55 protein-coding genes and 1 pseudogene (1 of these 56 only partly in view) are annotated in these 55,809 nt (G+C 70.1%); 28 read left to right on the top strand and 28 right to left on the bottom strand.

Translation table 11 applies throughout. The annotated features are described in order from the left end of the window. Positions 1–771: the 5' portion of an alpha/beta fold hydrolase gene (locus G3I65_RS19255; RefSeq protein ID WP_160697332.1), read on the bottom strand. It extends 9 nt beyond the left edge of the window; 771 of the gene's 780 nt are visible here — the first part of the coding sequence; the start codon lies at positions 769–771; its stop codon lies off the left edge, out of view. A 51-nt stretch (positions 772–822) separates the two neighbouring features. Further along, complete coding sequence (locus G3I65_RS19250; RefSeq protein ID WP_160697331.1) at positions 823–1,902, bottom strand: Gfo/Idh/MocA family protein; 1,080 nt, start codon at positions 1,900–1,902, stop codon at positions 823–825. A gap of 223 nt (positions 1,903–2,125) precedes the next feature. Between G3I65_RS19250 and G3I65_RS19245 the strand changes: the two genes are divergently transcribed. Next, the gene (locus G3I65_RS19245; RefSeq protein ID WP_160697330.1) at positions 2,126–2,770 is read left to right on the top strand and encodes a VanZ family protein; all 645 of its coding nucleotides are present in this window, start codon (positions 2,126–2,128) and stop codon (positions 2,768–2,770) included. Here the strand turns inward: G3I65_RS19245 and G3I65_RS56480 are convergent. Next, the gene (locus G3I65_RS56480) at positions 2,711–2,887 is read right to left on the bottom strand and encodes a hypothetical protein (protein WP_166640279.1); all 177 of its coding nucleotides are present in this window, start codon (positions 2,885–2,887) and stop codon (positions 2,711–2,713) included. The genes G3I65_RS19245 and G3I65_RS56480 overlap by 60 nt on opposite strands. A gap of 66 nt (positions 2,888–2,953) precedes the next feature. Then, positions 2,954–3,598 (bottom strand): class I SAM-dependent methyltransferase, encoded by a 645-nt coding sequence (locus G3I65_RS19240; protein WP_160697329.1) that lies wholly within the window; start codon positions 3,596–3,598, stop codon positions 2,954–2,956. A gap of 482 nt (positions 3,599–4,080) precedes the next feature. Between G3I65_RS19240 and mug the strand changes: the two genes are divergently transcribed. From mug to G3I65_RS19215, 5 genes are all read left to right on the top strand, one after another. Then, positions 4,081–4,641, top strand: coding sequence for a G/U mismatch-specific DNA glycosylase (gene mug / locus G3I65_RS19235; RefSeq protein WP_160697328.1), 561 nt, complete (start codon positions 4,081–4,083; stop codon positions 4,639–4,641). A gap of 264 nt (positions 4,642–4,905) precedes the next feature. Then, positions 4,906–5,691 (top strand): response regulator transcription factor, encoded by a 786-nt coding sequence (locus G3I65_RS19230; protein WP_160697327.1) that lies wholly within the window; start codon positions 4,906–4,908, stop codon positions 5,689–5,691. A gap of 158 nt (positions 5,692–5,849) precedes the next feature. Next, positions 5,850–7,685 (top strand): acyl-CoA dehydrogenase, encoded by a 1,836-nt coding sequence (locus G3I65_RS19225; RefSeq protein WP_160697326.1) that lies wholly within the window; start codon positions 5,850–5,852, stop codon positions 7,683–7,685. 127 nt (positions 7,686–7,812) lie between these two features. Next, positions 7,813–8,088, top strand: a complete 276-nt coding sequence (locus tag G3I65_RS19220) for a GlsB/YeaQ/YmgE family stress response membrane protein (RefSeq protein ID WP_160697325.1) — start codon at positions 7,813–7,815, stop codon at positions 8,086–8,088. Between the two features lie 143 nt (positions 8,089–8,231). Further along, a complete protein-coding gene (locus G3I65_RS19215; RefSeq protein ID WP_160697324.1) occupies positions 8,232–8,525 on the top strand; it encodes a GlsB/YeaQ/YmgE family stress response membrane protein in 294 nt (97 codons plus the stop codon). Here the strand turns inward: G3I65_RS19215 and G3I65_RS19210 are convergent. After that, positions 8,515–9,894, bottom strand: coding sequence for an MFS transporter (locus G3I65_RS19210; protein ID WP_160697323.1), 1,380 nt, complete (start codon positions 9,892–9,894; stop codon positions 8,515–8,517). The two genes, G3I65_RS19215 and G3I65_RS19210, sit on opposite strands and share 11 nt — an antisense overlap. A 122-nt stretch (positions 9,895–10,016) precedes the next feature. Here G3I65_RS19210 and G3I65_RS19205 point away from each other — a divergent pair, with 122 nt between their 5' ends. Both G3I65_RS19205 and G3I65_RS19200 read left to right on the top strand, forming a co-directional pair. Then, the gene (locus tag G3I65_RS19205; protein ID WP_160697322.1) at positions 10,017–10,856 is read left to right on the top strand and encodes a helix-turn-helix transcriptional regulator; all 840 of its coding nucleotides are present in this window, start codon (positions 10,017–10,019) and stop codon (positions 10,854–10,856) included. After that, positions 10,853–11,560, top strand: coding sequence for a leucine-rich repeat domain-containing protein (locus G3I65_RS19200; RefSeq protein WP_160697321.1), 708 nt, complete (start codon positions 10,853–10,855; stop codon positions 11,558–11,560). Before G3I65_RS19205 ends, G3I65_RS19200 begins: the two co-directional genes overlap by 4 nt. Before the next feature lie 4 nt (positions 11,561–11,564). On the opposite strand, the gene G3I65_RS19195 is transcribed toward G3I65_RS19200, so the two are convergent. The 3 genes from G3I65_RS19195 to G3I65_RS19185 form a co-directional block, all read right to left on the bottom strand. Beyond that, positions 11,565–13,637, bottom strand: coding sequence for a VanW family protein (locus G3I65_RS19195; RefSeq protein WP_160697356.1), 2,073 nt, complete (start codon positions 13,635–13,637; stop codon positions 11,565–11,567). Positions 13,638–14,028: 391 nt separating this feature from the next. After that, entirely contained in the window at positions 14,029–14,361 is a 333-nt protein-coding gene (locus G3I65_RS19190; RefSeq protein ID WP_125309067.1) for a co-chaperone GroES, read from the bottom strand. 1 nt (position 14,362) lies between these two features. Continuing rightward, entirely contained in the window at positions 14,363–16,180 is a 1,818-nt protein-coding gene (locus tag G3I65_RS19185) for an NHL domain-containing thioredoxin family protein (RefSeq protein WP_160697355.1), read from the bottom strand. 163 nt (positions 16,181–16,343) lie between these two features. On the opposite strand from G3I65_RS19185, the gene G3I65_RS19180 reads away from it, so the two are divergent. Next, positions 16,344–16,919: a hypothetical protein gene (locus G3I65_RS19180; RefSeq protein ID WP_125309069.1), complete on the top strand. Its 576-nt coding sequence runs from the start codon at positions 16,344–16,346 to the stop codon at positions 16,917–16,919. Here G3I65_RS19180 and G3I65_RS19175 read toward each other — a convergent pair. From G3I65_RS19175 to G3I65_RS19155, 5 genes are all read right to left on the bottom strand, one after another. After that, entirely contained in the window at positions 16,909–17,379 is a 471-nt protein-coding gene (locus tag G3I65_RS19175; RefSeq protein WP_239071297.1) for an SRPBCC family protein, read from the bottom strand. The genes G3I65_RS19180 and G3I65_RS19175 overlap by 11 nt on opposite strands. A gap of 204 nt (positions 17,380–17,583) precedes the next feature. Further along, positions 17,584–19,899, bottom strand: coding sequence for an oxidoreductase (locus G3I65_RS19170; protein WP_160697320.1), 2,316 nt, complete (start codon positions 19,897–19,899; stop codon positions 17,584–17,586). A gap of 55 nt (positions 19,900–19,954) precedes the next feature. Continuing rightward, complete coding sequence (locus tag G3I65_RS19165; RefSeq protein ID WP_160697319.1) at positions 19,955–20,728, bottom strand: amino acid ABC transporter ATP-binding protein; 774 nt, start codon at positions 20,726–20,728, stop codon at positions 19,955–19,957. Further along, complete coding sequence (locus tag G3I65_RS19160; protein WP_160697318.1) at positions 20,728–21,681, bottom strand: amino acid ABC transporter permease; 954 nt, start codon at positions 21,679–21,681, stop codon at positions 20,728–20,730. Before G3I65_RS19160 ends, G3I65_RS19165 begins: the two co-directional genes overlap by 1 nt. A gap of 16 nt (positions 21,682–21,697) precedes the next feature. Further along, positions 21,698–22,603: an ABC transporter substrate-binding protein gene (locus G3I65_RS19155; RefSeq protein WP_160697353.1), complete on the bottom strand. Its 906-nt coding sequence runs from the start codon at positions 22,601–22,603 to the stop codon at positions 21,698–21,700. 181 nt (positions 22,604–22,784) lie between these two features. Here G3I65_RS19155 and G3I65_RS19150 point away from each other — a divergent pair, with 181 nt between their 5' ends. Genes G3I65_RS19150 through G3I65_RS19140 form a run of 3 tightly spaced genes read left to right on the top strand, consistent with a single transcriptional unit; the run spans position 22,785 to position 26,241 of the window. Beyond that, complete coding sequence (locus tag G3I65_RS19150) at positions 22,785–24,443, top strand: circularly permuted type 2 ATP-grasp protein (RefSeq protein WP_125309077.1); 1,659 nt, start codon at positions 22,785–22,787, stop codon at positions 24,441–24,443. 11 nt (positions 24,444–24,454) lie between these two features. Further along, positions 24,455–25,402 carry an alpha-E domain-containing protein gene (locus G3I65_RS19145; protein WP_160697317.1) on the top strand — a complete coding sequence of 316 codons (948 nt, stop codon included), beginning with the start codon at positions 24,455–24,457 and terminating at the stop codon, positions 25,400–25,402. Beyond that, positions 25,399–26,241: a transglutaminase family protein gene (locus G3I65_RS19140; RefSeq protein WP_125309081.1), complete on the top strand. Its 843-nt coding sequence runs from the start codon at positions 25,399–25,401 to the stop codon at positions 26,239–26,241. The genes G3I65_RS19145 and G3I65_RS19140 overlap by 4 nt, the downstream gene beginning before the upstream one ends. Here G3I65_RS19140 and G3I65_RS19135 read toward each other — a convergent pair. After that, complete coding sequence (locus G3I65_RS19135; protein ID WP_160697316.1) at positions 26,238–27,275, bottom strand: hypothetical protein; 1,038 nt, start codon at positions 27,273–27,275, stop codon at positions 26,238–26,240. The two genes, G3I65_RS19140 and G3I65_RS19135, sit on opposite strands and share 4 nt — an antisense overlap. A gap of 85 nt (positions 27,276–27,360) precedes the next feature. Here G3I65_RS19135 and G3I65_RS19130 point away from each other — a divergent pair, with 85 nt between their 5' ends. Then, the gene (locus tag G3I65_RS19130) at positions 27,361–27,921 is read left to right on the top strand and encodes a TetR/AcrR family transcriptional regulator (RefSeq protein WP_160697315.1); all 561 of its coding nucleotides are present in this window, start codon (positions 27,361–27,363) and stop codon (positions 27,919–27,921) included. A gap of 68 nt (positions 27,922–27,989) precedes the next feature. Here G3I65_RS19130 and G3I65_RS19125 read toward each other — a convergent pair whose 3' ends face one another. Then, a complete protein-coding gene (locus G3I65_RS19125; protein ID WP_160697314.1) occupies positions 27,990–29,411 on the bottom strand; it encodes a M20/M25/M40 family metallo-hydrolase in 1,422 nt (473 codons plus the stop codon). A 368-nt stretch (positions 29,412–29,779) separates the two neighbouring features. Here G3I65_RS19125 and pdhA point away from each other — a divergent pair, with 368 nt between their 5' ends. The 5 genes from pdhA to G3I65_RS19100 all read left to right on the top strand — a co-directional run bounded on the left by pdhA (position 29,780) and on the right by G3I65_RS19100 (position 35,997). Further along, positions 29,780–30,985 (top strand): pyruvate dehydrogenase (acetyl-transferring) E1 component subunit alpha, encoded by a 1,206-nt coding sequence (gene pdhA, locus G3I65_RS19120; protein WP_160697313.1) that lies wholly within the window; start codon positions 29,780–29,782, stop codon positions 30,983–30,985. Continuing rightward, positions 30,985–31,977: an alpha-ketoacid dehydrogenase subunit beta gene (locus G3I65_RS19115; protein ID WP_160697312.1), complete on the top strand. Its 993-nt coding sequence runs from the start codon at positions 30,985–30,987 to the stop codon at positions 31,975–31,977. Before pdhA ends, G3I65_RS19115 begins: the two co-directional genes overlap by 1 nt. Before the next feature lie 16 nt (positions 31,978–31,993). Then, a complete protein-coding gene (locus tag G3I65_RS19110) occupies positions 31,994–33,325 on the top strand; it encodes a dihydrolipoamide acetyltransferase family protein (protein ID WP_160697311.1) in 1,332 nt (443 codons plus the stop codon). A gap of 123 nt (positions 33,326–33,448) precedes the next feature. Further along, the gene (locus G3I65_RS19105; protein ID WP_160697310.1) at positions 33,449–34,030 is read left to right on the top strand and encodes a TetR/AcrR family transcriptional regulator; all 582 of its coding nucleotides are present in this window, start codon (positions 33,449–33,451) and stop codon (positions 34,028–34,030) included. Positions 34,031–34,050: 20 nt separating this feature from the next. Beyond that, positions 34,051–35,997, top strand: coding sequence for an ABC transporter ATP-binding protein (locus tag G3I65_RS19100; RefSeq protein WP_160697352.1), 1,947 nt, complete (start codon positions 34,051–34,053; stop codon positions 35,995–35,997). Here the strand turns inward: G3I65_RS19100 and G3I65_RS19095 are convergent. After that, positions 35,954–37,282 (bottom strand): pentapeptide repeat-containing protein, encoded by a 1,329-nt coding sequence (locus G3I65_RS19095; RefSeq protein ID WP_160697309.1) that lies wholly within the window; start codon positions 37,280–37,282, stop codon positions 35,954–35,956. The two genes, G3I65_RS19100 and G3I65_RS19095, sit on opposite strands and share 44 nt — an antisense overlap. A gap of 69 nt (positions 37,283–37,351) precedes the next feature. Between G3I65_RS19095 and G3I65_RS19090 the strand changes: the two genes are divergently transcribed. Next, positions 37,352–37,819 carry an FxsA family protein gene (locus G3I65_RS19090; protein ID WP_160697308.1) on the top strand — a complete coding sequence of 156 codons (468 nt, stop codon included), beginning with the start codon at positions 37,352–37,354 and terminating at the stop codon, positions 37,817–37,819. Here G3I65_RS19090 and G3I65_RS58600 read toward each other — a convergent pair. The 4 genes from G3I65_RS58600 to G3I65_RS19070 form a co-directional block, all read right to left on the bottom strand. Continuing rightward, positions 37,816–38,754, bottom strand: a complete 939-nt coding sequence (locus tag G3I65_RS58600; protein ID WP_160697307.1) for a YDG/SRA domain-containing protein — start codon at positions 38,752–38,754, stop codon at positions 37,816–37,818. The genes G3I65_RS19090 and G3I65_RS58600 overlap by 4 nt on opposite strands. 113 nt (positions 38,755–38,867) lie before the next feature. Continuing rightward, positions 38,868–39,347: a SitI3 family protein gene (locus G3I65_RS19080; protein ID WP_160697306.1), complete on the bottom strand. Its 480-nt coding sequence runs from the start codon at positions 39,345–39,347 to the stop codon at positions 38,868–38,870. A 59-nt stretch (positions 39,348–39,406) separates the two neighbouring features. Next, positions 39,407–39,958 carry an SCP2 sterol-binding domain-containing protein gene (locus tag G3I65_RS19075; protein WP_160697305.1) on the bottom strand — a complete coding sequence of 184 codons (552 nt, stop codon included), beginning with the start codon at positions 39,956–39,958 and terminating at the stop codon, positions 39,407–39,409. A 69-nt stretch (positions 39,959–40,027) separates the two neighbouring features. Further along, a complete protein-coding gene (locus tag G3I65_RS19070) occupies positions 40,028–40,690 on the bottom strand; it encodes an SCP2 sterol-binding domain-containing protein (protein ID WP_166640281.1) in 663 nt (220 codons plus the stop codon). A gap of 127 nt (positions 40,691–40,817) precedes the next feature. On the opposite strand from G3I65_RS19070, the gene G3I65_RS19065 reads away from it, so the two are divergent. Then, positions 40,818–41,474: a TetR/AcrR family transcriptional regulator gene (locus G3I65_RS19065; RefSeq protein WP_086670992.1), complete on the top strand. Its 657-nt coding sequence runs from the start codon at positions 40,818–40,820 to the stop codon at positions 41,472–41,474. On the opposite strand, the gene G3I65_RS19060 is transcribed toward G3I65_RS19065, so the two are convergent. Both G3I65_RS19060 and G3I65_RS19055 read right to left on the bottom strand, forming a co-directional pair. Then, positions 41,466–42,299, bottom strand: a complete 834-nt coding sequence (locus tag G3I65_RS19060) for a MaoC/PaaZ C-terminal domain-containing protein (RefSeq protein ID WP_160697303.1) — start codon at positions 42,297–42,299, stop codon at positions 41,466–41,468. The genes G3I65_RS19065 and G3I65_RS19060 overlap by 9 nt on opposite strands. A gap of 1 nt (position 42,300) precedes the next feature. Further along, positions 42,301–43,635 carry a 3-oxoacyl-ACP reductase gene (locus G3I65_RS19055; RefSeq protein ID WP_160697302.1) on the bottom strand — a complete coding sequence of 445 codons (1,335 nt, stop codon included), beginning with the start codon at positions 43,633–43,635 and terminating at the stop codon, positions 42,301–42,303. 92 nt (positions 43,636–43,727) lie between these two features. On the opposite strand from G3I65_RS19055, the gene G3I65_RS19050 reads away from it, so the two are divergent. Next, on the top strand, positions 43,728–45,032 hold the full coding sequence (locus G3I65_RS19050) for an acetyl-CoA C-acetyltransferase (protein ID WP_160697301.1): 1,305 nt from the start codon (positions 43,728–43,730) through the stop codon (positions 45,030–45,032). 59 nt (positions 45,033–45,091) lie between these two features. Here the strand turns inward: G3I65_RS19050 and G3I65_RS19045 are convergent, their stop codons facing one another. Next, positions 45,092–45,637 (bottom strand): DoxX family membrane protein, encoded by a 546-nt coding sequence (locus G3I65_RS19045; protein WP_160697300.1) that lies wholly within the window; start codon positions 45,635–45,637, stop codon positions 45,092–45,094. Positions 45,638–45,807: 170 nt separating this feature from the next. Here G3I65_RS19045 and G3I65_RS19040 point away from each other — a divergent pair, with 170 nt between their 5' ends. From G3I65_RS19040 to G3I65_RS19025, 4 genes are all read left to right on the top strand, one after another. Next, a complete protein-coding gene (locus G3I65_RS19040) occupies positions 45,808–46,542 on the top strand; it encodes a MerR family transcriptional regulator (RefSeq protein WP_160697299.1) in 735 nt (244 codons plus the stop codon). 156 nt (positions 46,543–46,698) lie between these two features. Further along, positions 46,699–47,889, top strand: a complete 1,191-nt coding sequence (locus G3I65_RS19035; protein ID WP_125309131.1) for an ATP-binding protein — start codon at positions 46,699–46,701, stop codon at positions 47,887–47,889. Between the two features lie 237 nt (positions 47,890–48,126). Beyond that, positions 48,127–48,276, top strand: a complete 150-nt coding sequence (locus G3I65_RS19030; protein ID WP_163046719.1) for a hypothetical protein — start codon at positions 48,127–48,129, stop codon at positions 48,274–48,276. 192 nt (positions 48,277–48,468) lie between these two features. Continuing rightward, positions 48,469–49,395: a helix-turn-helix domain-containing GNAT family N-acetyltransferase gene (locus G3I65_RS19025; protein WP_160697298.1), complete on the top strand. Its 927-nt coding sequence runs from the start codon at positions 48,469–48,471 to the stop codon at positions 49,393–49,395. Here G3I65_RS19025 and G3I65_RS19020 read toward each other — a convergent pair. Further along, complete coding sequence (locus G3I65_RS19020) at positions 49,392–49,967, bottom strand: peroxidase-related enzyme (RefSeq protein ID WP_160697297.1); 576 nt, start codon at positions 49,965–49,967, stop codon at positions 49,392–49,394. The two genes, G3I65_RS19025 and G3I65_RS19020, sit on opposite strands and share 4 nt — an antisense overlap. A gap of 32 nt (positions 49,968–49,999) precedes the next feature. Here G3I65_RS19020 and G3I65_RS19015 point away from each other — a divergent pair, with 32 nt between their 5' ends. Then, a complete protein-coding gene (locus G3I65_RS19015; protein ID WP_160697296.1) occupies positions 50,000–50,593 on the top strand; it encodes a hypothetical protein in 594 nt (197 codons plus the stop codon). On the opposite strand, the gene mctP is transcribed toward G3I65_RS19015, so the two are convergent. Further along, positions 50,590–52,233, bottom strand: coding sequence for a monocarboxylate uptake permease MctP (mctP, locus tag G3I65_RS19010; RefSeq protein WP_160697295.1), 1,644 nt, complete (start codon positions 52,231–52,233; stop codon positions 50,590–50,592). The two genes, G3I65_RS19015 and mctP, sit on opposite strands and share 4 nt — an antisense overlap. After that, entirely contained in the window at positions 52,230–52,502 is a 273-nt protein-coding gene (locus G3I65_RS19005) for a DUF3311 domain-containing protein (RefSeq protein WP_125309141.1), read from the bottom strand. The genes mctP and G3I65_RS19005 overlap by 4 nt, the downstream gene beginning before the upstream one ends. A 188-nt stretch (positions 52,503–52,690) precedes the next feature. Between G3I65_RS19005 and G3I65_RS19000 the strand changes: the two genes are divergently transcribed. Together G3I65_RS19000 and G3I65_RS18995 are read left to right on the top strand one after the other, a co-directional pair. Further along, positions 52,691–54,310 (top strand): alpha/beta hydrolase, encoded by a 1,620-nt coding sequence (locus G3I65_RS19000; protein WP_160697294.1) that lies wholly within the window; start codon positions 52,691–52,693, stop codon positions 54,308–54,310. Between the two features lie 116 nt (positions 54,311–54,426). After that, positions 54,427–54,699 carry a helix-turn-helix domain-containing protein gene (locus G3I65_RS18995; protein ID WP_125309145.1) on the top strand — a complete coding sequence of 91 codons (273 nt, stop codon included), beginning with the start codon at positions 54,427–54,429 and terminating at the stop codon, positions 54,697–54,699. Here G3I65_RS18995 and G3I65_RS18990 read toward each other — a convergent pair. Beyond that, positions 54,696–55,274 carry an EndoU domain-containing protein gene (locus tag G3I65_RS18990; RefSeq protein ID WP_160697293.1) on the bottom strand — a complete coding sequence of 193 codons (579 nt, stop codon included), beginning with the start codon at positions 55,272–55,274 and terminating at the stop codon, positions 54,696–54,698. The two genes, G3I65_RS18995 and G3I65_RS18990, sit on opposite strands and share 4 nt — an antisense overlap. 31 nt (positions 55,275–55,305) lie before the next feature. Beyond that, positions 55,306–55,809: pseudogene (locus G3I65_RS18985) on the bottom strand (hypothetical protein); the annotation flags it as partial.

Genomic DNA, 55,809 nt, shown 5'->3' with positions numbered 1-55,809 from the left:
TCCGTCGAGTAGCACCCGCGCGACGAGCGCCGGGTCGTCGTTCATCGGCACGTGCCCGCAGCCGGGCAGCAGCTTGAACGTCCCTTCGGGAGCGACCTTCCGCAGGTCGGCGACGCGCGGGCGGGCGAGGATCCGGTCGTGCGCGGCCCACGCGATGGTCACCGGGACGCCGGTGACCGGGCCGGTGAAGCGGAAGTCCCCACGCGACTGCGCGGCGGTCGGCTCGAAGCCGGGCGCGGTCGCGAGCGCGTGGGCGTCCTCGACGACGGCGTCCGGGGTCAGCAGCGCCGGCTTCCCGACGATCATCCCGGTCAGCGCCGTGCGGCCGGCCGCGGTCGCGGCGATACGGCGCACGACGTGCGGCGGGGTGCGCTGGGCGAGCGCGCGGTGGGCCTTGAGCGCGGCGATCGCGTACATCTTCTGCGTGCGGTTCCACAGCCCGGCGGGCGACAACGCCGTGACGCTGCGGACGAGCCCGGCCTGGCCGAGCGCCAGCGACAGCAGCCCGCCGAGCGAGTTGCCCGCGACGTGCGGCCGGTCGAGCCCGAGATCGGTGAAGAGCTGCTTGAACAGCACCAGCGCGGGCTCGATGCCGTACCCGTTCGACGGCTCGGGCGACTCGCCGAAGCCCGGGAGGTCGACGGCGATGACGTCGCGATGCGGCGTGAGCAGCGGCACCACCGGCGCCCAGGCCTGGCGGCGGTGGCCGATGCCGTGGATCAGCACCAGCGGTTCGCCGGTGCCCACGCGGTCGTAGACGACGTCGTCCATTACCCGAGGGTAAGTTGCTGCCCGCGGAAAAGCTACAACCGCCGGTAACAGTTACTCTGCGTCCGGGTGAATCCGCGTCCCGGTGTCGGCCGACCGCTGGACGGCGTCGAGCACCCGGTGCACCCGCAGGGCGTGCGAGAAGTCCGGCAGGTCGCCCTTCAGGTGCCGCGCGTAGGCGTGCGCGACGTTGTACGACGGCTCGGCGCTGCGCCCGGCCAGCTGCGGGAGCTCGTAGCGCGCGGGCACGGTCAGCTTCTCCAGCGTGCCGGTGCGGCTGCCCCGCAGCGTCAGCTTCGCGATCCAGAACAGCGGGTCGGCGGCCTCGACGACCAGCGTGCCCTCGGTGCCGTTGACCTCCCAGTGGAAGTCCGTGGCGGGCGACGTCCCGCCGCGCAGGTGCACCGCCGCGACCGCGCCGCCGGCCAGCACCCCGGTGACGGCGATCTGGTCCGGCGCGGTCATCGCGACCGAGTCGCCGGTGACCTCGTCGCGCACCCGCGGCCGGACGGTCGCCATCGTCGCCGACAGCTCGGTGAACCCGCCGAGCACCATGTCGAGGGCGTCGACGGTGTGCGCGAACGGGATGGTCAGCATCGTGGCGCCGCCCTCGGGGTGCAGCTGGTAGCTCCGCCCGGCGCGCACGCTCGGCCCCCAGTTGCCGCCCGAGCCGATCAGCGACGTCGAAAGCACGCGGCCGACGTAACCGTCCTTGATGAGGTCGCGCAGGTAGCGCAACGCCGGCGCGGACCGTCCTTGCAGGCCGACCGCGGTCTGCCCGGTCTTCGCGGCTTCGGCGAGCGCCCGCGTTTCGGCCAGGCTGGCGCCCAGCGGCCACTCGCTCAGCACCTGCTTGCCCGCGGCGAGCGCGGGCTCGATCAGCGTCCGGTGCTCGGACACCTTCACCGCGACGACGACCAGGTCGACCTCCGGGTGCCGGGCCAGCTCCCCGGCGTCGCCGAAGGTCAGCGGCACGCCGTACTTCTCTCCGGCCACCCGCGCCGACTCGGCGCTGCTCCCGCTCAGCGCGCGGAGCTCGTAGCCCTCCACCGCGGCCAGCGCGGGCACGTGCGCGGTCGCGGCCCAGCCGCCGTTCGCGCTGAGCCCGACGATGCCGACCCGGACCGGTGCCATGAGCGTTCCTTTCGTTGCCTGCACAACACTCCGACGTGCGAAGCGTCGTAGTCATTCCCGGTCCGGCGCAAGCCGCATCCGGTTATCGCTGAATGACTTCGGCCACGCCCAGCCCCTGACCGATCGGCCCGTGGCGAGGTCGGCCAAGTGGCCGATGGCCGCCCGGACCGTCCGGCTCATCGACCGAAGCGGCACCCGGGTCAAGATCCATAACGTCGGTGGCATGACGAACGCACAGGTCACGGCCCTGCAGTACGGGTTCATCGGCTTCCTCGCGCTGTGGACCGTCGTCCTGGTGCCGCAGCTGCTCACCCAGCTCGCCCGCTACGGCGGCCTGCGCCCGCGCGGCATCGCCACCACCGCGGCGGTGCTGTTCTACGCGTGCATGACGCTGGCGGTCGTCTTCCTCCCGCTGCCCGGGCCCGGCACCCGCCGGCTGACGCAGACGGTGCAGCTGCACCCGTTCCAGTGGATCACCGACATCCACAGCGAGCTGCTCAAGCACGGGGAGCCGCTGACGCAGTGGTTCGCGACGCAGACGTTCCAGCAGGCGTGCCTGAACGTGCTGCTGTTCGTCCCGCTGGGGGTGTTCGCCCGGATCCTGTGGCGCCGCGGCCTGATCGGCACCACCCTGATCGGCTTCACGGCGTCGTTGCTCATCGAGATCACGCAGGTCACGGCGAACTTCGGCACCGCGCCGTTCGTTTATCGCATCTTCGACGTCGACGACCTCATGAACAACGCGCTCGGCGCCGGCGTCGGCTGGGTCTTCGGAGCGCTCCTGCTCACGCTGCTGCGCGGCAGCCGTTCACCGATCGGCGTGCAGCCGGCTCGGCGCGAGCGGATCCACCTCGCCCAGACGCGCTAACCGCGCCTTCCGCTGGAGCGCGGCCCGCTTGGCGGCCCGCCTGTCCTCGAGAACGACGACGAGCGCGGCGACGGCCAGCACGAGCGCGACGAGCCCGAGGATGAGCGGAAGCTGCACGAAATCCTCCTCGGTACGACGCTGTGCGGGAGATCACACAGGGTACGCAGGTCCGTGCGTGCTCCGCTACCCCCGGCGACCACGGCGAGCGGCGAACCAGGCCCGGTCACCGGTCAGCCAGCCGTCGAAGATCAGATCGGTCGAGGTCAGCGCCTTTTCGAGGGCGAACCGGCGGCAGGTGAACTCTTGCCGCCAGTGCTTTCCTCGCGCCGAATACCGGGCTGTCGCCGAGAGCAGGTCTCCGTCGCGGACGACGTCGGCCAGCTCGACCGCCACTTCGCCGATCAGGCCGCCCTGGCCGGACGCGACGGTGTCGAACCACTCCGGCGGATGCCATTCGACGATCAGCCGGCCGGCCGGGGCGAGGTGGCGGCGGGCCGCGAGGAGCATCGCTTGCCGGTCGGCGTCCTGTGCGGTGTTGATCAGGTGGCTGCCGAGCAGCACGGCGTCGAAGGTCCGGCCGAGGTCGAGGTCGGCGATTCGCGCGCACACCGTTTCTGTTCGGACGTGGGCCAGCATCGCGGGCGAGTCGTCGACTGCGACGACCTCGTGGCCCAGGTCGAGGAGCGGGTGGGTGACGCGGCCTGGGCCGCTGCCCAGCTCGAGGATCGATGCGCGGGGCGGGATCGCCGCGTGCACGATCTCGGGTTCGCCGCTCGGCGGCAGGAGCAGGTAAACCTCGACCGAGCAGCCGTCCGCGGTGACGTCCATGTCCCGAGCGTGCCCGAAACCAGGTGGACGAGCAGCCGACCGTCCCGGTCCGGACGTCATGAACGACCCGTTCATCGCGTCTGGCGACAGGGCTCCGGCAAAGTCGGGCAGCACGGCCGATCCGCCGATCCACGATGTCATGAAAGGGTCATTCACCTCACCAGACGACATGAATGACCCTTTCATGGCATCCCCGCGACGCTGGGCAGACCACGCGGCCAGCCTGCGGCCGGTCACCCGCTCGCCGGCGCGCGACTTTGCCGGGCCCCTGACGTCTGGCGAGGTGAGCGACCCATTCCTGACATACCGGCCGCTCCCGCCCAAGCAGCCCCCGCCCTCCCTGGGGGGCGTCCCTCGTCCAGCGTATCGAGCGCCCCCGACAAAACCGCCCGATCGGCGGCCCGCAGACCGATCTGTCCACAACCCCCGCGCGTTGTGGACAGACCTGCCACACCCGAGCGAGCGTGCCCGAAACTGGACCTGTGAGCACCCGACCCACCAAGGACCAACTCGCCGCCGCCCACGGCACGACCATCCCCGACGTCATCGCCCCCGACCTCGACGTCCTCTTCTGCGGCATCAACCCCGGCCTCTACTCCGGCGTGCTCAAGCAGCACTTCGCCCGCCCGGGCAACCGCTTCTGGCCCGCCCTCCACGCCGGCGGCTTCACCCCGCGCGTCTACCTGCCCAGCGAGCAGGAGCAGCTCCTAGACCTCCGCCTAGGCATCACGAACGTCGTCGCGAGGACCACCGCCCGCGCCGACGAACTCACCGACGACGAGCTGCGCGAAGGGGGCAAGATCCTCGTCGCGAAAGTGCTCGAGTACCAGCCCGAGTGGCTCGCCGTCGTCGGGATCACGGCGTACCGGACCGCGTTCGGCTTCCCGAAGGCGCGCGTGGGGCCGCAGGATCAGCCCATCGGCGACACCCACGTGTGGGTGCTGCCCAACCCGAGCGGGCTCAACGCGCACTGGACGCCGGCCGGGCTCGGCGAGGAGTTCGGACGGCTGCGGGCCGCATCCCGCGATCGTCGAAATCGTTGAACAAGCTGCGGGCCACCCTCAGTAGCAACGACACCCCCATCAGGACCTCACCGCCCCCAGCGCACGATCGCATCCGCACCGTTTTCTACCGAGAGTTTGCTGTGACCGGACGGTTGGGCCATGAGGGGGAATTGGCGTCATGAGCTGCGCAATCGCGACTCGTACCAAGCAGGAGGAGTCACTTTTGGCCGGTCCCGGCAGGGGGGACCGGGCGACGCCGGGGAGGCGTCCCAGGAGCGACGGCGCAGGAGACGGAGGCCCACGATGCACGGCATCGAGCCCACCCGCAGGCCCACGGGGCCGATCGGACCCGGCGGGCGCAGTCTCGGCGTGGCGGTCGTCGATCCCGTCCCGATCTACCGGGACGGCCTCGCCGCGCTCGTCCACCGCAGCCAGGGGCTGCACTGGGCGGGACAGGCGGCCAGCCACCACGCCGCGTTGCAGCTGTGCGAGCAGGTCAAGCCGGACGTCGTCGTGCTCGATTCGGCGCTCGACCCGAACTGCCACCTGACCAAGCTGCTCAACGCCGGTGACCCGGCACTGATCCTGGTCACGCTCATCCGTGACACGAATCGCACCCAGCAGTACCTGGCGGCCGCGATCGCCGCGGGCGCGCACGCGATCGTGCCGCGGTCGATCGATTCACGGCGGCTCGCCGAAGCGATCCGGCGGGCCCACACCGAACGCCGGTACATCGACCCGGCGCTGGCCGCGCTGACCGCCCGGCCGAAGCGGTCGACCGTGCCGAAGGGCGACCTCGCCCACGACAGCCCGCCCGCCGGGCGCGGCCCGATGCCGCTGTCCAGGCGCGAATACCAGGTGCTCCAGCTCGTCGCCGAAGGTCTCGAAAACTCGGCGATCGCGAAGCTGCTGTTCCTCTCCGTGGAGACGGTCCGGACGCACGTGAAGAGCATCCTGCGCAAGCTTTCCGCGCGGGACCGGACACACGCGGTCACCATCGCCTTCCGCGGCGGCATCCTCGTCGCCCGGACCGAGGACGGCCACGTGCCGGTGACGGCCGACACAGCGGCGATCCAGAGCCACCGCTGAGGCCCTTCCCCAGCGAGAACGCCACTTCTGCGTGGATTTCCACTACTCGGTAGTGCGGATCTGCTTGCTCCAGTTACCCGCAGGTAATATCCTGAAGTTACCGGCGAGTAAGGCGAGTATGTGCCCGGCCGGGGAGCCGAACACATTGGAGTGACGACATGGGCCACTACAAGAGCAACGTCCGAGACCTGGAGTTCAACCTTTTCGAGGTACTCGGCGTGCAGGAGCGCCTGGGCAAGGGCGTGCTCGCCGAGTCCGACGAAGAGACCGCGCGCGGGGTGCTGGCCGAGCTGAACAAGCTCGCCACCGGCCCGCTCGCCGAGTCGTTCGCCGACGCGGACCGCAACCCGCCGGTGTACGACCCGAAGACGTTCAGCGTGAAGATCCCGGAGTCGTTCAAGAAGAGCTACCAGCAGCTCATCGAGGGCGAGTGGTGGCGCCTCGGCTTGACCAACGACCTCGGCGGCTTCGGCCTGCCCCCGACCGTGCAGTGGGCCGCCTCCGAGCTGATCCTCGGCGCGAACGCCCCGCTGTTCATGTACATGGCGGGCCCGAACTTCGCGATGATCGTCGACAAGAACGGCACCGAAGAGCAGAAGCACTGGGCGCAGCTGATGATCGACCGCGCCTGGGGCGCGACGATGGTGCTGACCGAGCCGGACGCCGGCTCCGACGTCGGCGCGGGCCGCACCAAGGCCACCAAGCAGGAGGACGGCTCCTGGCACATCGACGGCGTGAAGCGGTTCATCACCTCCGCCGAGCACGACATGAGCGAAAACATCATGCACCTCGTGCTGGCCCGCCCCGAGGGCCCCGGCATCGAGACCAAGCCGGGCACCAAGGGCCTGTCGCTGTTCCTCGTGCCGAAGTTCCACTTCGACTCCAAGACCGGCGAGCTGGGCGAGCGCAACGGCGCCTACGTCACGAACGTCGAGCACAAGATGGGCATCAAGGCCTCGACGACGTGCGAGCTGACCTTCGGCCAGCACGGCACCCCGGCCAAGGGCTGGCTGCTCGGCGAGGTCCACGACGGCATCGCGCAGATGTTCCAGGTCATCGAGTACGCCCGGATGATGGTCGGCACCAAGGCCATCGCGACGCTGTCGACCGGTTACCTCAACGCGCTCGAGTACGCCAAGGAGCGCGTCCAGGGCGCCGACCTGCCGAACATGCTGAACAAGACCGCGCCGCGCGTCACCATCACGCACCACCCGGACGTCCGCCGCTCGCTGATGCTGCAGAAGGCGTACGCCGAGGGCCTGCGCGCGGTGTACCTGTACACGGCGTCGTTCCAGGACCAGCTGTGGACCGGCGAGGGTGACCAGAAGGTCGCGCACGGCGTGAACGACCTGCTGCTGCCGATCGTCAAGGGCGTCGGCTCCGAGCGCGCCACCGAGCAGCTCGTGCAGTCGCTGCAGACCCTGGGCGGGTCCGGCTTCCTGCAGGACTACCCGATCGAGCAGTACATCCGCGACGCCAAGATCGACTCGCTGTACGAGGGCACCACGGCGATCCAGTCGCTGGACTTCTTCTTCCGCAAGATCGTCCGCGACAAGGGCGCGTCCCTGGCCTTCGTCGCCGGCGAGATCACGAAGTTCATCGAGTCCGAGGCGGGCAACGGCCGGCTCAAGAACGAGCGCGGGCTGCTCAAGCAGGCCCTCGAGGACACCCAGGGCATGCTGGGCTCGCTGATCGGCTACCTGACGTCGTCGCAGGAAGACCCGCAGAACATCAACAAGGTCGGCCAGCACACGGTCCGCCTGCTGATGTCGGTCGGCGACCTGCTCATCGGCTGGCAGCTGCTCAAGCACGCCGAGGTCGCCATCGGCAAGCTCGACGCGGGCGCGTCCGCCAAGGACGTCCCGTTCTACGAGGGCAAGATCGCCGTGGCGTCGTTCTTCGCGAAGCAGGTGCTGCCGGAGCTGACCGCCCGCCGCGCCATCGTCGACGCCGCCGACAACGCGCTGATGGAGCTGGACGAAGCCGCGTTCTGATAGTCACGAAAAGGGCTCTCCTCGCCTGAGGAGGGCCTTTTTCGCGTTTCAGGCCCGAGTGGGGCGGGCACTCCGCTCACCGAGTCCGACGGACGCCGGGTCCGCGGATCCCTGAGAGGAGAAAGTGATGACTGTCGCCGGCATCGTCAGCGCACTCGTCGTCGGGCTGATCATCGGTGTGCTGGGTCGTCTCGTCGCTCCCGGCAAGCAGAGCATCCCGATCTGGCTGACCATCGTGATCGGTATCGTCGCCGCCTTCATCGGCACGGCCATCGCGCGCGGTCTCGGCTACGCCGACACCAACGGCATCGACTGGCTGGAGATCCTGACCCAGGTCGTCCTCGCCGCCATCGGCGTGAGCATCGCCGCCGGCGCGTACGGCCGCCGAGGCGTCACCAGGTAACCCCGTCCCAGGCCGATCCGGCCCGGTTCGCCGTCGGGGGCGAACCGGGCCGGATCCTTTTCTCACCCATCGGGGGGTCTCCGGGGGCGAGGCAACGGGATCGGTGCGACGGTAGCTCTCATCGCCTACCCGAGGAGGCAACCGTGCTCGGCGGACTTTGGGGCATCATCTCGACGATCATCGTGGGCCTGATCCTGGGCGTGCTCGGCCGCTTGTTCGCGCCGGGCGACCAGAAGATCCCGATCTGGCTGACGATCGTCGTCGGCATCGTGGCCGCGTTCATCGGCAACTGGCTCGCCGGCGTGTTCGGCGTCCGCGACACCGCCGGCATCGACTGGATCCGGCACATCTTCCAGATCGTCGCGGCCGTCGTCGGCGTCATCGCGGCCTCGGCGATCTACGCGAAGATCAAGGGCGGCAACCGCACTACCGCCTGACGGCCAGGCCTGCGCCGACGAGCAGCAGCGCGGCGGCGCAGGCCATCGCCGTGGTGAGCGCGGACGCGGACGACGTCACGGCCAGGGTCAGGAACAGGCTGCCGAACGTGGCCACGCCGACGACCTGACCCAGCTGCAGCGTCGTGGTCAGCAGACCGCTGACGTCGGCCGCGCGCTCGAGCGGGACGTGCGTCAGCGCGTTCGCCATCAGCGAGCCGAACGCGGGTCCCATCGACAGCCCGAACAGCAGCAGGGCGACGAAGAACAGCGTCCCGCCGTCCCGGCCGAGCCCGAGCAGCGCGTAGGCGACCGCGGATCCCACGTAGCCGCACGGCGTCAACCAGGCGTGCACCCGCCGCGGCAGCCGGTTCCAGAAGAACCCGCAGAGGCCGAAGACGACGCCGCCGGGTGCCATCGCCAGGCCGGCGGCCATCGCCGTCTTGCCGAGGCCCGACTGCAGGTGCAGGGACACGCAGAAGAGGAACCCGCCGTAGGACGCGACGCCCGCCGCAAGCGTGGCCAGACCCGGTGCGACACCACGGATCTTGAGCACGGTCAGGTCGACGAGCGGGTCGCGCACGCGCCGTTCCACGACCACGAACAGCACGGCCAGCAGGAGGCCCACGGCGATCGAGCCGTACGTCCAGGCGGGCCAGCCGGTTTCGTGCCCGAGCACCAGCGGCAGCACCACGAGAACCACCGCGGGCACGGCGATCGCGAGCCCGGCGAGGTCGAGCCGGCGGCCCGCCTTCGCGCCGCCGGCGGGCACCACCTTGACCGCGAGCACGGCCACGAGCACGCCGATCGGCACGTTCACCAGGAAGATCGGCCGCCAGCCCGCGCCGAACAGGTCCGCGCCGACGAGCACCCCGCCGAGCACCTGACCGGCCACGAAGGCGACCGAGATGACCGCGGTGTACGCGCTGAGCGCCTTGGCCCGCGCGGCCCCGGTGAACCGCGCCTGGATGAGGCTGATGACCTGCGGCATCATCAGCGCGGCGCCCGCGCCCTGTGCGATCCGGGCGACGATGAGGACCGTTTCGCCCGGTGCCAGGCCGCAGAGCGCGGAGCAGACGGTGAAGGCGATCGTGCCGATGACGAACAGCTTGCGCCGCCCGTACAGCTCGCCGAGGCGGGCGCCGGTGATCAGCAGCATCGCGTAGCCCACGGTGTAGCCGGAAACGACGAGCTGCAGCGCGGCGCCGGACGCGCCGAGGTCGGTGCGGATGTCGGCCATGGCGACGTTCACGACCGTGACGTCGAGCAGCGCCATGAACTGGCCGAGCAGCAGGACGGCCAGCATGAACCACGGCCGCCGGTCCGGCCGGGCTTCCCGGTCCGAGGCCGGGGCAGAGGTGGTCAGAGTCATGGCTCCGAGCCTGCTTTTCGCGGCCTGAGCGGGGAGAGAGCCTGCTGATGCTGGTGCTGTGAGTACCCGGCTCGCGGCCGAGTCGTCCAAAACTGTCGTACCCCTCGGGCACCATGTCCCGCATGACCCAGACGCAGGTCCACGCGAACCGCCGGGAGGAACTCGGCCAGTTCCTCAAGGCGTGCCGGGCGCGGATCGGCCCGGCGGAGGTCGGCCTCGCACCCGGCCCGCGCCGTCGGCTCAGCGGGTTGCGCCGCGAGGAGGTGGCGCTGCTCGCCGGTGTCGGCGTCACCTGGTACACGTGGCTCGAACAGGGGCGGCCGATCAACGCGAGTTCGCAGGTGCTCGACGCGGTGGCGCGCACGCTGCGGCTCGACCACCCCGAGCGGGAACACCTGTACCGGCTCGCGGAGCTGACGCCGTCCCGGCTCCCGTCGCCGGCCGAGGTGGTGCCGGACGCGGTGCGCGAGGTGCTGCGCGCGCTGGATCCGCTGCCCGCCACGATCGTCAACGGCCGGTTCGACGTGCTGGAGTCGAACGCGGCGCACGAGGAGATGTTCTTTGAGTGGCACAGCATGCCGTGCCTGCACAAGAACTTGCTGTGGTGCTGCGTGACCGAGCCGAACGCGCGACGGCTCCTGCTGAACTACGACGAGGAGGTGCCGCACATGGTCGCGCGGATGCGCGCCGAGTACGGCAGGCACGTCGGCGACCCGATCTGGGAAGAGGACATCCGCCGGCTGTCGGCGCTGAGCCCGGAGTTCGTCGAGCTGTGGGCGCGGCACGAGGTGGCCGAACCGCGGGCGCGGCTGCGGCGGATGGACCACCCGCGGGCCGGGCGGTTGAACCTCCGGCTCACCGAGCTGGCCGTGTCCGAGGCGCCGGGGCTGCGGATCCAGGTGTCCACTCCGGACGACGCGGCGACGTGGGCGCTGCTGCCCTCGACGAGGCTGTCGTCGTGACGGCCCTCGACCTGAACGACCGCGGGCTGACGTCGGTGCCCGTGCTGCCACCCGGCCTGACCCGCCTCGACCTGTACAAGAACGCGCTCACGGAGGTGCCCGCGTCGCTCTGGTCGCAGACCGGGCTCCGCGTGCTGAACCTGGCGGCGAACCGGATTTCCACGCTGCCGCCGGGGATTTCGGCGCTCGAGTCGGTGCACACGCTCGACCTGGCGCACAACTTGTTCGACGCGCTGCCGGACGAGCTGGGTGACCTGGCGGGGCTCACCGAGTATCTGTACATCAGCGACAACCGGCTCACGGAGTTCCCGGCGGCGTGGTGCCGGCTGGGCCGGTTGCGGTACCTGGGCTGCACGGACAACCGGCTCACGGCACTGCCCGCCGATCTCTCGGGGTTCGCGTCCCTGCGCGAACTCCGGCTGTACCGCAACGAGCTGACCGCGTTGCCGGAGTCGATCGGCAGCCTCGGGGCGTTGCGGGAGCTGCACCTGCGGGGCAACCGGCTAACCGCGTTGCCGTCGTCGATCGGTTCGCTGAGCGAGCTGCGTCAGCTCGACCTCCGGGAGAACGAGCTGGTCTCGCTGCCGGCGTCGATCGCCCAGCTGTCCAAATTGGACAAACTGGATCTGCGCTGGAACAAGCACTTCCGGGAGCCGGCCTGGTTGCGCGACTTCGAGGAGGCGGGGTGCATGGTCCTTCGCTGACAACTCAACAGAGAACGGTCGGGCGCGGACCGTAGGTCGCCGTGTGCGACGTCCGGCGGACTTCGGCTCCGCTGGCGGCGTCGTAGAGCACGCGCGTGTCGGTGACGCTGAAGCCGGGTGAGCCGATCGACGGTACGCAAGGCTCGGTGCCCCCGAATTGCACCGGAGGGGGAGCACCCGGGGTTTGCGCGCCGGTCTGGCCTTCGACGCGGTAGTGCCGGGTGCCCCAGATCCGGACGGTCACCGAGTCGCCGGAAACGACGGCCTGGATGGCGATCCCGGTGGGCGCGTCGTTGGTCAGCTTGAGCTCGACGGGGCTGCCGTCGGCGTTGACGGCCTTGGCGTCGCGGCCGGCGGGGTAGCGGTCGAGGTACTGGTCGTGCTCGAGGTGACCGCCGTCGGTCAGGCCGGCGAGGTAGCCCGCGTTGTACAAAGTGGACGCCAGCTGCGAGACGCCACCACCGACGACGGTGGCGCCGGTGCCGTCCTCGCCGACGGGCGCGGGCACGTAGCCGTTGTCCGCGGTGCGCGGGCCGGAGCGGCCGCCGAGGCTGAACGTCTCGCCGGGCTTGACGATGGCGCCGGACACGCGATCGGCGAGCGTCCGGTTGTTCGTCGCGGCCGGCCCGGCAAGGCCACCGGTGGTGAACTCGCCGATGACCTCCTTGATGCCGAGCGCACTGGCGGCGTCGGTGGTCACGCCGGGCTTCGACGCGCTGTAGACGACGGGGAGATCGCGCCCGTCGGTCTTCTTCAGCACGTCGATGAGCGGCAGGAAGGTCTTCTCCCAGTTGACCTTCCGGGCGTCCTCGGAGGGCTCGACGGCCGGTTGGTCGCCGGTGAAGACGATCCGCGCGTCCTTGCCGTCGGTCTCGGTGCTCGCGAGGGGCTCCTTGAGAGCGCCCTGCAGCTTGCCCTGGTCGATGCGCACCTCGACGGCCCCGCCCTCGACGGCGGCGAACTGAAACGACGCGGCGATGGCGTCGGGCTTGAGCGGCACGTCCTTGCCTTGCCCGTGCACGACAACGGGCTTCGCGACGGCGGGCACGACGATCTGCTGGTAGGCCGCCTGCACCCCGGCCGCGGTCGCCTTGACCGGCGTGATCGCCATGGCCAGCCGGACCCCACCGGGGTCGAGCCAGTGCTCGGTGACGGCGTGCACGGCACCGGCCAGGTCGAGGAGCTGCTGCCCCTGCCGCGGCAGGACGGGGTACGGGTCGACACCGCCGTCGCTGCCCGGAACCGGCCGGAACCCGACCGCCCCTTCGGTGGCCGGGTGGTCGAGCCTGCCCTGGGCGAGCTGCCGCACGGCCTCGGTGATCTGCCGTTCATCGGTGCGCGTGGCGACCCCGACCTCGCGACTGCTGAAGAACGACATGATCCGCGTGATCGGACTGAGCGGCTGGTGCCCGGCGAGCCCGAGGGTGTTCGGCCAGTCGAGCCCGAGCCCCGACCGCGACGGCACGAGCTCGGCTTGCACATCGCCCCCGTGCACGACAACGGGCCGGATCAGCCGAGGCTCGAGTTCCCGACGCAGCTTGGCTTCGGCATCAGCATGGCTGAGCCCCCCGACTTCGATCCCGGCGACGGTCACCCCGCGCGGAACGTCCCCGGCGCTGACAATCAGGTCGATCGCGTAGAGGATGACGAACAACCCGAGCGCGAGCCCGATGGCCATCATGGTCCGCGCAACCCCCTTGCGCAGCTTCCGCGCGGGCGTCTCGGGCGGGGGCGGGAGGACGGGGGTTTCGAGCAGTTCGCCGAGGAGGTCATCCGCGAAGAGATCGGCGGTGCCCCCGGCAGGCTCAGCCACCTCCGGCACCGTCGCGGCCGCGACCGGCTCGGACTCCTGCGCGACCTCGGTGGCCAGCTCGGCGGGCTCAGCCTCAGCCGAAGGCTCGGCCAGCCCGGCTCCCTGCACAGCCTCGGCAACCGGCACTAGCTCGGTGGCCTCAGCTGGCTCGGACGCCTGCGCGGTTTCCGCGACCGGCGCCACGTCGGTAACCGGCTCAGCGCACTCGACCTCAGCCCCAGGCTCGGCCAGCCCGAGCCCCTGCGCAGCCGCGGCAACCGGCATCAACTTGGCGGCCTCGGCCGGCTCGGACGCCTGCGCGGTTTCCGCGACCGGCGCCACGTCGGTGACCGGCTCAGCGCGCGCGGTCTCAGCCGCAGGCTCGACCAACTCAGGTCCCTGCGCAGACTCGGCAACCGGCGCCACCTCCGTGGGCGGCTCGCCGGCCTCGGCCGACTCGGGCCCCTGCGCGGCGTTCGCGACCGGCGCCAGGTCGGCGGCAGGCTCGGCGGGCGGCTCGAATTCGGTCCCCACTGCAGGCTCGGCAGGCTCGGCAGGCTCGGCAGGCTCGGCAGGCGGCGTCGCACCCTCGGGGTCGAGCGTTTCCGCGCGCTCGGTCACCTCTTCGTCTGCCACGCCCTCGCCCTCCGCGGGACCCGACTCGCCTGCAGTCCGCCTACAGGTAGAGCCCCGTGCCGTGCTCGGTTCGCTCGGTGGCGACCGCGTGGATGTCGCGTTCGCGCATCACCAGGTGCCCCTCGCCCTGGATTTCGACCTCGAGCTGGTCTTCCGGGTTGAAGAGCACGCGGTCGCCGGTCTTGACGTTGCGCACGCTGTTGCCCACGCCCAGTACGTCGCCCCAGGCGAGCCGGCGGGCGACCTGCGCCGTGGCGGGGATCACGATGCCGCCGCTGCTGCGGCGCTCGCCTTCCTCGGGCGACAGCCGTACGAGGACGCGGTCGTGCAGCATCTGGATCTCGAGTTTCGCCCCGTCAGACACGGCCTGCATGTTACCCGTCGGTGCGCGGAGCACCGGCCATGACCAGGCTGAGCTCGCTCGCCCCGCCCTTCTCCAGCCGGATCGGGACGCCCCAGTCCTGCCTCGTGATCCGGCACGCCGGGTGCTCGCCGCCGTCGTCGCAGCTCGCGGCCTGGGCCACGACCTGCAGGACGCCCTCGGTGACGCCGTCGGCCAGGCGGATCTTGCGGGTCAGGTCCGTGCCGGTGCCGACGCCGTCGGCCAGCAGCTCCGGCGGGGACGCGCTGATCTCCAGGCGCGTCGACGGGCCGAAGCGGTCGTCCAGCTTCTCGCCGGGCGGTGCCGTGAACACCACCGAAAAGTCGATCTCGCCCGGCGCGAGCACCGTCGGCGGGCGGCGCACGGCGTGCGCGTCGCCCGCCACGACCGTCGGCTCGCTCGCCGGCAGCGGGCCGACGCGGTTGCCCGCGGACTCGACGACCAGCAGGTCGCCCTCGTGCGCCACCAGGCCCTGCGGCTCGGCGAGGCCGGTCGCGATCGTGGTCACCTCGCGGGTGAAGACGTCGAAGGAGCGGACCGCGCCGTTGTACGTGTCGGCGATCGCGACCTTGTCGCCGGCCAGCACAGCGAGGCCCAGGGGGTGCTGCAGCAGCGCCTTGTCGGCCGGGCCGTCGGTGTGGCCGAAGGAGAAGAGGTCGGTGCCGATCGCCGTGTGGACGGTGAAGGACTCGCCGTCGGGCTCGATCCAACGCAGCGCCGACGTCTCCGCGTCGACCAGCCACAGCTTGTCGCCGTCCACGGCCAGGCCGGACGTCTGCGCGAAGAACGCTTCGCCGACGTCGCCGTCTCGCAGCCCCTCGACGGTCGTGCCGGCGAAGCGGCGGATCGTGCCCGACACCGGGTCGAACACGCCCAGCGTGTGGTTGCCCGCCATCGCTACGACGACCCCGCCCGCCGGGCCCCACCAGGCGACGTCCCAGGGACTCGTCAGGTCGACCTCGACGCCCTTGCCCGAGTCCGGCCCGCTGCGCCACTGGTTGCCGGTGCCGGCGACGGTCGTCACGTCGCCGGTGATGAGGTCGAGGCCGCGCAGCCGGTGGCCGGCGGTGTCCGCGACGACGGCGTGGTAGCCGACGCGCTCGGCGACGTCGTACGGCAGCAGCGCGATGCCCGACGGCTCGGCGAAGGTCGCGACGTCGAACGGGCCGTCCTGGCCGCCGCGCTCCCCGCTGCCGAAGCGGCGGATGACGGTCTCGCCGTCGGAGGCGAACTCGACGATCGCGTGGTGCCCGGTGTCCGCGACGAGGACCCGCCCCTCGGCGGTGGCGACGGCCTTGCTCGGGAACCGCAGCTCGCTGACCTGCTCCTCGACCGGGACGTACGGGCTGCCGCCGCGGCGGAGTGTCCCCTTCGCTTCGTGCTTCGCTACGAGGTCGGCGATCACGCGTCGCAGCGCCTCTTCGTGGCCTTCACCCGCGGCGACGTGCACGACGTAGCCCTCGGGGTCGACGACCGCGAGCGTCGGCCACGCGCGGACCGCGTACTGCGACCACAGCTCCATCTTCGGGTCGTTGACCACCGGGTGGTGCACGTCGTAGCGCCGGACCGCCGCTTCGATCGACGCGCGCTCGCCCTCGTGCAGGAACTTCGGCGAGTGGACGCCGATGGTGACCAGCACGTCCGCGAACTCGGCCTCGAGCGGGCGCAGCTCGTCGAGCACGTGGAGGCAGTTGATGCAGCCGCTGGTCCAGAAGTCCAGCAGCACGATGCGCCCGCGCAGCTCGGCGAGGGTCAGCGGGCGGCCGCCGGTGTTCAGCCAGACGTCGCCGCGCAGCTCGGGGGCACGCACGCGGCTCTGCGGTCGTGGGGAAGTCACGGCATGAGTGAACTACACGCGCTCACGCTCTGTTCCGCGGTCCAGCCGATGAGAGAACAAACTCACCCCTCCGAGGTCACCCAGGTCGGTCGAAAAAGGACGCGCGAGCCGGTGAACCGCCGCTTAGGCTCGCCTCATGACCCCCGTCCAGCCGGCCGGCGCCCTCACCCCCGAGGAGGCACGGCACCTGCAGGAGAACCTCCGGGAACCGGTGCGCCCGGGGCTGAGCGAAGCCGAACTCGACGACGTCGAGCGCCGGTTCGGCTTCCGCTTCGCCGCGGACCACCGCACGTTCCTGTCCGCCGGCGTGCCCATCGGCGACCGCTGGCCCGACTGGCGCTGCGGCAACCCCGAGCAGCTGCGCAAACGTTTGGCATGGCCGGTCGACGGCGTGCTGTACGACGTCGAGCACAACGGCTTCTGGCTCCCGGACTGGGGCACCCGCCCGGTCGGCCCGGAAGACGCGGTCCGCGAGGCCCGGCGGCGCCTGGCCGACGTGCCGCAGCTGGTGCCGGTGTGCGGGCACCGCTACCTGCCCGGCCTGGCGGGCACGGTGGGTTACCCGGTGCTGTCGGTGTACCAGACGGACATCATCGTCTACGGCAGCGACCTGCGCGATTACCTGCACCGCGAGTTCGCCACGGGCGGCATCAGCACGGCGCCCCCGGACGGCCCCCGCTACATCCCGTTCTGGTCCCGCTTCATCGACTAGCCTCGGCGGCCCGCTTCAGCCGAGCCAGGGTGGCGGCGATGTTGGCCGCGTTCGCCTCGTCCCGGTTCCACACCCCGGTGACGGTCGACGTCGGCACCTTGAACCACGCCGGCCGCCGCTCCCACATGCTTTCGACGACGACGCAGCCGCCGTCGGTAGCTTCGAAGTCGTACTGCCACCGCGAGACGGGCAACCCGGCGACCGAGGTCACCTCGAACCCGAACCGCCGCCCGGGATCGGCGTCCGTGATGGTCGAGAGCGTGCTCCAGCGCCGGAAACCCCGCCGGTTGCGCCCGCGGAACTTCGCGCCGACGGCCGGCCCGTCGGAGCCGTCGACCCACCGGTGCCCGGCGTACTCCTCGGCGACGTCCGCCAGCTTCCCGGGGTCACTGACCAGCTCGTACACGGTTTCGGGCGCCGCGCCGATCTCGATCCGGCCGGTGGCGTTGGGTGCGTTCAAGGGGACCTCCACACTGAGGGACATACCGAGGGTATGTCAGCGACCGCCGTTAGGAAAACGGCCCTGTGGATGCCGAACGGGTGATGTGGACAGCCTCGGCCGAAGCGCCCGGATCGGCCGGGATCGTCGGCGGCCCCCGATAAGCTGGACTGGGGACGCCCCCCGGAGAGGGCGGGGGCTGGTCCGGGGTCGGGGCGGGATCCCTCAGTTGTCCCGTCGCAGCATGCGGCTCACGCCTGCCGCCACCGTGGTGGCCAGGATCCAGCCGGATGCCGTGAAGCCCGCCGCTACCCAATTGTCCGTTCCGTGCATGTACCAGCGGCTCTTGTTGCCGAAGTCCACGATCGGGACCAGCAGGTCCGCCGTGTAGATCACCGGGTTCCACTGCAGGCCGGTGTCCTGCTGGTTCACCACGCAGCGGTCGCCGTTGGCGATGATCTGGTGGGCCGGGTCCGAAGTCGCCCAATGAATGCAGTCGTCCGTGCCCAGGCCGAACCACAGGCTGCCCAGCACCAGCAGCGTCAGCAGCCAGCCGAGGGCGCGGACCGGGCGGTAGCCGTAGCCGACCATCGAGCGCTGCAGCCAGCTCCACAGCCGGACACCCGGGCCGAAGAACTTGAAGCCGCGGGCCAGGGCCTCGTACCTGAACTGCTGCTTGCGCAGCGCGACCGTCGACGCGTGCTCTTCGTTACCCGCCGCGCGGAGCATGTGGGCCAGCTGGTCGTACGGGCCCGGCCGGTAGCCGCGCATGGCCTTGCGCAGCAGCTCGATGCGGTGGTCGAGGGCCTTGTCGTCGTCGAGGGGGATGCCGCGGCCGAGCGCGTCGTAGCGGAAGTCCTCCAGCTCGATGCCGCTGGACGCGGCCCAGAACTCGTCGTTGTCGGTCAGCGTTCCGCAGTGCGCGCGGCGCAGCACGATCCGGCCTTCCGGCGGGAAGTTGGGCGTCAGCGTGAACTCGTCCGCCGCGACGTCGCCCGCGTCGAGGGCCACGCGGAACGGCGGCAGCGACCGCAGCTCCGAGCCCCGCAGGTCCACGCGCCGCGCGACCTGGGCGCCGTCCAGGTTGACGCCGCCCTCGGCGGTGAACGGGCGGCCGTTGTTGTCGCGCAGCGTCAGGTCGCGGCCGACCCGGCCGGTCCGGACGTCGAGGGAGTAACTGCTGGTCGCACGCACCCCCGGGTCGGTCAACCTGGTGCCCGCCAGGTTGATCGAGCCGCCGACTTCGACGCCCTGCAGGCGCAGGGTGCCGTGGATGGTGGCGTCCGTCAGCTGGAAGTTGCCCGCGATCTTGGACCGGCGAGCCGAGAACACGTCGCGGCCGGGGTGGCGGAACATCGAGTTCCACGCCAGGAAGTTGCCGCCGACCGTGACGTCCGCCAGCCGCAGCTGTCCCGCGGGCACGCGCAGGCTGGTCGCCTCGATGTCGCCGCCGATCTCGGTGCCGTCCAGGTGCAGCGCGCGGTCGTAGTACGGCTGCGACTTGCCGCGCTCGACCCGCACCTCGGCGCCGGCCAGCCGGAGCGAGCCGCCGATGCGGGCGTTGACCATGCGCAACGTCCCCAGCGCCTGCAGGCCGTCGGACAGCTCGACGTTGCCGTCGACGCGGAGGCGGTCGGCGACCAGCGCGGGGCGCGGGTCCAGGTAGGGGTCGTTCGACTTCCACGCGTCGACGGCGATCGGCCCGTGCTGGGACACCGTCAGCTTCGCTTCGCGCATCACGATGTCGCTGTCGACCGTGGCGCTCGGCAGGTACACGATCCCCGTCGCGGAGAAGCGTTTGCGCTGGCTGGCGGGCCCGTAGTTGTCGACTTCGCACAGCAGGCTGCCGCCGATGTGCAGGCCGTTGCCGTTGAGCGCGAAGCCGTCCGGGTTGTTCAGCGTGGCGCCGGAAAAGTTGACGTTACCGCCGGTCCGCAGGCCGGGGAGCCGGACTTCGCCGTTCGCGACCATCCGGTAGGCCAGCAGCGCGCCGGTCAGCACGAGCCGGTCGGCGTGGATCGCCTTCCCGTGCGGGTGCGAGATGACGGTGCGGGTGAGCACCATCGACCCCTCGATCACCGCGTCGGTGAAGTTGACGGCGGCGTTCGGCATGCCGCGTTCGCGGTCGTCGCCGCGCTGGACGGTCGTCTCTTCGATCTCGCGGTCCGCGCCGTCGACCTGCACGACGCTGCGGATCAGCCGGACGTCGTTGCGGCTGCGCATGTTGCGGGCCTTGAGCCCGGGCAGCCAGCACTTGCGGAACACCAGCCCCAGCAGGTTCGCTTCGCGCACGTCCGGCGGGTGCTCGAACCGGCAGCGCTCGAACCGGAAGAGGTACTTGAGGTCCGCGGCGCGCAGGTCGAGCGTGCCGGTGATGTAGGCGTCTTCGACGTAGACGATCGGCGCGTTCGTGGCCTGACGGCGCCAGCGCAGCAGGCCGCCGTTGCCGGGTTTCAGCAGATCGGCGGCTTTGACTTCATAGCGGCGATCCGGAATTCCGGCGAACGGGTCGAGAGGGGGAAGCGCGCTTTCGGTCGTCAAAACACCCGTCCCCCTCTGTCACCCGCTTTCAAAATAGCGAATCCGGACGGTTTCGTCAGGCGTTCGGGTTGAGCACCCGGGCGAGGAACGACTTTGTCCGCTCCTCGCGCGGGCTCCCGATGACCTGGTCGGGCGGGCCCTCTTCGACGACGACGCCGCCGTCCATGAACAGCACCTTGTCCGCCACCTCGCGCGCGAACTGCATCTCGTGTGTGACGACGACCATGGTCATGCCGTCCTTGGCGAGCTGCTTCATCACGCCGAGGACGTCGCCGACGAGCTCCGGGTCCAGCGCGGACGTCGGCTCGTCGAACAGCATCAGCTTCGGCTGCATCGCCAGCGCCCGCGCGATGGCGACGCGCTGCTGCTGCCCGCCGGACAGCTGCGACGGGTAGTTCTTCGCCTTGTCGCCGAGGCCGACGCGGTCCAGCAGCTCCAGCGCGCGCTCGCGCACCTTGGCCTTCGGCTCGCGCCGGACCTGGATCGGCGCCTCCATGACGTTTTCGAGCGCCGTCATGTGCGGGAAGAGGTTGAAGCGCTGGAACACCATGCCGATGTCCTTGCGCTGGAACGCGACTTCCTTCTCCCGCAGTTCGTGCAGCTTGTCGCCGCGCTGCTTGTAGCCGACGAGCACGCCGTCGACGTAGAGCCGGCCGGCGTCGATCTTCTCGAGGTGGTTGATGCAGCGCAGGAGTGTCGACTTGCCCGAGCCGGACGGCCCGATCAGGCAGAGCACCTCGCGTTCGTGCACCTCGAGGTCGATGCCCTTGAGGACGTCGACGCTGCCGAAGCTCTTGCAGATCTTCTGCGCGGAAACGACCGGAGCCATCAGGCCTTCCCCCCTCCGCCGGTGGCACCGGAGCCGAACCGGAAGCCCAGCATCCGCCCCGCCCACTTGGTTTTGTTCGCCTCGGCGCGCGAAGTGCCGCGGGAGAACCGCTTCTCGATCTGGACCTGGATGATCGTCAGGATCGACGTCATGAACAGGTACCAGGTCGCGGCCGTGATCAGCAGCGGGACCGTCTTGTAGTTCTGCGAGTAGATGGTCTGCACCGCGACCATCAGCTCGAAGTAGCCGATGACCACGACCAGCGACGTCGTCTTCAGCATGGAGATCGTCTCGTTGCCGGTCGGCGGGATGATCACCCGCATCGCCTGCGGCAGGATGATCCGCCGCAGCGTCTTCGTCCGGCTCATGCCGAGCGCGCTCGCCGCCTCCAGCTGGCCGGAGTCGACCGACTGGATGCCACCGCGCACGATCTCCGCCATGTACGCGGCTTCGTTGAGGCCGAGGCCGAGCAGCGACGCGGTGAACTGCGTGATCAGCTGGTTGGTGTCCCAGCTGACGAACTCCGGCCCGAACGGCACGCCCAGGCCGAGGCGCGGGTAGGCCAGCGCCAGGAAGTTCCAGATCACCAGCTGCGTGATCAGCGGGGTCCCGCGGAACAGCCAGATGTAGATGGCCGCCGCGCCCGAGGTCAGCGGGTTCGGCGACAGCCGCATGACGGCGAGCAGGATGCCGCCGACGATCCCGATGACCATCGAGATCACCGTCAGGATCAGCGTGTTCTGCAGGCCGCGCAGCACCCGGTCGTCGAAGAGGTAGTCCCCGACGACCGGCCACTGCAGGGCGTCGTTCGTGATCACGCTGCGGATCACGATGAACGCGACGAAGACGATGATCACCCCGGCCACCCAGCGCCCGTAGTGGCGCACCGGGACGGCCTTGATGGGCTCGGCGTCGATCGGCGCCTCGGGCGGAGGCGCTTCGGAGGAACTCACGAACTCAGTCCTTAACTCAGGAAGCCGGGTTGATCTCCGACTTGGTGACCGCGCCCGTCGCGTTCAGACCCCACTTGTCCAGGATCTTCTTGTACGCGCCGCTGTCGATCAGCTTCTGGATCGCGCCCTGGACGGCCTTGCCGTAGTCGCCGCTGCCCTTCGGGAGCACGATGCCGTACGGCGCCGTGTCGTACGGCGCGCCGACCGACTCGAGCTGGCCGTTCGTCTGCTTGATCGCGTAGTCGATGACCGGGGAGTCGGCCAGCTCGCCCTGGACGCGCTTGGCGGTGAGGGCCAGGTTGACGTCGGTCTGGGCCTGCAGCTGGGTGATCTCGATGGCCGGCTTGCCGGCGCCGGTGCAGGCGGCGTTCTTCTTGTCGAGGTCCTCGACCTGGGTGGTGCCCTTCTGGACGGCGATCTTCTTGCCGCAGAGGTCCTCGACCTTCAGGCCGTCGGGGTTGCCCTTCAGCACGGCCAGCGAGGTGCCCGCGCTGTAGTAGGAGATCATGTCGACCGACTGCAGCCGCTCGGCGGTGATGCTGAACGACGAGATGCCCATTTCGTACTTCTTCGCGCCGAGGCCGGGGATGATGCCGTCGAACGAGGAGTTCTGGAACTCCATCTGCACGCCGAGCACCTGGCCGATGGCGGTGCCGAGGTCGACGTCGAAGCCGGTGGCCTTGCCGCCGTCCTGGAACTCGTTCGGCGGGTAGCTCTGGTCCTGTCCGACCAGGATCTTGCCGTCGGTCTTGACGTCGGCCGGGACCAGGGCGGCGAGCGCGTCGTCCTTGGCGACCGTGCCCACGTCACCCGAACCGGTGCCGGGCGCGGCGGCGGAGCTGCTCGTACCGACGTTGCCGGCCCCGCTCCCGCCGGCTCCGCAGGCCACGGTCAGGCCGACCAGGGCGAACGCAGGCAGCATCGCGAGCGCCTTGAGTTGGGTTCCTCGGGCCACGTCGTCACTCCTCGTAGTTCTCAGTTCGTGAGAGCACGCATATTGCCACTCATCCATACCAAAGCACAGCACTGTCGAGTTACGGCGACGTTTCGCACCGCGCCCACCGCTGTGCGAGTGTCGCGCACGCACGGGCACGTGCGTCAGGATGTCGCTCATGAACGCCACCCCGCCCCGGCTGCCCCCGTCCGGTCGACGCGCGAGGAAGGCGGCGAGCAGCCGGATCACCCGGCCCGGGGCCCGGTTCGACGGCTATCTCAGTCCGGAGCGGCCGCACGCCGGCGCCTACGACGAGATGTTCGCCGGTGACGGCACGGTCCGCGGTCCGTACCGCGCGCTGTACGAGTCGATCGCGGCGCTCGACGCGCACGACCTGAACTCGCGGTCGGCCGCGCTGGACCGGGCGATGGTCGACCAGGGCATCACCTTCTCGCTGTCCGGGCAGGAGCGGCCGTTCCCGCTGGACCTGGTGCCGCGGGTGATCCAGGCCGCCGAGTGGACGAAGCTCGAGCGCGGCGTGGCCCAGCGCGTCCGCGCGCTCGAGGCGTTCCTCGCCGACGTCTACGGCGACCGGCAGATCCTGCGGGACGGCGTGCTGCCGCGGCGGCTGATCACGTCGTGCGAGCACTTCCGCCGGGAGGCGTACGGCATCACCCCGCCGAACGGCGTGCGCATCCACGTGTCCGGAGTGGACCTGGTGCGCGACGAAGAGGGCACGTTCCGGGTGCTGGAGGACAACCTCCGCAATCCGTCCGGGGTGTCGTACGTGATGGAGAACCGGCGCACGATGGCCCGGGTCTTCCCGGACCTGTTCGCCCAGCACCGGGTGCGCCCGGTCGGTGACTACGCGTCGCACCTGCTGCGGGCGCTGCGCGCGGCGGCCGCGGCGAACGTGGCCGACCCGATGGTCGTCGTGCTGACCCCCGGTGTGCACAACTCGGCGTACTTCGAGCACTCGCTGCTGGCCCGGCTGATGGGCGTCGAGCTGGTCGAAGGCCGGGACATGTTCTGCCGCGACAACGTCGTCTACCTGCGGACCACCGAGGGCGAGCGCCAGGTCGACGTCATCTACCGGCGGATCGACGACGAGTTCCTCGATCCGGTGCACTACCGGCCGGACTCCGTGCTCGGCGTCGCCGGGATCCAGAACGCGGCGCGCGCGGGCAACGTCGTGGTCGCGAACGCCATCGGCAACGGCGTCGGCGACGACAAGCTCGTCTACACCTACGTGCCGGAGATGGTGAAGTACTACCTGAACGAGAAGCCGTTGCTGCCCAACGTCGACACCTTCCGGTGCTGGCTGCCGGACGAGTTCGACCACGTCATGGCGCACCTCGACGAGCTGGTGATCAAGCCCGTCGAGGGCTCCGGCGGCTACGGGATCGTGTTCGGGCCGGAGGCGACGAAGAAGGAGCTGGACACCCTGCGGCGCAAGGTCCGCGCGCACCGGCGCGGCTGGATCGCGCAGCCGGTGGTCCAGCTTTCGACCGTGCCGGCCAAGGTGGACGACCGGCTCGCGCCGCGGCACGTCGACCTGCGGCCGTTCGCCGTCAACGACGGCAAGGAGATCTTCGTGCTGCCCGGCGGGCTGACCCGGGTGGCGCTGCCGGAGGGCAGCCTGGTCGTCAACTCCTCGCAGGGCGGCGGCTCGAAGGACACGTGGGTGCTGGCGTCCCGCGCGTCGACGGCCGAGCGCGAGCTGGAGCGGCCCGCGCTCGGCGCGATGTCCACTGTGGACGGCTTGGTCGCCGAGCAGGGGCCGGAGCTGTCGACGTCCCAGCAGCAACAGCAACAGCAGCAGAGCTAGGGAGGTTCGAAGTGCTGGCACGCAACGCGGAGTCGCTGTACTGGATCGGCCGGTACGTCGAACGCGCCGACGACACCTCCCGCATCCTCAACGTCTCGGTCCACCAGCTGCTGGAGGACGCGACGGTCGACCCGGACCACGCGAGCCGCCAGCTCCTGGCCGTCCTGGGCATCGACACCCCCGACGGGGACGCGCTCGACGTCTGGAAGCTGACCGAGCTGGTGGCGTACGCGAAGGACAACCCCGCGTCGATCGTCGGCTCGATCAACTCGGCGCGGGAGAACACGCGCGGCGCGCGCGAAGTCGTCTCGACCGAGCTGTGGGAATGCCTGAACGCGACGTGGAACGCGGTCCCGGACCGGCAGCGCTACGCCCGGCGCGCCGGGCCGCACGCGTTCCTGTCCTTCGTGGAGGAGCGCGCGGCGATGTTCGCCGGCCTCGCCGACTCGACGATGTCGCGCGACGACGGCTGGCTGTTCATGGTGCTCGGCCGCTCGATCGAACGCGCCGACATGGTCGTGCGGCTGCTGTTGTCCCGCGTCGCGGACCGCGCGTCTTCGCCGGGCTGGATCACGGTGCTGCGTTCGGCCGGCGCGCAGGACACGTACCTGCGGACCTACCGGGGCGCGCTGGACGCCGGCCGCGTCGTGCAGTTCCTGTTGCGGGACACGCTGTTCCCGCGCTCGGTGTTCCACGCGCTGCGCCAGGCCGAGGACTGCCTCCAGCGGCTCGACCCGGGCGGCGGCTCACGCAGCAACGAGAAGTCCGAGGCGCTGCGCCAGCTCGGCCGCGCCCGCAGCGAGCTGGAGTTCCTGCGGCCGTCGGACCTGCTGACCGACCTGCCGCGGCGGCTCGGCTCGTTGCAGACGACGATCAAGGAGATCGGCGAAGCGGTGTCGTTGCAGTACTTCAGCACGTCGCCGTGGGTGGCGTGGAGCGGTGCGGAGGTTTCGCTGTGACGTGGCAGCTGCGCGTGGCGCACCGGACCGGCTACCGGTACGCGACCCCGGCGACGCAGTCCTACAACGAGGCCCGGCTGACCCCGCGCTCGGACCGCCGCCAGACGACGGTCGCGACCCGCATCGAGACCACGCCGGCGACGCGCGCGTACCGGTACACGGACTACTGGGGCACGGTCGTGACGTCGTTCGACCTCCACGCGCCGCACACCGAGTTCACGGTCCTCGCGACTTCAGTGGTCGAGACGGCGGACGAGGCCGAGCCGATCCGGACGGCTTCCTGGAAGGACCTGCGGTCCGACACGGTCGTCGACCACCGCACCGAGTACCTGACCCCGACCGACTACACCCCGCGTGACGTCTCATTGGCGCGCGAGGCTCGTTCCCTGCGGACGGGGCTGGATCCGGCGGACGCGGTGCTGGCGGTGTGCGAGTGGGTGAACAAGCAGCTCAAGTACCAACCGGGCACGACGGGCGTCCACTCGACGGCGACCGATGCCTGGCAGGCGCGCGAAGGCGTCTGCCAGGACTTCGCGCACGTGACGCTGGTGATGCTGCGGGCGATCGGCATCCCGGCGCGGTACGTGTCGGGCTACCTGCACACGAAGCCGGACGCGAAGCTCGGCGAGGTGGTGGAGGGCGAGTCGCACGCGTGGGTCGACGTCTGGACGGGTGGCTGGTGGGCCTACGACCCGACGAACGCCATCCCGGTCGGGCCGCGGCACGTCTGGGTGGCGATGGGGCGGGACTACGCGGACGTGGCGCCGTTGAAGGGGATCTTCACCGGGGGTGGGCAGTCCACTTTGGACGTCTCGGTCCACCTGACCCGGCTGGCCTAAAGCAGGAAGGTCCCGCCCGCCGCTTCGGCCACCTCCGCGCCCAGCGCCGACGCCGGGGTGTGGGCGCCCGGCTTTCCTTCGCCGCGGGCCAGCCGGGCGGCGACCTCGGCCACCACCGACGTCGTGAAGTCCATGCCCTCGCCCGCGCGGAGCCAGCCTTCGCGTGTCGTGCCGTCGGGCCAGGTGACGAGCGCGTGGCCCCACGAGTGCGCGCGGGGTCGCGGGGCGGCCTTCGCCTGGACGCCGGCGAGCCGCCGGACCGTGAACCGGCGCAGGGCCGGGATCGACAGCACCCGGCCGAGCAGGGGCAATACCGCCCGGACCACCGGTGACGCGGGCGCGAGACCGGACGTGATGGTCACCGATGGCGCGCCGCTCGCCCGGTGCGCGGCCACCAGCTCGCCCGAGGGCACGCTCGCCGACTTCGCCGTTTCGCCGTCCGGGAACGTGAGGGTCTGCGCGTTTCCGCCGAGCCGCGAAGGGACCAAGCGACCGCCCCGGTACTCGCGGCCGCCGGTGGTCAGGGCGTCGACGATGCTGGCGGCCAGCGCGACGCCCATCGCCCCCGCTTCGATGGCGACCGACGCCACCGCGTCGATCCGGACCGCGCTCGGCGTCGGATGCCCTTCACACAGCTTCGCGACGACGGCCTCCGTGGCCAGAACACCGAAGCCGGCGCCGGTCACGAACGTGCTGCCGCCGGCGAGCGCCTCTTCGTGCAGGCCGAGCAGGCGCGGGACGGCGACCAGGTCCGCAGCCAGGTCGACGTAGTGGCCGCCGGGCAGGCAGGCCCGCGCGATCGTCCCGGCCGTCGCGGCGTACTCGCCGATCGTGTTGACCACGACCGCCGGCCGGTGCCGGCGGATCTCGGCCGCGATGGCTTCGACGCCGTCGGCGACGACGAACTTCGCGCCGGTCGCCGCCAGGCGTTCGCGGTTGCGGCCGACCAGCACGACCGGCAGGCCGCGGGCCGCCAGCTCGGCCGTGATCCCGCGGCCGGTCCGGCCCAGAGCCCCGAGCACCCAGATCTCCATGACGTCCTCCAGTGATGTCTCAGTGTGTCATCACCGACGCTAGCACGTGACGACACACTGAGACATCACCAGTTAGACTGCGCCCGTGGCCAGATGGGATCCCGGGACCGCGGACCGGCTGCGGAAAGCCGCGCTGGAGCTGTACACCGAGCACGGGTACGACGCCGTGACCGTGACGCAGATCGCTGAGCGCGCGGGGATCACCCGCCGCTCGTACTTCCGCTACTTCCCCGACAAGCGCGAAGTCCTCTTCGCCGGCGCGGAGCAGCTTCCGCCCGCCATCGCCGAAGCCGTCCTCGCCGCCGAGGACGCCGGGTCCCCGCTGCGCACGGCTCTCGCGGCGCTCGCCGACGTCGGCACGCAGGTCACGCGGCTCGTCGACCCCTCACCCGAGCGCCGGGCCGTCATCGCGGCCACCGCGGAACTCCAGGAGCGCGAACGGACCAAGGCGGCCGCGATCACCGCCGCGCTCCGCGACGCCCTCGAACGCCGGGGCACCCCGCCCGACCAGGCGAAAGCGGCGGCGCAGGTAGCGGCGATCGTCTTCGGCGACGCGTTCGACCGGTGGATCGACGCCGGCGGCGCCGAGGACTTCCAGGCCTACCTCGACGCGGCCGCCGCGACCCTGCGCGAGGCCTGCCGCTAGGGCGGCACTTTCACGTGAAAGTGACCCGGAGGGGGCCTCCGGGTCACTTTCGTGGGGAAAGTGGCGCCTCAGCCGCGGGCGTGCGCGTCCAGGATGTGCGCGACGGCCTCGGTGACCTGCTGCGCGTAGTCCAGGTGCAGCCACTCGTCCGGGACGTGGATGTTCGAGTCCGACCCGCACGCGCCGGTGACCAGGAACTGCGCGTCCGGGTACTTCCGCGAGAGCAGGCCCATGAACGGGATCGACCCGCCCATGCCGGTCGCGCGGTGCGGGCGGCCGAAGACCTCGTCGCTGACCGTGCGCAGGGCCGCCGTCAGCCACGGCGCCTCGCTCGGGGCGTTCCAGCCGTCCTCGGACTGCGGGTTGTCGCCGAAGGTGACCTTCGCGCCGTACGGGACGTCGGTGGTCAGGGCCTTCTTCACGGCTTCGAGCGCCTTCGCGGCGTCGGCCGTCGGCGGCAGCCGGAAGCTCAGGGTGAGCGTGGTGCTCTCGCGCAGGACGTTCCCCGCGTCGGCCGGCTTCGGGAAGCCGTCGGCGCCGATCACCGACAGCGTCGGGCGCCACGCGTTGTTCAGCATCAGCTCCAGCGCGTCTTCGGTGATCACGCGCCCGCCTTCGACCAGCGGGAACGCCTTCGCCAGCGCGTCGGGGAAGTCCTTCGAGACGGCTTCGAGCTCGGCCAGCCGGTCCGCCGGGACGTCGACCTTGAGCTCGTCGAGCAGCAGCTCGCCGGTCTCGCTGTCCTCGAGCCGCTCGATCAGGCGCCGCAGCACCCGGAACGAGCTGGCGACCACGCCCGACGCGACGCCGGAGTGCTGCGCCGAGGCCAGCAGCTGGACGTTGACGTCGAGGTGCAGCATCCCGCGCAGGCTCGTGACCAGCCACAACCGCTCGTAGTCGCTGCCGCCGGCGTCCAGGCAGACGACCAGCGAGACGTCGCCGATCCGGTCCGCCAGGTGCTCGACGTAGGCGGGCAGGTCCGGGCTGCCGGACTCCTCGCCGGTCTCCAGCAGCACGACCGTGCGGGCGTGCTCGCCGCCGGCCGCGTGCACGGCTTCGAGGGCCGTCGTCGCCGCGTAGCCGGAGTAGCCGTCGTCGACGGACCCGCGGCCGTACAGCCGCCCGTCGCGCAGCACCGGCGTCCACGGGCCGAGGCCCTCGGACCAGCCGCCGACCGGGGGCTGCTTGTCGAGGTGGCCGTACATCAGGACGGTGCCCTTGTCCGCCGCGCCCGGGGTCGCCGGGACGTCGACGAGCAGCAAGGGCGTGCGGTCTTCGAGCTGCACGACCTCGAGGGTGGCGCCGGGCAGGCCGCGCCCGGCGATCCACGCGCGGACGTGCTCGACGGCGGCGGCGAGGTGGCCGCTCTTCGCCCAGTCGGCGTCGAAGGCCGGGGACAGCGCGGGGATCGCCACGAGCCCGGACAAACTGGGCACGACGTCGCCGGTCCAGGCGGACACGACGGATTCACGAACGGATTTCTGCTCCACGCCGCCATCGTGCCACGGGGGTCCCGGCGTGCGGCACGTCACAAGGTCGTCCACGGTCGTGAGTGTTCGGTCGGGTTCTAACCCGACTGAACACTCACGACCCTGGTGAGCGCCCGGACCGACGCCCGACCCTCGCAGGTCCGATGCTCGGGCTTCCTAACGTTTGCCCTGTTCAGCGCCTATTTCTCAGCAACAAATAAGTATCCGTGACTCACCAAAGGGCGGACCATCGTGCCAGGATGTCCGCGTGAACCGTCAACGCCGACGGCGACCGAGCGCTTCGGACCCGATGCGCTGGTCCCCGCCGGTGCAGTCGCTGTGGTCGCCACAAGCGGCCGCCAGAGGCACCGACACGAGGAGTACTGCGCATGCCGTCCGAACAGTGGACGCACCCGGAACCCGGGGACGGGCCCGCCGCCGTGGCGGCCCAGCCGTCGCCGGAACAGGTGATCGCCGGATTGCGAGCAACCAGCGAAGGTGGCGCTGAGCTGACTCAGCTGCTCACCCCCGAAGGCGAACGGGTGCCCTCGCCCCAGTTCGACAAGTACGTCGACGACATCGACGCCGAAGCACTGCGCGGCCTGTACCGCGACATGGTGCTGGTGCGGCGGGCCGACCGCGAGGCCAACGCCATGCAGCGCCAGGGCCAGCTCGGCATCTGGGTCCCGCTGCTCGGCCAGGAAGCCGCGCAGATCGGCTCCGGCCGCGCCCTGCGGGCGAACGACATGGCCTTCCCGAGCTACCGCGAGCACGGCGTCGCGTTCGCGCGCGGGGTCGACATGAAGGACCTGCTCGGCATCTTCCGGTGCACCGACCACAGTGGCTGGGACTACCAGCGCCACGGCTTCCACCCGTACACGATCGTGATCGGCAACCAGGTGCTCAACGCCGCCGGTTACGCGATGGGCCAGAAGTTCGAGGGCAAGGTCGGCGACGACGACGGCGAAGCGACGATCGTCTACTTCGGAGACGGCGCGACCTCGCAGGGTGACGTCCACGAAGGATTCGTCTGGGCCGCGGTCTACGACGCGCCGCTGGTGTTCTTCTGCCAGAACAACCAGTGGGCGATCTCCGAGCCGACCGAGCGCCAGTCGCGCCTGCCGCTGTACCAGCGCGCCCGCGGCTACGGCTTCCCCGGCATCCGCGTCGACGGCAACGACGTCCTGGCCTGCCTCGCGGTGTCGCGCTGGGCGCTCGACGAGTGCCGCCACGGCAACGGACCCGTCCTGATCGAGGCGTTCACCTACCGGATGGACGCGCACACGACGACCGACGACCCCACCCGCTACCGGCTCTCCGACGAGCTGGAGGAGTGGAAGCTGAAGGACCCGATCGAGCGCGTCCGGGCGTTCCTCGCCCGCGGTGGCGGCGCCGACCAGGCGTTCTTCGACAGCGTCCAGGAAGAGGCCGACGCGTTCGCGGCCGACCTGCGCGAGTACACGTTCAACATGCCGGAACCGCCGCCGGACCGGATCTTCAGCAACGTCTACGCCGAGGGCAACCCGGTGCTGGAGGCGCAGCGCGAAGAGTTCCTGTCCTACCTCGACGGTTTCGCTTCGGCGGGTGAGCACTGATGACCGACCTCCAGAAACTCACCATCGGCAAGGCGCTCAACCTCGGCCTGCGCCGCGCGATGGAAGAAGACCCCAAGGTCCTGATCATGGGCGAGGACGTCGGCAAGCTCGGCGGCGTCTTCCGGATCACCGACGGCCTGCAGAAGGACTTCGGCGAGCAGCGCGTGCTGGACACGCCGCTCGCGGAGTCCGGCATCATCGGCACCGCGGTCGGCCTGGCCGTGCGCGGCTTCCGGCCGGTGTGCGAGATCCAGTTCGAGGGCTTCATCTTCCCCGGCTTCGACCAGATCTCCTCGCAGCTGGCGAAGCTGCACTACCGGACGCAGGGCAAGATCAAGATGCCCGTCGTGATCCGGGTGCCGTTCGGCGGCGGGATCGGCGCGGTCGAGCACCACTCGGAGTCGCCGGAGTCGCTGTTCGCGCACATCCCGGGCCTCAAGGTCGTGTCCATTTCGAACGCCGTCGACGCCTACTGGGGCATCCAGCAGGCGATCAAGTCGGACGACCCGATCCTGTTCTTCGAGCCCAAGCGGCTCTACCACTCGGGCGCGCTGCGCGCGGAGATCGACACCGCGGGCACGCCGGTCCCGGCGTTCACCTCGCAGGTGGTGCGCGAGGGCACGACCGCGACGGTCGTCGCGTACGGCCCTTCGGTGAAGGTCGCCCTCGACGCGGCCGCCGCGGCCGAGGACGAAGGCCACTCGCTCGAGGTCATCGACCTGCGCACGCTCTCGCCGCTGGACCTCGGCCCGGTGTTCGAGTCGGTCCGCAAGACCGGACGGCTGATCGCGCTGTCCGAAGCGCCGTCCGAGTCGTCGCTGACCTCGGAGATCGCCGCGCGCGTCCAGCAGGAGTGCTTCTACTCGCTGGAAGCGCCGGTCCTCCGGGTGACCGGGTTCGACACGCCGTACCCGCCGGCGAAGCTCGAGGAGCACTACCTCCCCGACCTGGACCGGGTGCTGCACGCCGTCGACCGCTCGCTCGCCTGGTAAGGGGGACTTCCGCGCAATGCCTACGTACAAAGAGTTCCCCTTGGCGGACACCGCCGAGGGGCTGACCGAAGCCGACATCCTGAACTGGCACGTGAAGCCGGGCGACACGGTCACCGTCAACCAGATCGTGGTCGAGATCGAGACCGCGAAGGCCGCCGTTGAGCTGCCGATCCCGTGGGCCGGGGTCGTGACGGAGCTGCACGTCGAGCCGGGCCAGACGGTGGAGGTCGGCACGCCGATCCTCACCATCGACGTCGACCCCGGTGGCGCTGCGGCTCCTGCTGCGGCGGCTCCGGCTCCTGCTGCCGCTCCGGTCGAGGAAGAGGAGATGAAGCCGCTGGTCGGCTACGGCTCCAAGGCCGTGGTCACGCAGCGGCGGGCCCGCAAGGGCGCTGCTCCGGCTCCCGCGCCCGCTGCGGTCGCCGTCGCCGCTCCGCCGGCACCTGCTCCGGCTGCTCCGCGCGGTGGGTACGTCCCGCTCGCGAAGCCGCCGGTGCGGAAGCTGGCGAAGGACCTCGGCGTCGACCTGCACGCGCTGACCGGCACCGCGTCCGGCGGCGTGATCACCCGCGATGACGTCCAGCGCGCGGCCAACGGCTCCGCGGCCGCGCCGGTAGCGTCCACTGTGGACACCGGCTACGACCCGGCCACCCGCGAGCGGCGCGTGCCGATCAAGGGCGTCCGCAAGATGACCGCGGCGGCGATGGTGCAGAGCGCGTACACCGCTCCGCACGTCACGGAGTTCCTGACCATCGACGTCACGCCGATGATGGAGTTCCGCGAGAAGCTGAAGAAGTCGCGGGAGTTCTCCGGGGTCAAGGTCACGCCGCTGACGTTCGCCGCGAAGGCCGTGTGCCTGGCGGCGAAGCGCACCCCGGACATCAACGCGGTCTGGGACGAGGCGGCGCAGGAGATCGTCTACAAGGACTACGTGCACCTGGGCATCGCGGCCGCCACGCCGCGCGGCCTGATCGTGCCGAAGGTCCGCGACGCCGACTCGCTGTCCCTCAAGGAGCTGGCTGTTGCGTTGACGCAGCTCACGGACGTGGCCCGCGAGGGCAAGACGTCCCCGGCGGACATGGCGAACGGCACGATCACGATCACCAACGTGGGCGTGTTCGGCGTCGACACGGGCACGCCGATCATCAACCCCGGCGAGTCCGCCATCCTGTGCCTCGGCGCGATCAAGGACCAGCCGTGGGTGGTGGACGGCGAGATCAAGGTCCGCAAAGTGCTCCAGCTGTCGCTGAGCTTCGACCACCGCGTGGTCGACGGCCAGCAGGGCTCGGAGTTCCTGGCCGACGTCGGCGCGCTGCTGGCCGACCCAGCGATGGCGATGACTTACTGAGTTTTCGCAGGTGAGGGCCGTCTTCGGGCGGCCCTCACTTTTACTCATTTGACGGAGTGAGCACTCACTCCGCACACTGGTGCCATGACACCAGCACCCGAAACCCGGCGGAGAGCGCCGGGCATGAGCGTCGAAGACCGGCGCGCCATGATCGTGCACGCGGTGCTGCCGCTCCTCATCGAGCACGGCGCCGGCGTCACGACCAGCCAGATCGCCCGCGCCGCCGGCATCGGCGAGGGCACCATCTTCCGTGCGTTCAAGGACAAGGACGAGCTGTTCGACGCCTGCACCGCCGAGGCGCTCAAGCCGGACCACGTGCTCGACGCGATCGCCGAAATCCCCGTCGACCAGCCCCTCGAAGACCGGCTGATCGAGGCAGCCGACGCGCTCGGCGCGCACCTCGAGCGGATGGGCGCGCTGATGGGCGCCCTGCACGCGTCCGGCCGCGTCAAGCACCGCGACCCCGAACAACGCCTGCGAGGCACCTGGAAGGGCAGCCGCCGGGAGTCGATGGCCGCCATGCGCGGGGCGATGACCGAGTTGTTCGAACCCGAGAAGGACCGGCTTCGGCTGCCGCCCGAGCAGCTGGCCTCGCTGTTCCTGACCCTGCTGTTCACGCCGCGCCGGGCCGTGGCCGACGACGACGCCCCCACCACGCGCCAGGTGGTCGACGTCTTCCTGCACGGCGCCGTGGAGGCCAAGTGATCCCGGGCGGTGGGGGCGGGATGGAGTTCATGATGGGCCGCCGCGGCCGTCGCCGGCACGCGACGACCGTGCCGGAGAGCGGGCTCACGGGCCCGGTCGACATCCCGGAACCGAAACCGGACGACCAGCCGAAAGACCTGCGCTCGCGGCTGAAGCGCGCGAAGACGTCCGTAGCGGGCACGGTCCGCGGCCTGCCGAAGGTCGCGAAGCTGACGTGGCAGGCGAGCCCGCCCCTGACGATCGTGCTAGCGCTGATCACGCTGTTGTCGGGCCTCCTGCCGACGGTGACGGCGTACGTCGCGAAGCTGCTGCTCGACTCCGTCGTCGCGGCGATCCAGGGCAAGGGCACTACGGGCGACATCGTCAACGTCGCGCTGTTCCAGTTCGCGGTGCTCGCCGGCACGGCGATCAGCAGCGCGTTGACGTCGATCGCGCAGGCCCTGCTGCAGGAGCGCATGACGCTGACCATCCGCCACCGCGTGATGGCGCACGCGAGCGAGCTGCACCTGGCGTACTTCGAGGGTTCGACGTCCTACGACATGCTGCGCCAGGCAGCGCAGGAAGCCCCGACGCGGCCGCTGTCGATGATGAACTCCGCGCTGGGACTGGTCCGGACGCTGATCACGTTCGGCAGCATGATCGCGCTGCTCGTCTCGATCAGCCCGCTGCTGGCGCTGGTCGCGCTGCTGGCGCCGATCCCGGCGTTCATCTCGCAGTCCAAGTACGGCTCGCGCGCGTTCTGGCTGACGTTCCTGATGTCGCCGATCAAGCGGCGGATGGATTACCTGTCTTCGCTGGTCACGACGGACACGTACGCCAAGGAGACGAAGCTGTTCGGACTCGGCCCGTACTTCGTCGACCGCTTCCGCCGGCTCGGCGTCGTCTCGTACGAGCGGCAGCGCAAGCTGACGATCAACCGCAACATCAGCTCGACGTCCTGGGGCCTGTTGAGCACGCTCGCGGGCTCGGCGATCGCGCTGTACATCGCCCTGGAGGCGGTCGGCGGCCGGCTGACGCTGGGCGACCTCGCCCTGTACACGGCGGCGGCGACGTCCGTGCAGGCGTCGGTGTCCGGGCTGTTCACGGCGTTTTCGGGGATGTACGAGAACAATCTCTACCTGGACACGCTCTACCGCTTCCTGGACACGAAACCGGAGATCACGGCGCCCGCGTCACCGCGCCCGTTCCCGTCCGTCGTGGCCGGTCACATCGAGTTCGAGTCGGTGACGTTCGCCTACCCGGGCTCGGAGGAGCCGGCACTGGAGGACGTCAGCTTCGAGATCCGCCCGGGCGAGACGGTGGCGGTGGTGGGCCGCAACGGCGCGGGCAAGTCGACGCTGTTCAAGCTCCTGTGCCGGTTGTACGACCCGACCGCCGGCCGGATCCTGCTGGACGGCGTCGACATCCGCGAGTACGACCCGGTCGAGCTGCGGACGCGGATCAGCGCGATGTTCCAGGACTACGTGACGTACCAGGGAACCGCGGCGGAGAACATCGGCCTGGGGGATCTTTCGCGCTTGGAGGATCGCCCGCACATCGAGGACTCGGCCCGCCGAGCGGGCGCGGACGAACGCATCGAGCGACTGCCGTCCGGCTACGACAGCCCGTTGGGCCGCTGGTTCGACCAGGGTGTCTCGCTGTCCGGCGGCGAGTGGCAGAAGATCGCGCTGGCCCGGGCGTTCCAGCGCGAGGCGCCGCTGCTGATCCTCGATGAGCCGACGTCGGCTTTGGACGCGCAGGCCGAGCACGATCTGTTCTCGCGGCTGCGTCAGCTGTCCGAGGGGCGGACGACGTTGTACATCTCGCACCGGTTCTCGACGGTTCGGCAGGCGGAGCGGATCCTGCTGCTGGACCGCGGCAAGGTGGCGGAGTACGGAACGCACGAGGAGCTGATGGCGGCGAAGGCCGGCTACGCCGATCTGTTCACGCTTCAGGCGCGGGCGTACTTGGACGAGGTGCCGAGCTAGTCCGGACGAACTCCGCGGGGATCTCGGTACCCCCGCGGAGTTCGACGTCCCGCAGGTTCAGCCAGGGCTTGGCATCGTCGTCCGCGTTGAGTTCGACGGCCACGGCGTCGAGCGAGCAGTCCCGGAGCCAGATCATCCGCTCGCGCTCGCTCCACAGCTCCAGCCGCAGGCGACCGCGGGTGAACCGCACGTCTTCGAAGACCAGCCGCGGGAACCCACCCGAGTCGTCTTGCCAGCCGGCGTCGAGGTCCTTGAAATCCACTTCCGTGTCCGACAGTTCCATCTGCTCGAAGCGCACCTCGCCGGCTTCGATGCTGAGCTGCGTGAAGTCGAGGCGTTTGCACGCGACCCGGCACCGGTAGAAGTCGGTCGCGCCCCCTCGGACGGTCGAGCCGGCCCAGCTGAGCTCCTGTCCGGTGAATTCGGCGCCGACGAACTCGATGCCGCCGTCGAAGAGCACGCTGCCGAAGCTGGTGCGCTCGGCGGCGAAGCGGGTGCCGTGGCAGCTGAGGCCGCCGCTGAAGCGCGCGCGGTCGAACGAGGTCAGCTGCCCGGTGAACTCCGCCCGGTCGAGGATCAGCCGCCCGCGGAACCGGAGCCCGGAGAAGTCGGCGTTCTCGAACACGACCTCGGTGAAGTCGAAGTCGACCGGGTGCCGCCACCAGAGGAGGCCGGTCAGCCGGTCGCGGAACATCCGGAGGATCGCCTCGCGCACCACGGACTCGCCGGGCGTCATGGTTCCGGGCTGCAGGCGCAGGTAGCCGCAGAGGACGTCGATGCAGACCTGGCGCTTGTCCACCCAGTCGTCGGCGAGCCCGGCGAGGGCGTAGACACCGGTCAACCGGACCGCGGGACTCTCGTGCGCCAGCTGCTCGGCGGCGGCACCCAGCCGTTCGTTGAACCCCTGAACGGTCTCCCGCTCGGCCTTCTCGACGGCGAGGGCGTGCTCGTTCTCGGTGACCCGCTGCTTCCGGTAGTTGACGGCGAGCAGCACGACCCCGCCCAACCCGGCGACCACGGACAGGGCGATCTTCAGCAGATCGAGCAACTGGGTGACGTCGAACGCACCCGTGGTGGGCAACCGCGGCCAGCCGAGGAACCAGAGAAGCCCGCCGCCAGCCGCACCCGCGACGACGACGGCGATCGCCAGCCAGACGAGCACGGACGCCGCAATACCGGCTCTCACCTGCGGAAACGCGGGAAGGCTCAGCCGTCGACGCGCGGTCAGCGCCACACCGCCGAGCACCGCGAGCGCGATCAGGAGCCAGCGGAACCAGTCGGGCACGAAGGGTGAGACTAGCCGCTGGGTTTCGGCCGCGGGAGCAAAACGGACAGGTCGTTCGTTGTTCCGGGTATGGCTGTCGCGTTCCTGCTCTACGTCTTCGCCGAGATCGCCGCGATCTGGGCGGTGGGCTCGGCCGTCGGCGTGCTCGGCACCCTGGGCCTCCTGCTGGCCGGCGCCTTCATCGGCTCCTGGCTCGCGCGCCGTGAAGGAGCGAAGGCGATGCGAGCGTTCGTGGAGTCCGCGCGGATGGGGCGCCCGTCGGAGAAGGAGCTGACCGACGGGATGCTCGTCGGGCTCGGCGGGGTGCTGATCCTGGTGCCGGGGTTCGTGAGTGACGTGCTCGGGCTGCTGTTGATCCTGCCCCCTTCGCGCGCGGTGGCGCGGCGGTTGTGGTTGAGGCGGGCCGAGAAGCGCGCGGTGCGGTTCGCTAATCAGCGGCGGGGACCGGTGATGGTGGTGGACAGCGAGGTCGTGCCTTCGGATGAGCCGCGGCGCAATCAGCCGACGGTGATCGAGGGTCGGATCGTGGAGAACTAGTTCACCTGGTCGGCATACCTTTGGCGATGGTATTCGAGGTGCTCGTCCCGGATCGGGTGTCCCGGCTTCGTGCGCAGCTTGCCGACCAGCTGACCGTTCCGAAAGACTGAGTAGTCCTTCTCCACGATCAACGCACCGTAGTCGAACAAGACGTGGCAATTGGGGCACAGGCACAGCATGTTGTCTGGCTCGTCCGGACCGTCCTGCCCACCGGCGAGCGCCCGGATGTGAGCTCCCTCCGCATACCCTCGACCACTCACCTCGAGCCGACTGCCGCACGCTTGGCAAGTATGGTCGTGCAGTGCCTTCACCTTGTTGGCCACTTCGACCGAACGAACAACGCGTTCACCTTCGAACGCACGTTTACCGGGATTCTTGTTCCCGGCAGGCAACTCGCTGTGCCATTCCTTCGACTCCAGGAGAGCGCCCGGAGAAGTTGCGATGACGTCGACTCGTGGAGCCTTGGACAGCCTGAACCGACAGAGGCGGAAACCGTCCACCTCCTCGTAGTAGCAGTCATCAACGAAGTACAAGCCGTCATAGCGGTAGCCGCTAGCCGGCGGGTTGTGGATGTGAGCGTTGCGCTCCTTGGTCTTGCCGCGGCCGCGGACCACTCGGACCGGCGTCAACTTGATCATGCTGGTCTTGAGCGCCGCATTGCCAGGTGCCAGGAAGGTCTGGTCCTCCACTTGTTTCTTACCCTGCTGACCACCGTGTCCGGTGTAAACGATGGTGTCGCCGCCGTCGACGTCGGCGTAACCGCCGGACAAGACGATCGACTCGGCGCCGCGAGCAGCCGTTCCGGTGATGCCGGCCTGTCCTGCCCGGTGGACACCGGCAGCTGCCAGCGCACTGCGGTCCGCGAAAACGTCCCCCACGGTCACTCCGGGGATCTCCCCCAACGGCCACTTCTCAGCTTCACCAGGGCTGCTCATGGAACCACCCTAAAGGCGGACACCGACAGTTTGGTGTCGCCCAGCAGCGACAGCTAGTCCACCGTCGGCTTGGCGATGTCGAAGTAGCTCGAGAAGAACGGGACAGCTAGCCGTTACTCCGCAGCGAAGGCCTTGGTTTCCCGCCGATAAGCCTGGTGCACCGAACCAAGGCGATGCGTGGGCCAGATGTCGTCGCGTTCGTTCAGATTCAGCTCACCCTTGCGCCGCATCAGCCAGATGACGTCCATGCCGGAAAACACCGCATCACCGGTGACCCGCTCCAGCAGACCGGCAACCACTCGGACCATGGCGTCCTGCTGCTCAGGGATCTTGTCGTGTTTGTAGAGACTGAATCCCACTGCCACCGTGGGGGTGATTCCGAAGTCGGTGACGATCGGCGCCCAGGCCGCCGGCCGGCGCTCGTAGACGCGAACCCAGGTGTGAAGTGGGATAACTGCCCCGTCACTGGACACCTGCTCGGGTGTGACCGACGCGTCGAACAGCTCCAACGAACGGCCGACGGTGATCAGTTCACGCGCGACTTGCTCCGGCGACGATGAAGTCGCCATTTCGAGATCGTAAGAGATAGCCATCCGAACTAGTCCTCGCGTGCTGAATCGCCTACAGCCCGGCTTATGAGGGTAGTCGAAAATTAGTCCACCGTCGGCTTGGGGATGTCGAAGTAGCTCGAGAAGCGCACCGCCGGTGCGTACTCGCCCTTCACCTTCACCCGGCCCGTCACGAACATCGCCGCCACCGCCGCGTTGCCTGTGGCCATGCGGATGAAGTCGTCCACTGACAGTGTGATCGTCGTGTCCGGGGTGCGGGACAGGTCCGTCGAAGAGACGCAGACCCCGTCCTCGATCACCGTCTGGAAGCGGTCGTAGCCGTCCTCGCCGGTGCCCTCGGAAAAGCGCCAGGAAACCACGAAATCGACGTGGCGCGCCTTTTCCGGAAGGAAATGCTCCGACATCCGGCGGAATATCTCGTCGAGAAACACCGGGCGCAACTCGGGGTGCTCGGCAATCGCCTTCAGCTGGTCGCGGGAGGCTCGGCGGACGACGTCGACCAGGACGTCCGTCGAGAGTGAACTCAGCTCGATCCCCGCTCCCGCGGAGCCCAGCATGTGCAGGGTTTCCAGGACCTGGACGAACTGTGGGGCCGTCAGGTTGCCGAGGATCAGCTTCTCCGCGAACGCGTTCACCACGTGGCTGCCGCGGATGGCACGGGGCCGGGAAAGGCGCCACTTCGCTTTTCGGGGCACGGGTGGGAATTATACTGGATGGGGCAGATCGAAAAAGCCGATGAGGCCCGCCGCGAAGGCCAAATCACCCTTGACCTTTATCCGGCCCGTGACGAACAACACCGCCGGGGTGGCCTGGTGGGTGATCAGCCGGAAGAAGTCGGCCGGGGCGATCGAGATCGTGACGCGGGGGGTCTCGCGCATCTCGCGGCTGACCGTGCACGAGCCGTGGGAAATCACCGTCTCGTAGCGGTCGTAGCCGCCTTCGCCGACGCCTCCCGAGAGGCGCCAGTGGACCACCGCGTGCAGGTCGCGGGCGCGCTCCGGTCTGATGTGGGAGCCCATGCGCGCGAAGATCTCCGCCAGCACGCGCTCTCGCAGGGGGCGCTCGGCCACCACGCTTTCGAGCTGGGCGCGGGACGCCGACGAGACCAACGACGCGAAGCGCGCCGGCTCGACCTTGCTCAGGTCGAACGCCGGGGCGCGCGAGGCCAGCGTGAGCAGCGCCTTCAGGAACCGGCGGAAGTCGTCCTTGCCGAGGTCGCGCGGGTTCAGCGCTTCGGCGAGGGCGTTGACGTCCAGGGCGTGCGCCTCGGGGCTCAGCGGGTCGAGGCGCTCCAGCGCGTCGAGCAACGGCGCCCCGCGGAGGGCCGCGACGCGATCGGCGCTGGTCATCCCGGCGTTGTCGGCCATGGTCACTCCCTCTCGTGTTACCCGAGCGTAAGGCTACCCGCCAGTAGGTAGGCGGGCAAGCGTGCCGAAATCACCCTCACGTGGGCACGACCGGTACCGTCTCCGGGCAGCAACGAGGAGGTCCAGCGTGTCAGAGGATGATCAGCGTCCGCCCGAACGGGCCAGGCGGCTGCCGCGTGCCGTGCGCGAGCGGCAGATCCTGGACGCGGCCGTCCAGGTCTTCTCGCGCCACGGCTACCACGCGGCGTCGATGGACGAGATCTCCGACGTCGCCGGTGTCTCGAAGCCGATGATCTACACCTACCTCGGCTCCAAGGAGGACCTCTTCGGCGCGTGCATCCGCCGCGAGGCGACGCGGCTGCTCGAGGCCATCCAGGCCGGCGTCCAGCCCGATCTGCCGCCGGACATGCAGCTTTGGCACGGCCTTCGGTCCTTCTACCGTTTCGTCGCCGAGTACCGCGAATCATGGACGGTCCTGCACCGCCAGGCCCTGACCGTCGGCGGGGCCTTCGCCGCCGAGATCACCGACATGCGGGCGCGGGCGATCCAGCTGGTCGCCGCGCTCGTCGTGTCCGCCGGCACCCGCAAGGGCGTCGGCGAGCAGGCCGAGTTCTCCGGTGAGGGCCTGTCCGCGGCGCTGGTCGGGGCGGCCGAGTCGCTGGCCGACTGGGCCCTCGACCACCCCGACATCTCCGACGGCGTCCTGGCGTCGTGGCTGATGAACCTCGTCTGGCTCGGCTTCAACGACCTCATCGAGGGCGAGGTCTGGAAGCCCTCAGAGTGAGGTGATCGTGCCGTCCAGGTGCGGCTTCGACTTGCTCCACAGCTCGAACGCCCAGCCCTCCGGGGTGGCCCACGACGTGAAGCCCGCCTTGGCCGGCAGCAGCACCGGCTGCTTGAAGCGGACGTCGACCGTGAACGCCGCCGGCAGCCTGCCCTCGAACGCCGCGAGTGCGTGGGCCTTGGTCCACATCCCGTGGGCGATCGCCTTCGGGAAGCCGAACAGGCGGGCCGTCAGCGGGTGCAGGTGGATCGGGTTGCGGTCGCCCGAGACCTCCGCGTAGCGGCGGCCGATGTCGCCCGGGACGCGCCAGATCGCGTCCGGGGTCGGGGGCGCCAGCTGCTCCCGCCGCGTCGGAGTACCGGACGAAGACCCGCGGCGCAGGTACGTGCTGACGTCGCTCCAGACCAGGTCGTCCTCGACCCAGGCCTCGCTGACGACGTCGAACTGGCGGCCCTTCTCGTGCGGGCGCAGGTTCTCCGCGCGGACGCGGATCGTCAGCGGCTCGTCCAGGCGCAATGGCCGCCGCTGGGTGATCCGGTTCGCCACGTGCACCATGCCGAGCAGCGGGAACGGGAAGCCCGGCTCGGTCATCAGCGCCATCTGGAGCGGGAACGCCAGCATGTGCGGGTACGTCGCCGGCAGCTCGTCGCTCAACCGGAAGCCGCAGACCGTGTTGTACGCGGCCAGGTGCGCCGGGTCGACCACGACGCCCGTGCGGACCAGCTCGGTGTCGGGCAGCGATGAGCCCGCCTTGCGAAAGCCGAGCAGCGCCTTCGGGTAGAGCGTGGCCAGGCTCGGGGTGCGGTCGAGTTCGCGGATCGCCACGTCAGGCCCCCAGCAGCGCCTGGCCGCAGACGCGGACCACGTTGCCGTTCACCGCGGCCGACGCGGGGTTCGCGTACCAGGCGATCGTCTCGGCGACGTCGACCGGCAGCCCGCCCTGGCCGAGGCTGGACAGGCGGCGGCCGGCCTCGCGGATGAACAGCGGCACCGCGGCCGTCATCTTGGTCTCGATGAAGCCGGGCGCGACGGCGTTGATCGTGCCGCCGTACGCCGCGAGCTGCGGCGCGCCGACGTTCACCATGCCGATCACGCCCGCCTTCGACGTCGCGTAGTTCGTCTGGCCGACGTTGCCGGCGATGCCCGCGATCGACGAGACGCCGATGATGCGGCCGTTCTCGTTCAGGATCTTGTCGGCGAGCAGCTTGTCGTTCACCGCGAGCTGCGAAGCGAGGTTCACCGCGATGACCGAGTCCCACGCGCTCTCGCTCATGTTGCCCAGCGTCTTGTCGCGGGTAATACCCGCGTTGTGGACAACGACGTCGACGCCGCCGTGGCGCTCCTTCAGGTACTCCGCGAGCTTCGCGGGCGCGCTCGGCGACGTGATGTCGAGCTGCAGCGCCGACCCGCCGATCTTGTTGGCCACCTTCGAGAGGTCGCCGCCCTGCGCGGGGATGTCGAGCGCGACGACGTGCGCGCCGTCGCGGGCCAGCACCTCGGCGATCGCCGCGCCGATGCCGCGGGACGCGCCCGTGACCAGCGCGACCTTGCCGTCCAGCGGCTTGTCCCAGTTCGCGGGCGCGGTGGCCGTCTTGCCCTCGGCGCCGATCCGGATGACCTGCGCGTCGACGAACGCGGACTTGGCCGAGAGCAGGAATCGCAACGTCGACTCCGTCGCCTCTTCGGCGCCTTCCGCGACGTACACGAGCTGGGCGGTCGCGCCGCGCTTCAGCTCCTTGCCGACCGAGCGCACGAAGCCTTCGAGCGCGCGCTGGGCGATCCGCTCGCGGCCTTCGACCTGCTCCGGCGGCGTGCCCAGGATGACGACGCGGCCGGACGGGCCGACGCTGCGGATCACCGGGTGGAAGAAGTCGTAGACCTCGCGCAGGCGGGCGGGCTCGGTGACGCCGGTGGCGTCGAAGACGAGCGCCGCGTGCCGGTCGGCGGCCGACGTGATGACCTCGATGCCGGCGTCGGCGAGCTGGTCGCGCACGTTCTTCTCGAGCCGCCCGCCGGGCGCCGCGCCGAGAAGTGCGGGACCCTCGAGGGCGGGTTGCCCGGGCTTGTACCGGCGCAGCGTGGCGGGGTTGGGCAGGCCGAGCTTCGGCACCACGAACTTCCCCAACGGGGTTTTCGTGAACTGCTGGTACCTGTCAGCCATCGGTTGCCTCCCGTGCAGTCTGCGTCACGTCGCAGTCTAACCTACTCCCCAGTAGGTTACAGTGTGAGAGACACGACCAGAGAGGTGAGTTCATGCCGCCGAAGCCGAAGCAACCAAAGCAGGCGCCTGCCGTGCGCAAGGTCGCGATCATCGGGGGCAACCGGATCCCCTTCGCGAGGTCGAACGGCCCGTACGCGAAGGCGTCGAACCAGGACATGCTCACCGCCGCCATCGACGGTCTGGTCAGCCGCTTCTCCCTGCAGGGCGAGGTGATCGGCGAGGTCGCCGCCGGCGCGGTGCTCAAGCACTCGAAGGACTTCAACCTGGCCCGCGAGAGCGTGCTCGGCAGCAAGCTTTCGCCCGCGACGCCCGCTGCCGACGTCCAGATGGCGTGCGGCACCGGGCTGCAGGCGATCGTCAACGTCGCCAACAAGATCGCGCTCGGCCAGATCGACTCGGCCATCGCGGGCGGCGTCGACACCACGAGCGACGCGCCGCTGGCCGTCAACGAGGACCTCCGGCAGATCCTCATCCAGCTCAACAGCGCGAAGACGCTCGGCGACCGGCTCAAGCTCGTCGCGAAGATCCGGCCCGGGCACATCGTCCCGGCCATCCCGCGCAACTCCGAACCGCGCACCGGCCTCTCGATGGGCGAGCACGCGGCCCTGACCGCGAAGATCTGGGAGATCACCCGCGAGGCGCAGGACGAACTGGCCGCGGCCAGCCACCAGCACCTCGCCGCGGCCTACGACCGCGGGTTCTTCGACGACCTCGTGACGCCGTTCCTCAAGCTCGCGCGCGACCAGAACGTGCGCCCGGACTCGACTGCGGAGAAGCTGGCCAAGCTCAAGCCGGCGTTCGGCGGCCCGGACGGCACGATGACGGCGGGCAACTCGACGCCGCTGACCGACGGCGCGTCGACCGTTCTGCTCGCCACCGAGGAGTGGGCGAAGGCGCACAAGCTGCCGGTGCAGGCGTACCTGACGTTCTCGCAGACCGCGGCCGTCGACTACGTCCACGGCGAAGAGGGCCTGCTGATGGCGCCCGCGTACGCCGTGCCGCGGATGCTCGCGAAGGCCGGGCTGACGCTGCAGGACTTCGACTTCTACGAGATCCACGAGGCGTTCGCGTCGCAGGTGCTGGCCACGCTCAAGGCGTGGGAGGACCCGGCGTTCGCCAAGGAGAAGCTGGAGCTGGACGCGCCGCTGGGCGCGATCGACCGGGCGAAGCTGAACGTCAACGGCTCGTCGCTGGCGGCCGGGCACCCGTTCGCCGCGACCGGCGGCCGGATCGTCGCGACGCTGGCGAAGCTGCTGCACGAGAAGGGGGCGGGCCGCGGCCTGATCTCGATCTGCGCGGCCGGCGGCCAGGGCGTCACCGCGATCCTGGAGAAGTAGCTTTCGTAGGGAAAGTGCCGCCTCCGACCGTCCGGGGCGGCACTTTCCCTATGAAAGTGTCAGTTGGGGAGAGCCTTCTGGGCGCGCTTCGCGAGCTTGTTGGCGCGCTTCTCGGCCTTGCGACTCAGCTTGCCGGCCGCGGCGCCGACGTCCTTCGCGGCGTGACGCGCGCGCCAGGCCGCCGACGGCTTGCCGTGCGTGTCGCCGACCGCGAGCAGGAGGCCGCCGGCCAGGCCCGCGTTCTTGAAGAACTGGATCTGCTGCTGCTGGCGCTCGCCCGGGTCCTTGATGGCCCAGAAGCTGTGCGCCGCCAGCGTCGTCGGCACGAGGCTGCCGAGGAGCAGCCCGGCCGCGAGCCGCGGCGCCTTGCCGGCCGCGAGCGCGAGACCGGCGCCGATCTTCACGGCGGCGTCGATGCGGACGAGCGTCACCGGGTCGCGCGGGACCTGCTCCGGGAGGACGTCGCCGAGCTTGTCCAAGGCGTTGTTGAGGAACGGTTCCGCCGCCTTGGCGTGGCCCTCGGCCTGCCTCAGCGCATTGATCCCGCCCGTCACGAAGATCGTGGCGAGCAGGGGACGAGCCACTCGACGGAGTATCACGGTCATTGCCTTCCTCGTACGGGCCGCTGCCTGGTCGAACCTACCGCCTGGGTGCCCGCTCGGCCCGTGCTCGAATCCTCATCGGGCTTTCTGGCGAAGTATCGTACTGATGCTAGAAAGCGCTAGAGAATCCGATGGTTGACCTTGACGCTGCGTCAACTTCTATCGTCGACGCCATGGAGTGGTCGATCCAGGACATCGCCCGCTCGGCGGGGACCACGAGCCGGACTCTGCGCCACTACGGCGCGGTCGGCCTGCTCGAGCCCAGCCGGATCGGCGGCAACGGCTACCGCTACTACGACGAGCGCGCGCTCGTCCGGCTGCAGCGGATCCTGTTGCTGCGCGAGCTCGGCCTCGGGCTGCCGGCCATCGCCGAGGTGCTCGACGGGCAGCGCGACAGCGCGGCCGCGCTCGAGACGCACCTGGACCTGCTCGAACAGGAGCAGCGGCGGATCGGGCGGCAGATCGAGTCCGTCCGCACGACGCTCCGGAAACTGAAGGGAGGTGAACGACTGATGGCAGAAGAGGTTTTCGACGGCTTCGACCACACGAAGTACGAGGAAGAGGTCACGTCGCGCTGGGGCGCCGACGCCTACCGGCGTGGTGACCAGTGGTGGAGCTCGTTGTCCGCGGCGGAGAAGCAGGCCCACCAGCAGGAGCAGCGGGACATCTGGGCCGCGTTCGGCGCGGCCGGGACAGCCGGGCTGACCCCGGACGCGGACGAGGTCCAGGCGATCACGGGCCGGCTGCACGCGTGGCTGCGACCGGCGGTTTCGTCGGTGTCCGCGGGGTACTTCGCGGGCCTGGGGCAGCTGTACGTGGACGACCCGCGGTACGGGCTGGAAGGCGCGACGGCGGAGTTGGTGCGGGACGCGATGAAGATCTACGCGGAACGGAACCTCAGTGACTAGCGCTACGTCGTAGTGCGCGCTGGGGGTAGGGACGAGCAGGGGCTGCAGACCCTGTTCGTCTCTATGTACGGCCATCCGGTCGAACATCGGCGACACGCGCTAGCCGTCTATGGCGGAATATCGGGTCCGCGCTAGATACGCCGATAGCTTGGCAGAGTGGACCCCATCCGCAACCCCTTCGCACCGGGCGCCGGGCAGCGGCCGCCTGAGCTGGCCGGGCGTGAGCGTGAGCTCAAGGCGTTCGAAGTGGTGCTGGAGCGCGTCGCGCGGGGGAGACCCGAACGCAGTCTGGTGCTCACCGGGTTGCGGGGCGTCGGCAAGACCGTGCTGCTCGGGGAGCTGCGCGCGATGGCCGTGCGGCACAAGTGGGGGGCCGGGAAGATCGAGGCGCGGCCGGACGCCGAGCTGCGGCGGCCGTTGTCCGCCGCGTTGCACCGGGCCATCCGGGACCTCGCCGTGCGGCACCGGGCGCCGGATCGGGTCGAAGAGGTACTCGGGGTGCTCAAGGCGTTCGCCCTGCGGGCCAACAAGGCCGACGCGAAGCTGCGTGACCGGTGGCAGCCGGGCATCGACGTGCCCGCCGCGCAGGGGCGGGCCGACTCCGGGGACATCGAGATCGACCTCGTCGAGCTCTTCACCGACGTCGCCGAGCTGGCCGCGGACGTCGGCACCGGGGTCGCGCTGCTCATCGACGAGATCCAGGACCTGCAGCCCGACGACGTCTCGGCGTTGTGCGCGGCCTGCCACGAGCTTTCGCAGTCCGGGGCGCCGCTCGTGGTCGTCGGCGCCGGCCTGCCGCACGTGCCCGCGGTGCTGTCCGCGTCCAAGTCCTACTCCGAACGCCTCTTCCGGTACGCCCGCATCGACCGGCTCAGCCGCGAGGACGCGGACTACGCCGTGATGGCGCCGATCGAGCGCGAGGACGCCGGGATCGAGCCGGAGGCGCTCGACGCGCTCTTCGACGCGTCCGGCGGCTACCCCTACTTCATCCAGGCGTACGGCAAGGCGGCCTGGGACGCGGCGCCGTCCGACCCGATCACGGTCAAGGACGTCCAGGTCGCGGCGCCCGAGGCGGAGTCGGAGCTGGCGGTCGGCTTCTTCGGCTCGCGCTACGAACGCGCGACGCCCGCCGAGCGCGAGTACCTGCAGGCGATGGCCGAGCTGACGCAGGGGCGCGACGAGCCGGCCGGCACCGCCGACGTCGCCGTTTTCCTCGGGCGGAAGCCGTCGTCGCTGTCGCCCGCGCGCGACAGCCTGATGAAGAAAGGCCTGGTCTACTCCGCCGAGCGGGGCCAGATCGCCTTCACCGTGCCGCACTTCGGCCACTACCTGCTCGGCCGCGACTGACCCGCTATCCGCGTTTCTGGAGCTTTCTAGCGCAGTAGCTAGAGAGCTTTAGAGACATGTATCGGGTTGCTTCGCCGTGACCACGGCCACCCTTGATCTCTCCGGCCCATACCCATCTTTGCCGATGATTCATCGGCAAGTGCGCCACATCACCGGATATCCGTTGGATTCCTTGTGAAAAAAGGCGCATACTAGAGGCACAACCACCGAGACCCTCCGAAGGGGATGCAGAAACCGATGAACAACATCGCCGCCAAGCTCCGTGCCCGTCGCGCCGAGACTCGCACTCGCCGGGCGCTGAACCGGGCGATCGACACCGCCGCGACCGCGACGGTCCGTCAGGAACTCATCGCGATCGCGCAGGCTCGCTCGGGCTACATGCGCTGATCTCTCACCCCGTGGCGGTCGCCCATTCGAGTGACCTATGCCACATAGTGCTCAACGTGTAACGACGCGCTAAGTGCCGTCGATACCCACTACGACCCCGTGATGCTGGCGGACCCCCGACCTGGCAGCATCGCGGGGTTTCCCATTTTCCGATAACCTTTGACTTCGTCAACGAACTTGTTGAGGTGGTCAATGAACGACGCCCAGGTCGCCGACCGCGTGGCCGCGGTCCGTGCCTTCAACCGGCTCTACACCGGGGTCATCGGCGTGCTCGACGAAGGCCCGGCCGACGCCGAGTACTCGCTGCCGGAAGCCCGGGTGCTCTTCGAGCTCGCCCACCAGGATCCGATGCCGGTCACCGACCTGCGGAAACGGCTCGAACTCGACGCCGGCTACGCGAGCAGGCTGCTCGCCCGCCTCGAGTCGCGCGGGCTGATCGCGCGCGAACGCTCGGCAGAGGACGCCCGCCGCCAGCTCGTGCGCCCGACGGCGGCCGGCCGTGCCGCGTTCGACGTCCTCAACCGCCGGTCCACCGAGCAGATCGGCGGCCTGCTCCGCCGGTTCGCCGACGAAGACCAAGAGCGCCTGCTGGCCGCGATGCGCACGATCGGCGACCTGGTCGGCACCCGCCGCCGGGACCCGGTGCTGGTCCTGCGTCCACCACGACCGGGTGACCTCGGCTGGGTGGTGGAACGTCACGGCGCGTTGTACGGCCGGGAGTACGGCTTCGACGACCGCTTCGAGGGACTCGTCGCGCGCATCGTCGCGGACTTCGTCGAGAACCGCGACGACCCGGGGCAGGCGTTCTGGATCGCCGAACTGGACGGCGAGCGCGTCGGCGGCATCGCGTGCACGCGCGCAGCCGATGACACGGCGAAGCTGCGGCTGCTGCTGCTCGAGCCGTCGGCCCGCGGCCACGGCGTCGGCAAGCGGCTGGTCACCGAGTGCGTCGAGTTCGCGCGGGCGCACGGCTACCGGGCGATGGAGCTGTCCACGGTCTCGATCCTGACGGCGGCGCGCTCGATCTACCGCGCGGCGGGGTTCCAGCTGGTCGCCGAAGCGGACTTCGACGACTGGGGCCCGAAGCTGACCGACGAGACCTGGCGCCTGGAGTTCTAGCGGGGGACGCGGCCCAGCAGGAAGAACTCGGGGTTCGGGCGCAACGCCGTCAGGTGGGCGAGGCGGTTCGACATCGCGAACAACGCCGTGATCGCGCCGACGTCCCAGATTTCGTCGTCGGTCAGGCCCGCGTTGCGCGCGGCTTCGAGGTCGCCGTCGCCGAACAGCGCGGAGTCCTGGGCGAGCGCCAAGGCCAGGTCGACGATCGCGCGGCCGCGTTCGTCCAGCTCCACCTGCCACGGGTTGCTCGACACGCGGTCGGCCAGCTCGGGGTCCTTCGCGCGGATGCGCAGGATGGCGCCGTGCGCGACGACGCAGTACGTGCAGTGGTTGGCGCCGGAGGTGGCGACGACGACCAGCTCGCGCTCGGCCTTGGTGAGGCCGCCGGAGCGTTCCATCAGGGCGTCGTGGTAGTCGAGGAACGCGCGCAGCTCGGCGGGGCGGTGGCCGAGCGCGCGGAAGATGTTGGGCACGAAGCCCGACTTCTCCGCGATGACGCCGACGCGCTCGCGCAGGTCGTCGGGCAGGTCTTCGAGGTCCACCACCGGGAACCGGCTCACCGAATCGCTCATGGGCTTCACGCTAGCCGTGGTTGGCTGGTCCCGTGACGGACTACGTCGACGGGTACTGCGAACGCGTCGCGCCCGGGCTCTGGGGAGAACCGCTCAACAGTCTCAGCAACCTGGCGTTCCTCGTCGCCGCCGTGCTCGTGTGGCGGCTGGCCAGGGGCGGCCGGACCGGGCGGCTGCTCGCCGCGTTGATCGGGCTGGTTTTCGTCGCCGGCAGCGTCTTCCACCTGCTCGCGACGCGCTGGGCGGCCGTCGCGGACTCGGGCGCCATTCTCGCCTTCGTGCTGGTGTACGCCGTCGTGTTCGCGCGCGAGTACTGGAGCCGGCGGTGGGGGTGGGTTGCCGCGCCTGGGTTTCTCGCGCTCACTGCGGTCACCACGGTGCTGGGCGGCGGGCTCTACCTCGCCCCGCTGATCGGGCTGTTCGCGTTCGCCGCGTTGCTGGCCCTGAAACGCGACGCCGCCTGGACGCACTTCGCCGTCGCGGGGGCGGTTTTCGCGCTCTCGCTGAGCTTGCGCGCGCTCGACCGGGACGTCTGCGACTACGTCCCGGCCGGCACGCACTTCCTCTGGCACCTGCTCAACGGGCTGGTGCTCTACCTCGTTTCGCGGGCGGCCATCCGTACTTAGTGGACACCGATCGGCCGCAGGTCCTTGTCGTGCTCGTCGGCCTGGTAGTCCTCGGGGTTGGTGTCGTCGGTGCCGTTGAACACCTTCAGCTGCCGCGCGATCACCGTGACGATCGCCGCGACCACCAGGTTGGCGATCAGGGCCACGAAGCCGACGTAGATCTGGACCTGGGAGCCCGCGAACGGGTGCCAGCCGAAGATCGACATGTTGCCCAGCGGCAGCGCCGACCCGCCGAAGTGGAGCTTGCCGTTGGCCGGGTTGGGGATGCCGTACAGCATGATCAGGCCCCAGCCGATGCCGACGACCCAGCCCGCGATCAGGCCCCAGCGGTGGAACCAGCGCGTGTACAGCGCGAGCGCCACGGCGGGGAGCGTCTGCAGGATCAGCACGCCGCCGATGAGCTGGAGGTCGATCGAGAACTGCGGGTCGATCAGGATGATCACGGCCACCGCGCCGAGCTTGACGACCAGCGAAGCCAGCTTGGCTTGCTTCGCCTCCTCGGCCGGGGTCGCGTTCTTCCGGATGTACTCCTTGTAGATGTTGCGCGTCCACAGGTTGGCCGCGGCGATCGACATGATCGCGGCGGGCACCAGCGCGCCGATGCCGATCGCGGCGAACGCGATGCCGGCGAACCACGAGGAGAAGGTGCTGTCGAACAGCACCGGGACGATCGTGTTGCCGTCGGCCTTGCCGGTGGCTGCGTTCGTCAGCGGCTTGACGCCCGCCGTGATCGCGACGTACCCGAGCAGCGCCAGCAGGCCGAGCACCAGCGAGTACGCCGGCAGCGCGACCATGTTCCGCTTGATCACGCTGCGGCCGCGCGAGGCCAGCACGCTGGTCAGCGAGTGCGGGTACAGGAACAGCGCGAGGGCCGAGCCCAGCGCCAGGGTGGCGTACTGGAGCTGGTTGTTGGCGTTCAGCAGGACGCCGTCGGCCTTCGACGGCGTCTTGTCGAACTTGGCCACCGCGGTGTCGAAGATGTGCGACCAGCCGCCCAGCTTCGAGGGCAGGTAGATGATCGCCACCAGGATCACGATGTAGATCAGGATGTCCTTGACGAACGCGATCAGCGCGGGCGCCCGCAGGCCGGACTGGTAGGTGTAGAAGGCCAGGATGACGAAGGCGACCAGCAGCGGCAGGTGGCCGACGATGCCGGAGCCGTTGATGCCCATCGTCCGCAGCACGGCTTCGAGGCCGACCAGCTGCAGCGCGATGTACGGCATGGTCGCGACGATGCCGGTGATCGCCACCAGCAGCGCGAGGATCGGCGAGCCGAAGCGGCCGCGCACGAAGTCGGCCGGGGTCACGTAACCGCGGACCCGCGAGACCGACCACATCCGCAGCGCCGGGAGCAGCACGATCGGGTAGACGACGATCGTGTACGGCAGCGCGTACAGGCCGAGCGCGCCGGCGCTGAAGACCAGCGCGGGCACCGCGACGAAGGTGTACGCCGTGTAGAGGTCACCGCCGAGCAGGAACCACGTGATCCACGAGCCGAACTTGCGGCCGCCGAGGCCCCATTCGTCGAGGTGGTCCAGCGCGCCGCCGCGCTGCCAGCGCGACGCCATGAAGCCCAGCACCGTGACCAGTGCGAAGAGGACGGTGAAGATGATCAGCTCGGGCCACTGCAGGTTGCTCATCGAGCGTCCCCCTCGTCCAGGTCGTCGACGCTCAGCCGGTCGGGCGCGTCCGTGGTGGGCTTGTCCCGCGTCATCAGGTAGACGATCCAGGTGGACAGCACCCCGACCGCGACCATGAGGAACTGGAACCAGTAGAAGAACGGCATCCCGAACAGCCGCGGACCGTCCACGTTGAACAGTGGCGTGACCAGGACGAGCAGCGGGACGATCAGAAGGAGGTTCCACGGGTTGAACCCGCGCCCCTTCCCGTCGTGCTTCACAGTCGACATCGACCTCACCTAACACTCCCGTAACCGACCGCCTGACCTTAGAACCTGGGTGACAGCGAGTCACGTCTGTCCGATATCGATTTGATCGCCGCGGTCCCCGATGCCGACCAACGTCGGTTGCCCCGCCCCGGCCCGCCCTATATCAATAGCCGGACTCCGCACGTGAAAAGCCAAAAAGGGGCAACCGTATGACACGACTCCGCTACGCGGTGGTGATCCCGGCGATCGCCGGCACCCTGCTGGCCGGGTTCACGCCGGCCTTCGCGGGCCAGGAGGCCGCGGCCGGCACGCAGCCGCTGAACTCCACGAACATCCCGCCGCAGTACGCGAACCAGAAGCTCGACTGGCACAAGTGCGCCGTTCCTTCCGAGCTGCCGACGGCCCCGCCCGCCGGCGCCGAGGACATGGAGTGCGCGACCTACAAGACGCCGCGCAACTGGTACCAGGCCAACGCCCAGATCGACCTGACCATCGCCGTCAGCCGCCTGAAGGCGACCAAGGACGCGACCGCCAGCGTCGTCACCAACCCCGGCGGCCCGGGCGCGCCCGGCCGGAACTTCCCGGCCCGCCTGCGCAACCAGCCCAAGCTGCGCGAGCACCAGGAGATCGTCGGGTTCGACCCGCGCGGCACCGGCAAGAGCACGAACATCACGTGCGGCGGCGCCATCGGCACCGGCTCGGACCTCGACCCGCGTGACCGCGACCGGCAGAACCTGAACCTGATCGTCGCGGCGACGAAGTACGCCGCCCTGTCCTGCCAGCAGAAGTCCGGCGAGCTGGGCCCGCTGATCAACACCGACCAGACGGTCAAGGACATCGACCTGCTGCGCGTGCTGCTCGGCCGCGACAAGATCAACTGGGTCGGCTACTCGGCGGGCACCTGGATGGGCGCGCACTACGCGCAGGCCTACCCGACGCGCACCGGCCGGTTCGTCCTCGACTCCTCGACGGAGTTCACCACGACCTGGCAGAAGTCGTTCGACTGGCAGCCGCTCGGCTTCGAGCGCCGCTGGCGGCAGGACTTCCTCCCGTGGATGGCGAAGTACGACAAGCTCTACCACTTCGGCACCACCGGTGAAGCGGCCCGCCAGACCTACGAGCAGGTCCGCTACGCCCTGACCCAGGGCGCGGTCACCCTGCCCGACGGCTCGTCCGTCTCGGCCAACGGCCTGGACTCCTTCATCGCGTCGAGCATCTACTCGAAGCGCGCCTTCCCGGGTCTGGCCGACTACCTGGTCAGCGTCCGCACGCTGACCCAGGGCACCGCGTCCGCGCAGGCCAAGACGTCGGCCGCGCAGAAGGTCAAGGCCGCCGACAAGAGCACCGACACCTCCGGCGCCCAGCCGCTGATGGTCCCGACCGACGGCGACGCCTACGACGCCAGCTTCTGGACCATCCCGTGCAACGAGGGCGCGTGGACCGGCACGGTCAACAGCGCCATCAAGGACTCGCAGAAGCTGATCGACAAGCAGCTGCCGCTCCTGGGCGCCGGCTGGTTCATCCAGCCCTGCCTGTTCTGGAAGAAGCAGCCGGCGCCGCTCCCGGTGCTGGACGGCAAGGGTGTCCCGCCGGTGCTGATCGTCGAGTCGGAGCACGACCCGGCGACGCCGATCGAGGGCGCGCGGCGCGCGCACAAGGCGTTCGCGGGTTCGCGGATGCTGACGATCACCGGCGAGGGTGACCACGGCATCTACGCCGGCGGCAACGCGGGTGTGGACAAGGTCGTGGAGGCCTACCTGGTCGACGGCGTCGTGCCGAACGACCAGAGCCTGCCCGGTATGCCACTTCCGGTGCCCGCGGGCGCCTGACACCACAAGGTGTAGTGGAGGCCCCGCCGAACGGACGTTCGGCGGGGCTTTTCCACACCTGTGCACAGAGTTGTCCACAGGCAGTGGACAACTCGAGTGGTATTAGTATTGGGCCCATGGTTCGAGTACCGCTGACAGACGACGAGCGCGAGCGAGGCGAGCGCCTCGGCCAGGCGCTGCGGACGGCGCGGGCCGGCCGGAGCATGGTCGACGTCGCCGCCGAAGCCGGGATCTCGGTCGAGACGCTCCGGAAGATCGAAACCGGGCGGATCCCGACGCCGGCGTTCTTCACGGTCACGGCCATCGCCGACGCCGTGGGCCTGCCGCTGGACGAGCTGCGCGCGGCGGTCGAACCCGCCGCGGCGCCGTCGCTCAGCCAGGCGAGTTAGACCGGGCGCAGCTGGTTCACGATGTGGTCGCGGTCGTTGAGGAACGCGCAGGCCGCCACCGGCAGGTCGTAGCTGTTGAGCAGCTTCTCGAAGTCGGAGAACTCGTCCGCCGAGAAGGCGAAGCCCAGCTTGACCGCGTGCGCGGCCAGCACGTCCCCCAGCTCCTCCCATTCGCCGGACCACAGCAGCGTCCGGTAGTGCGTGTAGTCCTCGGCGGAGAGCCGGTCGGCGAGGCCGGTCAGGACGCTGTCGGCGAAGAAGCTGATGCGGTTGCCCTTGAGGTCGGCGACCGTCGGGTTCGCCGGGTCGCGGGCGGTGTCCGGGTTGCGGACGACGCCGGGACCCGCCACCGGGTAGGCGGTGTGCACGTGCCCGTTCTCCTCGACCAGGACGATCAGGTGCACGTTGTACCGCTCGCCGGCGCAGCGCCAGCGGCCGTTCGGCTGGCGCCGCCGGGCCTCGCTGGGGTCGTTCGCGACGTCCTTGACGACCGAGATGATCTGCTCGTCGGTCCAGCCGGCCGGGAACTCGCTCGTCGCCCGCCGCCCGACGCCCGGTGCGTGTCCGCCGCCCACTGGCTGCTCCCTTCGTCGGAGCGAGCGTAGGTCAAACGGCGGCAGCGAGCACCACGATCCCGATCGCCTGGAGGTCGAGACCGCGGAACAGCTGGCGCACGAGGTTGGCCGGCATCGGGCCCATCGGGGTGTCGACGAACGCCGGATTGCCGTAGTCGACGGCGGTCCGGGTGACCGTGCGCAGGATCGAGAGCACCGACAGCGGCACCGCCAGCCAGGCGCCGAGGCCGAACGACGTCCCACCCGCGAGGGTGACCACGGCGAGCAGCGCCGCCCAGCAGATCCCGATGCCCGCGAGCGCCAGCCCGTGGGTCAGCACCAGCTCGCGGTTCGAGGTGCCGAGCCACCGGCGACGGCCGGGGTTGCGCCAGAGCTCGCCGAGCCCGCCGGCGAACGGCGTGAGCGCGACGTACGCGCCGATGCCGACGAGGACCGCGCCCGGCACGGTCGGCAGTGCGATGTGGGCGACGACGACCGCGAAGCCGACCAGTGCCGCCGCGCCCGCGTACCGGGAGCGGCCGAGCGTGCCCGCGAA

Origin of the sequence: Amycolatopsis sp. SID8362 (assembly GCF_010550475.1) — a bacterium.
Lineage (GTDB): Bacteria > Actinomycetota > Actinomycetes > Mycobacteriales > Pseudonocardiaceae > Amycolatopsis > Amycolatopsis eburnea.
Note: the sequence above shows the minus strand (reverse complement) of the source record. Positions and strands in the feature narration are given on the sequence as shown.

Coding starts and splice junctions, on each gene's coding strand:
- G3I65_RS19250 (WP_160697331.1), bottom strand. CDS start 1,902: ATGGCACCGGTCCGGGTCGGCATCGTCGGGCTCAGCGCGAACGGCGGC.
- G3I65_RS19245 (WP_160697330.1), top strand. CDS start 2,126: ATGACGAACGCACAGGTCACGGCCCTGCAGTACGGGTTCATCGGCTTC.
- G3I65_RS19240 (WP_160697329.1), bottom strand. CDS start 3,598: ATGGACGTCACCGCGGACGGCTGCTCGGTCGAGGTTTACCTGCTCCTG.
- G3I65_RS19230 (WP_160697327.1), top strand. CDS start 4,906: ATGCACGGCATCGAGCCCACCCGCAGGCCCACGGGGCCGATCGGACCC.
- G3I65_RS19225 (WP_160697326.1), top strand. CDS start 5,850: ATGGGCCACTACAAGAGCAACGTCCGAGACCTGGAGTTCAACCTTTTC.
- G3I65_RS19220 (WP_160697325.1), top strand. CDS start 7,813: ATGACTGTCGCCGGCATCGTCAGCGCACTCGTCGTCGGGCTGATCATC.
- G3I65_RS19210 (WP_160697323.1), bottom strand. CDS start 9,894: ATGACTCTGACCACCTCTGCCCCGGCCTCGGACCGGGAAGCCCGGCCG.
- G3I65_RS19205 (WP_160697322.1), top strand. CDS start 10,017: ATGACCCAGACGCAGGTCCACGCGAACCGCCGGGAGGAACTCGGCCAG.
- G3I65_RS19195 (WP_160697356.1), bottom strand. CDS start 13,637: ATGCCGGTTGCCGCGGCTGCGCAGGGGCTCGGGCTGGCCGAGCCTGGG.
- G3I65_RS19190 (WP_125309067.1), bottom strand. CDS start 14,361: ATGCAGGCCGTGTCTGACGGGGCGAAACTCGAGATCCAGATGCTGCAC.
- G3I65_RS19180 (WP_125309069.1), top strand. CDS start 16,344: ATGACCCCCGTCCAGCCGGCCGGCGCCCTCACCCCCGAGGAGGCACGG.
- G3I65_RS19165 (WP_160697319.1), bottom strand. CDS start 20,728: ATGGCTCCGGTCGTTTCCGCGCAGAAGATCTGCAAGAGCTTCGGCAGC.
- G3I65_RS19155 (WP_160697353.1), bottom strand. CDS start 22,603: ATGCTGCCTGCGTTCGCCCTGGTCGGCCTGACCGTGGCCTGCGGAGCC.
- G3I65_RS19150 (WP_125309077.1), top strand. CDS start 22,785: ATGTCGCTCATGAACGCCACCCCGCCCCGGCTGCCCCCGTCCGGTCGA.
- G3I65_RS19135 (WP_160697316.1), bottom strand. CDS start 27,275: ATGGAGATCTGGGTGCTCGGGGCTCTGGGCCGGACCGGCCGCGGGATC.
- pdhA (WP_160697313.1), top strand. CDS start 29,780: ATGCCGTCCGAACAGTGGACGCACCCGGAACCCGGGGACGGGCCCGCC.
- G3I65_RS19115 (WP_160697312.1), top strand. CDS start 30,985: ATGACCGACCTCCAGAAACTCACCATCGGCAAGGCGCTCAACCTCGGC.
- G3I65_RS19110 (WP_160697311.1), top strand. CDS start 31,994: ATGCCTACGTACAAAGAGTTCCCCTTGGCGGACACCGCCGAGGGGCTG.
- G3I65_RS19105 (WP_160697310.1), top strand. CDS start 33,449: ATGAGCGTCGAAGACCGGCGCGCCATGATCGTGCACGCGGTGCTGCCG.
- G3I65_RS19100 (WP_160697352.1), top strand. CDS start 34,051: ATGGAGTTCATGATGGGCCGCCGCGGCCGTCGCCGGCACGCGACGACC.
- G3I65_RS19090 (WP_160697308.1), top strand. CDS start 37,352: ATGGCTGTCGCGTTCCTGCTCTACGTCTTCGCCGAGATCGCCGCGATC.
- G3I65_RS58600 (WP_160697307.1), bottom strand. CDS start 38,754: ATGAGCAGCCCTGGTGAAGCTGAGAAGTGGCCGTTGGGGGAGATCCCC.
- G3I65_RS19080 (WP_160697306.1), bottom strand. CDS start 39,347: ATGGCTATCTCTTACGATCTCGAAATGGCGACTTCATCGTCGCCGGAG.
- G3I65_RS19070 (WP_166640281.1), bottom strand. CDS start 40,690: ATGGCCGACAACGCCGGGATGACCAGCGCCGATCGCGTCGCGGCCCTC.
- G3I65_RS19055 (WP_160697302.1), bottom strand. CDS start 43,635: ATGGCTGACAGGTACCAGCAGTTCACGAAAACCCCGTTGGGGAAGTTC.
- G3I65_RS19050 (WP_160697301.1), top strand. CDS start 43,728: ATGCCGCCGAAGCCGAAGCAACCAAAGCAGGCGCCTGCCGTGCGCAAG.
- G3I65_RS19045 (WP_160697300.1), bottom strand. CDS start 45,637: ATGACCGTGATACTCCGTCGAGTGGCTCGTCCCCTGCTCGCCACGATC.
- G3I65_RS19040 (WP_160697299.1), top strand. CDS start 45,808: ATGGAGTGGTCGATCCAGGACATCGCCCGCTCGGCGGGGACCACGAGC.
- G3I65_RS19030 (WP_163046719.1), top strand. CDS start 48,127: ATGAACAACATCGCCGCCAAGCTCCGTGCCCGTCGCGCCGAGACTCGC.
- G3I65_RS19025 (WP_160697298.1), top strand. CDS start 48,469: ATGAACGACGCCCAGGTCGCCGACCGCGTGGCCGCGGTCCGTGCCTTC.
- G3I65_RS19020 (WP_160697297.1), bottom strand. CDS start 49,967: ATGAGCGATTCGGTGAGCCGGTTCCCGGTGGTGGACCTCGAAGACCTG.
- mctP (WP_160697295.1), bottom strand. CDS start 52,233: ATGAGCAACCTGCAGTGGCCCGAGCTGATCATCTTCACCGTCCTCTTC.
- G3I65_RS19005 (WP_125309141.1), bottom strand. CDS start 52,502: ATGTCGACTGTGAAGCACGACGGGAAGGGGCGCGGGTTCAACCCGTGG.
- G3I65_RS19000 (WP_160697294.1), top strand. CDS start 52,691: ATGACACGACTCCGCTACGCGGTGGTGATCCCGGCGATCGCCGGCACC.
- G3I65_RS18995 (WP_125309145.1), top strand. CDS start 54,427: ATGGTTCGAGTACCGCTGACAGACGACGAGCGCGAGCGAGGCGAGCGC.